At 35.8% G+C, this 57,671-nt stretch carries 35 protein-coding genes, 1 tRNA gene and 1 pseudogene (2 of these 37 running past the window's edge); 11 read left to right on the top strand and 26 right to left on the bottom strand.

Translation table 11 applies throughout. The features are described 5' to 3' along the window. From KO493_RS09980 to KO493_RS09960, 5 genes are all read left to right on the top strand, one after another. On the top strand, positions 1–591 hold the 3' portion of the coding sequence (locus KO493_RS09980; RefSeq protein ID WP_216067810.1) for an alpha-hydroxy acid oxidase. Its footprint begins 558 nt before the window's first position; only the last 591 of its 1,149 coding nucleotides appear in the window; its start codon lies off the left edge, out of view; its stop codon occupies positions 589–591. Positions 592–917: 326 nt separating this feature from the next. Continuing rightward, positions 918–2,090 carry an LOG family protein gene (locus KO493_RS09975; protein WP_216067809.1) on the top strand — a complete coding sequence of 391 codons (1,173 nt, stop codon included), beginning with the start codon at positions 918–920 and terminating at the stop codon, positions 2,088–2,090. Positions 2,091–2,347: 257 nt separating this feature from the next. Next, a complete protein-coding gene (locus KO493_RS09970) occupies positions 2,348–3,121 on the top strand; it encodes an XRE family transcriptional regulator (protein ID WP_216067808.1) in 774 nt (257 codons plus the stop codon). A gap of 153 nt (positions 3,122–3,274) precedes the next feature. Next, the gene (gene ypfJ / locus KO493_RS09965) at positions 3,275–4,177 is read left to right on the top strand and encodes a KPN_02809 family neutral zinc metallopeptidase (protein ID WP_216067807.1); all 903 of its coding nucleotides are present in this window, start codon (positions 3,275–3,277) and stop codon (positions 4,175–4,177) included. A gap of 507 nt (positions 4,178–4,684) precedes the next feature. Beyond that, the gene (locus KO493_RS09960; protein ID WP_216067806.1) at positions 4,685–6,445 is read left to right on the top strand and encodes an APC family permease; all 1,761 of its coding nucleotides are present in this window, start codon (positions 4,685–4,687) and stop codon (positions 6,443–6,445) included. A 775-nt stretch (positions 6,446–7,220) separates the two neighbouring features. Here the strand turns inward: KO493_RS09960 and KO493_RS09955 are convergent. Next, on the bottom strand, positions 7,221–8,417 hold the full coding sequence (locus tag KO493_RS09955) for a DegT/DnrJ/EryC1/StrS family aminotransferase (RefSeq protein WP_216067805.1): 1,197 nt from the start codon (positions 8,415–8,417) through the stop codon (positions 7,221–7,223). A 144-nt stretch (positions 8,418–8,561) separates the two neighbouring features. Then, the gene (locus KO493_RS09950) at positions 8,562–9,194 is read right to left on the bottom strand and encodes an NAD(P)H-dependent oxidoreductase (RefSeq protein ID WP_216067804.1); all 633 of its coding nucleotides are present in this window, start codon (positions 9,192–9,194) and stop codon (positions 8,562–8,564) included. A gap of 185 nt (positions 9,195–9,379) precedes the next feature. On the opposite strand from KO493_RS09950, the gene KO493_RS09945 reads away from it, so the two are divergent. Beyond that, positions 9,380–9,464: transfer RNA gene (locus KO493_RS09945), tRNA-Ser, on the top strand. Positions 9,465–9,900: 436 nt separating this feature from the next. On the opposite strand, the gene KO493_RS09940 is transcribed toward KO493_RS09945, so the two are convergent. The 3 genes and pseudogenes from KO493_RS09940 to KO493_RS09930 all read right to left on the bottom strand — a co-directional run bounded on the left by KO493_RS09940 (position 9,901) and on the right by KO493_RS09930 (position 15,520). Further along, the gene (locus KO493_RS09940; protein ID WP_216067802.1) at positions 9,901–11,505 is read right to left on the bottom strand and encodes a family 16 glycosylhydrolase; all 1,605 of its coding nucleotides are present in this window, start codon (positions 11,503–11,505) and stop codon (positions 9,901–9,903) included. A 228-nt stretch (positions 11,506–11,733) separates the two neighbouring features. Beyond that, on the bottom strand, positions 11,734–14,082 hold the full coding sequence (locus KO493_RS09935) for a family 16 glycosylhydrolase (protein WP_216067801.1): 2,349 nt from the start codon (positions 14,080–14,082) through the stop codon (positions 11,734–11,736). Positions 14,083–14,993: 911 nt separating this feature from the next. Beyond that, positions 14,994–15,520, bottom strand: a pseudogene (locus KO493_RS09930) (TonB-dependent receptor domain-containing protein). Positions 15,521–15,863: 343 nt separating this feature from the next. Here KO493_RS09930 and KO493_RS09925 point away from each other — a divergent pair. The 4 genes from KO493_RS09925 (at position 15,864) to KO493_RS09910 (ending at position 23,669) form a co-directional block, all read left to right on the top strand. Next, on the top strand, positions 15,864–19,067 hold the full coding sequence (locus KO493_RS09925; RefSeq protein ID WP_216067800.1) for a SusC/RagA family TonB-linked outer membrane protein: 3,204 nt from the start codon (positions 15,864–15,866) through the stop codon (positions 19,065–19,067). A 12-nt stretch (positions 19,068–19,079) separates the two neighbouring features. Beyond that, positions 19,080–20,792 (top strand): RagB/SusD family nutrient uptake outer membrane protein, encoded by a 1,713-nt coding sequence (locus KO493_RS09920; protein ID WP_216067799.1) that lies wholly within the window; start codon positions 19,080–19,082, stop codon positions 20,790–20,792. Positions 20,793–21,021: 229 nt separating this feature from the next. Beyond that, on the top strand, positions 21,022–21,480 hold the full coding sequence (locus KO493_RS09915) for a (2Fe-2S)-binding protein (protein WP_216067798.1): 459 nt from the start codon (positions 21,022–21,024) through the stop codon (positions 21,478–21,480). A 2-nt stretch (positions 21,481–21,482) separates the two neighbouring features. After that, on the top strand, positions 21,483–23,669 hold the full coding sequence (locus KO493_RS09910; protein WP_216067797.1) for a xanthine dehydrogenase family protein molybdopterin-binding subunit: 2,187 nt from the start codon (positions 21,483–21,485) through the stop codon (positions 23,667–23,669). Between the two features lie 71 nt (positions 23,670–23,740). Here KO493_RS09910 and KO493_RS09905 read toward each other — a convergent pair whose 3' ends face one another. The 9 genes from KO493_RS09905 to KO493_RS09865 all read right to left on the bottom strand — a co-directional run bounded on the left by KO493_RS09905 (position 23,741) and on the right by KO493_RS09865 (position 36,462). Beyond that, the gene (locus tag KO493_RS09905) at positions 23,741–24,133 is read right to left on the bottom strand and encodes a c-type cytochrome (protein WP_216067796.1); all 393 of its coding nucleotides are present in this window, start codon (positions 24,131–24,133) and stop codon (positions 23,741–23,743) included. A gap of 244 nt (positions 24,134–24,377) precedes the next feature. After that, positions 24,378–24,983, bottom strand: coding sequence for a nucleotidyltransferase family protein (locus tag KO493_RS09900; protein ID WP_216067795.1), 606 nt, complete (start codon positions 24,981–24,983; stop codon positions 24,378–24,380). A gap of 17 nt (positions 24,984–25,000) precedes the next feature. Further along, positions 25,001–26,026, bottom strand: coding sequence for an XdhC family protein (locus KO493_RS09895; protein WP_216067794.1), 1,026 nt, complete (start codon positions 26,024–26,026; stop codon positions 25,001–25,003). 502 nt (positions 26,027–26,528) lie between these two features. After that, positions 26,529–28,439, bottom strand: a complete 1,911-nt coding sequence (locus KO493_RS09890; RefSeq protein ID WP_216067793.1) for a sulfatase-like hydrolase/transferase — start codon at positions 28,437–28,439, stop codon at positions 26,529–26,531. Between the two features lie 348 nt (positions 28,440–28,787). Then, on the bottom strand, positions 28,788–30,266 hold the full coding sequence (locus KO493_RS09885) for a sulfatase family protein (RefSeq protein ID WP_216067792.1): 1,479 nt from the start codon (positions 30,264–30,266) through the stop codon (positions 28,788–28,790). 45 nt (positions 30,267–30,311) lie between these two features. Continuing rightward, positions 30,312–31,751 (bottom strand): carbon starvation CstA family protein, encoded by a 1,440-nt coding sequence (locus KO493_RS09880; RefSeq protein ID WP_216067791.1) that lies wholly within the window; start codon positions 31,749–31,751, stop codon positions 30,312–30,314. An 18-nt stretch (positions 31,752–31,769) separates the two neighbouring features. Next, positions 31,770–32,831: a hypothetical protein gene (locus tag KO493_RS09875; RefSeq protein ID WP_216067790.1), complete on the bottom strand. Its 1,062-nt coding sequence runs from the start codon at positions 32,829–32,831 to the stop codon at positions 31,770–31,772. A gap of 55 nt (positions 32,832–32,886) precedes the next feature. Beyond that, entirely contained in the window at positions 32,887–34,809 is a 1,923-nt protein-coding gene (locus tag KO493_RS09870) for an FAD-dependent oxidoreductase (protein ID WP_216067789.1), read from the bottom strand. Positions 34,810–34,821: 12 nt separating this feature from the next. Beyond that, positions 34,822–36,462 (bottom strand): sulfatase, encoded by a 1,641-nt coding sequence (locus KO493_RS09865; RefSeq protein ID WP_216067788.1) that lies wholly within the window; start codon positions 36,460–36,462, stop codon positions 34,822–34,824. Between the two features lie 137 nt (positions 36,463–36,599). Here KO493_RS09865 and KO493_RS09860 point away from each other — a divergent pair, with 137 nt between their 5' ends. Further along, positions 36,600–38,210, top strand: a complete 1,611-nt coding sequence (locus KO493_RS09860; protein WP_216067787.1) for a tetratricopeptide repeat protein — start codon at positions 36,600–36,602, stop codon at positions 38,208–38,210. A gap of 157 nt (positions 38,211–38,367) precedes the next feature. On the opposite strand, the gene KO493_RS09855 is transcribed toward KO493_RS09860, so the two are convergent. The 12 genes from KO493_RS09855 to KO493_RS09800 form a co-directional block, all read right to left on the bottom strand. Then, positions 38,368–39,285 carry a family 16 glycosylhydrolase gene (locus KO493_RS09855; RefSeq protein WP_216067786.1) on the bottom strand — a complete coding sequence of 306 codons (918 nt, stop codon included), beginning with the start codon at positions 39,283–39,285 and terminating at the stop codon, positions 38,368–38,370. A gap of 2 nt (positions 39,286–39,287) precedes the next feature. Then, the gene (locus KO493_RS09850; RefSeq protein ID WP_216067785.1) at positions 39,288–41,669 is read right to left on the bottom strand and encodes a beta-galactosidase; all 2,382 of its coding nucleotides are present in this window, start codon (positions 41,667–41,669) and stop codon (positions 39,288–39,290) included. Positions 41,670–41,731: 62 nt separating this feature from the next. After that, complete coding sequence (locus KO493_RS09845; protein ID WP_252723208.1) at positions 41,732–42,757, bottom strand: SMP-30/gluconolactonase/LRE family protein; 1,026 nt, start codon at positions 42,755–42,757, stop codon at positions 41,732–41,734. Positions 42,758–42,767: 10 nt separating this feature from the next. After that, positions 42,768–44,618, bottom strand: a complete 1,851-nt coding sequence (locus KO493_RS09840) for a CRTAC1 family protein (RefSeq protein WP_216067784.1) — start codon at positions 44,616–44,618, stop codon at positions 42,768–42,770. Positions 44,619–44,622: 4 nt separating this feature from the next. Beyond that, a complete protein-coding gene (locus KO493_RS09835) occupies positions 44,623–46,260 on the bottom strand; it encodes a T9SS type A sorting domain-containing protein (RefSeq protein WP_216067783.1) in 1,638 nt (545 codons plus the stop codon). Positions 46,261–46,292: 32 nt separating this feature from the next. Next, positions 46,293–47,951 (bottom strand): sulfatase, encoded by a 1,659-nt coding sequence (locus KO493_RS09830; protein ID WP_216067782.1) that lies wholly within the window; start codon positions 47,949–47,951, stop codon positions 46,293–46,295. 233 nt (positions 47,952–48,184) lie between these two features. Continuing rightward, entirely contained in the window at positions 48,185–48,931 is a 747-nt protein-coding gene (locus KO493_RS09825) for an HpcH/HpaI aldolase family protein (protein ID WP_216067781.1), read from the bottom strand. Positions 48,932–49,290: 359 nt separating this feature from the next. After that, complete coding sequence (locus KO493_RS09820) at positions 49,291–50,820, bottom strand: energy transducer TonB (RefSeq protein ID WP_216067780.1); 1,530 nt, start codon at positions 50,818–50,820, stop codon at positions 49,291–49,293. Between the two features lie 322 nt (positions 50,821–51,142). Next, positions 51,143–53,116 (bottom strand): glycoside hydrolase family 127 protein, encoded by a 1,974-nt coding sequence (locus tag KO493_RS09815; protein ID WP_216067779.1) that lies wholly within the window; start codon positions 53,114–53,116, stop codon positions 51,143–51,145. A 45-nt stretch (positions 53,117–53,161) separates the two neighbouring features. Further along, the gene (locus tag KO493_RS09810) at positions 53,162–54,727 is read right to left on the bottom strand and encodes a sugar porter family MFS transporter (protein WP_216067778.1); all 1,566 of its coding nucleotides are present in this window, start codon (positions 54,725–54,727) and stop codon (positions 53,162–53,164) included. Between the two features lie 12 nt (positions 54,728–54,739). Continuing rightward, on the bottom strand, positions 54,740–56,617 hold the full coding sequence (locus tag KO493_RS09805; RefSeq protein WP_216067777.1) for a CRTAC1 family protein: 1,878 nt from the start codon (positions 56,615–56,617) through the stop codon (positions 54,740–54,742). Between the two features lie 56 nt (positions 56,618–56,673). Then, positions 56,674–57,671 carry the 3' portion of a sulfatase-like hydrolase/transferase gene (locus KO493_RS09800; RefSeq protein ID WP_216067776.1) on the bottom strand. Its footprint extends 403 nt past the window's final position, so the window shows 998 of its 1,401 coding nt (coding positions 404–1,401); the start codon falls outside the window, past its right edge — the gene reads right to left on this strand; the stop codon is at positions 56,674–56,676.

Below are 57,671 nucleotides of genomic sequence, written 5' to 3'. Positions count from 1 at the left end.
AAAAACATTTTACAAGTGCTTGGCAGACCACATTGGGCTTTAGAAACCCTAAAACACGGTCAGCCAAACTTTGAAACCCTAAAGCCATACATGCCACCAGGGCTTGATTTAAAGCAACTGGGAAAGTTTATGGATCAGACTTTTAGCGGCCGATTAAACGAAGAAAAAATAAAACCCATCCGCGATATGTGGAAAGGAAAATTAGTATTGAAAGGTGTGGCATCAGAATTTGATGCTCAAGAAGCCATTCGGTTAGGCTTAGATGGGATTATAGTTTCCAACCACGGTGGTCGTCAGTTGGATGCCGGAGAATCTACTATTAAACCTTTGTCTACCATAGCCGAAAAATATGGCGACCAGATAGAAGTGATGATGGATAGTGGTATTCGATCTGGACCAGATGTAGCCAGAGCTATGGCAAGCGGGGCGAAATTCACCTTTATGGGACGCTCGTTTATGTATGGTGTTTCTGCTTTAGGTAAGGCTGGAGGCGATCATACCATTGCTTTATTAAAAGCAGAATTACAACAAGTCATGGAACAATTGTGTTGTGAAGACACGTCTAGTTTCCCGTACCATTTAGCAAAATAAATAGCACAGATTCTTCACACAACTCCTATTGAAACTCGTCGATTCAATAATTCTTGAACATTTAAACTTAGAGCTTACAGGATTTCACCCATCATAAACTCAGGAATAAATGTGCCCAAAATTTAATTTTTATGCAAATCCTCAACCGGTCCAAAAAATTCATAATTAATATGTTCATCTTTAACTTTAGAATCTTTTAATAATTCTAAAACATGTGCCATAAATGGCGTTGGCCCGCAAACGTAAATAAGGCCATTAAAGATTTACTATATTCGTACACCTATTTATAGATTTCAACATAATAAAACATCTCAACCCAAGCACAAATGATAGAAATAGACGAATTACTAGATTTTGAAAACTGGATAAATTCTGGAGTAAAAACCCCTATGGCACTGCAAGAACTCAATTTGCTTGCTTATGATGCCAAGATTTTTAAACACACATTTGAAGATTCTATGTTTTTGGGTTGTGATTTAACCAATGAAGCTGCAGGACATATTATTAAAACGGGAGGTATGGTCATTTCCAACAGAAAAGATGTGCCTTTTAAAATGCACAAAGCAAAATTATATTCAGTTGAAGAATTATTTAAAGGTTTTGATATCAATAGTAAAGGAGGATACAAAGACACATTCGATTATAAAGTCTATAAAGACTATGTAGAAAACGGCATGGAAACCCCGGCTTCCATTCACATCAGTTTAGCGAGAAGACTGCATGACCACAGTATTACCGATGCGCTTTACGAACTTATTGAAGGCCGAAAAGTGGTAGCTATTATGGGAGGGCATGCCATGGAACGTCAAGACCCTTATTATTTGGAGATCGCAAAAATTTCAAGAACGCTTACGCGGAAGGGCTATCTAATGGTTAGTGGTGGGGGTCCAGGTGCTATGGAAGCTACACATTTAGGTGCGTATTTTTCCTATAGACCTGAGACTGAATTAATAGAAGCTGTTAACGCCTTTAAAACACGATTACCAGATGCAATTCCAGGCAAAGAATACGACGATACAGATTGGTTGCACCGCGCTTGGAAGATAAAAACGCAATACCCAATGCCGTCTGGAAAAGAAGAAGCATCAATGAGTATAGGCGTACCAACTTGGCTTTACGGTCATGAACCACCTGCACTCTTCGCTACGCATATTGCCAAATATTTTGCTAATAGTGTTCGAGAAGACGGACTATTAACTATAGCCAAATACGGCGTTATTTTTGCTCCAGGAAGTGCTGGCACCACTCAGGAGATATTTCAAGAGGTCACACAAAACCATTATGCGCCTTACAACACGCATACAATAAAAAAACATGTGTCGCCCATGATTCTTTTTGGAGTTGAAGCTTGGACCGTTGAGAGACCTCTTTGGGAATTTATGAAACATACTTCAGAAGGCAGGCCCTATGGCGAAATACTACACCTAACTGAAGACCCTTCAGAAATCATTAATCATATTGTAAACTACAACCCCGAAGCCTACGCCTTTCCGAAGTAAAGAAACAAGTCATTTTTTAGGTAAATTAAAACGTATTTCAACCTAAAAAAAGAACACTAAATCATTTACTATTTTGTCAGCAGCGCAGTCGAGAGCGTATCCAAAGCAGAAATATAAAGCTCGACTGCGCTCCTTTGAAATACTACTAAAAAAATCAATATCAAAATATAGAGCTAACGACTAACCTCTACATTTTTTTACGGCTTTTAAAAATTTAACTACAAATAAAATCTATAATTACTTATATTTGTAGTATTATGACTTTTATATCTAAAAACATCAAACACTTGAGAGGACTTAAAAAGCTTTCTCAAGAAGCCTTATCGGAAGAACTTAAAGTAAACCGTTCACGTATTGGTTCTTATGAAGAAGGCCGCTCTGCTCCTACTGTAGAGTTTCTTATTCAACTCTCTGATTATTTTAAGATTCCTATCGATATTTTACTTAGAAAGGACCTTACTAAAGCCAAAGATTTTTCATTTATAGAACTAAATAATCAACGGGTGTTATTTCCCATTACGGTCGATAGTGATAATGAAGATCTTATCGAAGTCGTTCCCGTAAAGGCTTCTGCAGGTTATTTGGCTGGTTACGACGATCCCGAATTTATTGAACAACTTCAAAAAATCAAACTCCCTTTTCTGCCTACAGGCAAACACCGCGCCTTTCCTATAAAGGGTGATTCTATGTTACCTTTAAAAGATGGTTCGTATGTTATTGGTCGATTTATAGAAAGTAGAAACGACATAAAAACCGGGCGTACTTATGTTCTTGTGACCGCCAACGACGGTATTGTTTATAAGCGGGTTATGAATAATATCGATTTTAATGGCTCGCTATTATTAATGTCCGATAATAAATTCTACCACGATTATAGTGTTCCCATTAATGAAGTATTAGAGCTTTGGGAATACGTTTGCAGTATCAATACACAAGAATACAGCGAAGAAGAGTTAAAATACAGTAGTATTATGAACATGTTTACCGAGCTTGGTGTTGAACTTAAAGCTTTAGAAAAACTAGTTAATTAACTTGTTTTCAAACAAATAAAACGAACATTTGCTTTACCACTGGAAGAAGAATAAAAAAGTACTACGAGAAAAAAGTCACTTTACTATATATGTAAGTACCGAAATTATAAGTAAATTGAATCATTAAAAATTAATCCAACTAAAATAAAAATTATGAAATGGAAAGGTAGAAGACAAAGTTCAAACGTTGAAGATCGAAGAGGTCAAGGTGGAGGCTCTAGTCGCGGTATTGGCGGATTTAGCCCCATGCTTTTAGGTCCGCTAATTAGAATTTTGTTCTCAAAAGTAGGTTTAATTATTGTTGGTATCTTTTTAATCGGCTCCTTTCTAACAGGTAATAATCCTTTGAATATTATCAGTCAATTTATTGGTGGTGGACAAATACAAACCGAAAACGCTTCTCCCTACCAAGGCACTGAAAAAGAAAATGAATTGGCAGAATTTAGCGCTACAATTTTAGCAAATACGGAAGATGTCTGGAATTCTCTTTTAGAAAATTACCGCAACCCTACTCTTGTACTTTTCACAGGCTCTGTATCCTCAGCTTGTGGTTCCGCTACTAGTGCTACTGGACCTTTTTACTGCCCTGGCGATGAAAAACTTTACCTTGATTTAAGCTTTTTTAGCGATATGGAGCGTGAATTAAATGCGCCTGGTGATTTTGCCCAAGCTTATGTTATCGCACATGAAGTGGGACATCACATTCAAAAAATAATGGGTATAACCGCAAAAATAGATCGCTTACGCGGAACAATAAGCGAAACTGAATACAATAAGTATTCGGTTCGATTAGAACTTCAAGCAGATTTTCTAGCTGGTGTTTGGGCACACCATTCACAAGAAATGACTAAAATGATGGAATCGGGTGATTTAGAAGAGGCCTTAAACGCTGCTAATGCTATTGGTGACGACCGCTTACAAAAAAATGCTTCAGGCCGCGTTGTACCAGATTCTTTCACCCACGGAACTTCAGCTCAACGTATGCGCTGGTTTAAAAAAGGGTTCGAAACCGGAGATATATCTCAAGGCGATACTTTTAATACTAATGCGTTATAAATTAAATTTGTTGCTCGTAAGCTGGCATAATGCTTAAGTTATCTTGATTTTGACATTCTAGGTCCCACAACAAAAATTACGAAAAACACCAGCATAAAAGTCAAACGACTAATTCGCTATAAAACCACTATAATCAACAACTATAGTGGTTTTTTTAGCAACAATTTTATGCACTCAAAAAAATGCTTCCAATCAAAACATCACTAAAATCCATGGGCTATATTCACTATACCTAAAATTACAACCCAAAAACAAAGGATTCATTAAAAGCAAATGCAAGATTATAGCAACAGCTCCTAAATCATATTTTTCTATTCCATAAAAAAGTTGGGAAGTTCTATAAGCTTCTTCTTTTTGCGTGTAAATTTTCTCCCAGTTTTACTATCTTAGTTCTGTGTTTTCACATTTTATTAAGAATTACAAAACATAACCGTATCAAAAAGGAGCTTTTGTAAACTTAAACTGTGCTTTACCCGCTTTAACAACATTAACCAACCCTTACAATAAATGAAAAAACATAGCAAACTCTCCGAATTAGCATCAACAGCGATTTGTGGAAACGATATTAGTTCATCCGTATTATATGTTTCGGCATTAGCGATAGCCTTTGCTGGCCAATATGCTTGGATTACACTACTTATTGTTTCTCTGGTGCTTTTTCTTTTTAGGAAAATATATGGTGAAGTTGTTGGCGCGTTACCTCTAAATGGAGGTGCTTATAACGCTTTACTGAATACAACGAGTAAATCGGTAGCCTCTTTTGCGGCCACCTTAACTTTACTATCGTACATGGCTACAGCGGTAATCTCTGCTAACGAAGCGATACATTATCTACATCATTTAATTCCATCTATTCCTATTATTATTGCGACCATAGTTCTACTCTGCTTTTTTGGCGTATTAACCATTGGTGGGGTGTCCGAATCGGCTAAAGTTGCCATTGGTATATTTCTTTTCCACCTGGGATCATTTTTATTATTAACTGGGTTTATTGTATTTTTCTTGGCTAACAATGGTTTTGATCTCTTTTTTCAAAACTGGGAAATGCCCACGACTGGAGGCAGTATCACTAATGCCATTTTTCTAGGTTTTGCAGCTTCTATGCTGGGAGTTTCTGGTTTTGAAAGTTCGGCAAATTTTGTTGAAGAACAGAAAAAAGGGGTATTTCCAAAAACCCTTAAAAACATGTGGATTGTAGTAAGTGTTATTAACCCCCTTACGGCTATTTTCGCTTTAGCATTATTTGCTTTACCAGTATTACAAAGTGATTCATACCAAAACACGCTTTTAATAGAAATGGCCTCATATGTAGGTGGCGATTGGTTAGCCATTGTAATTGCTGTGGATGCCTTTTTAGTACTAAGTGGTGCTGTACTTACTAGTTTTGTTGGTGTTTCTGGTCTTTTAGAACGAATGGCCTTAGATAGAATTCTACCTCAATTCTTTTTAAAGAAAAATAAAAAAGGGAGCTCTTACCGTATTATTATAGTGTTTTTAATTTTAACGATTTCGGTGTTATTAATTACCAATGGTAATGTAAAATTACTAGCTGGAGTTTACACCATTTCATTCTTATCGGTTATGGCACTTTTTGGTATAGGCAATATTCTATTGAAAGTTAGAAGAAACCGCTTACCCCGTCCTGAAAAAGCAACTTGGAGCGCTATAATGTTTGCTATTATAGCAGTTGTAGTCGCATTAATTGGAAATGTAATCATGCAACCAGCAAATGGAGCACCAAGCAACTTAACGGTATTTTTAGAATATTTCATACCATCTATAGTGTTTATTTTGGTCATGCTAAACAGAACGGTTCTTTTAAAATTTTTACTAAAATTAATCCACTCGGTATTCGACCCTTTTAGAAACATCGTTTTTAAAACCGACAAAAAGATCCTTTCAGTTATTCACGATATCAACTCTCAAGAGTTTGTTTATTTTACTAAAAATGATGATGTCGCTACTTTAAACAAAGTGATGTTATACATTCAGAAAAATGAACATACCAAAAAACTAAAAGTGGTAACCGCGCTTAAAAATGGTAATGCCGTTTCTAATGAATTACGAGCCGACATAAACGTTATTGACCGTGAGTATCCGAAAATTAAAGTAGAATTTATTGAATTAGATGAAGAATTTGGCCCAGAACTTATTAATAAGTTGTCTGAAGAGTGGAAAATACCAATCAACTTCATGTTTATAGGTTCACCTGGAGACCGCTTCCCTTATAAGGTTGAAGACTTAGGTGGTGTTCGTTTAATTATATGATTTAAGAGATACACGATTTATAATATAGTAAAACCCTGTGAAAGTTCTTTTTCACAGGGTTTTCGTTTTTTTAGGAAATGATAGTTTTTAAGATTATAATTTCTGATATGAAATCTTAATGACAAACTATTCTCGCCTTCGCCGAAACACCATTTTTATTCATGATCTGAAAGCGCGAAAACGTTTCTGTTTCATAAGATTATTAATCGAATAGAGCTTACGACATACCATGTCGCCATAAAACCACTAAAGCAGGGGTACATTTGTAGTGTAATTATAACAGATTACATTTTTTCATAAAGTTAGTTTAGTTTGGTTTTTAAAGATTAATAGAGCTGCTGTAGGTGTGGTTACCTACAGCGGTTAATCTTTTTCTAAATTGCATTTGAAAATTCAATGACGCCCAAGTAGATCATTATATATAGTAAAACCCTGTGAGAATTTGTTTTTCAGAGGGTTTTCGGTTTTTTAGAGGGCTTAATAAGTTCTCGATATTATGGAATGCCCAAATCAATTCAGAAGGACGAAACTCTAGTTCTGAAAGTGCAAGTTACAAACACGAACTAGCGGGGTAAAATTCTCAAGGCAATGCAATTAGAAAATGTTCCTTGAAAATGACAAACTATTCTCGCCTTCGCTCGAACAGCGATTTTAGACATCTTCATAACGAGTGATACCTTCTACCATTTCTACTTTTAATTTCCGCCAATAAAATAAAAGCAGAAATGGTATTATTTGTTGCATGAGATTCTGAATCGAGTTCAGAATTTAAGAACTACGATAAACAAGATTTAATCACTTCTACCATTTTTGAAGCACGGGCTTTTACCTCTTCTTCGGTCCATGAGAGTTTGATTAAACAGGAAATATTTCTTGCGATGTAGTGATCTGATTTTTCGAAGGTTTTAGTTTCTAGGTATTTCAGTCCGTTTTTAACTTCGGCTGATATAGGAAACAAGGATTTCATATCTTTTAAATGATCCCACTTTCGTATGTAGTGCCAGTTGTTGTTAAAATAATGAAAACAAGCATCTACTCCGTTTTCTTTAAATGCTGAAGACACTTTATTGGCGATTTCTAAATCTGGTAAAAAGAAACTTAAAAAGGCGCAACTTTCATCTCCGCCTTCGGGAACGGTTCTAAAGGTGACTTCTGGAATTTCAGAAAGGGCTTCTTTGATAATATTGAAATTCTTTTTTTGAACGGCTATAAATTCCGGTAAGCGTTTTACTTGTGCTAAACCTACGGCGGCATGAAGCTCTGAAATTCTGAAATTATACCCTAAAAACGGATGTGTTTCTGCACCTCTATCATTTCCAACGTGATCATGTCCATGATCGCTATAATGATCGGCGTTTGTGTAATAGGATTCGTTATTTGTTACTACAGCTCCGCCTTCTCCACAGGTAATTGTTTTTACGAAATCGAATGAAAAACATCCTAAATCGCCAATACTACCAAGTGGTTTACCGTTATATGTACCTCCAATGGCCTGACAGGCATCTTCAACTAATAATAAGTTGTTGGTTTTGGATATCGCTAGTAATGCAGACATATTAGCCATACCTCCACACATTTGCACTACCATAATAGCCTTAGTTTTTGGTGTTATGGCTGCTTTTACAGCCTCAGGATCTAAGCCTAAAGTATCGTCAATATCAACAAGAACTGGTATAGCGCCAAGCATCATGATGGCTTCAAAACTGGCTACAAATGTAAAACATGGCATGATGACTTCGTCTCCAGCACCTACACCTGCTGAGGCTAGAGCTACCGATACGGCTGCCGTACCGCTAGAAACCAGTTGCACATGATTGGCTTGAAAGGTATCTTGTAAAGCAGTTTCTAGTTCTTTTGATTTCCAATGGCCATTACGCATGCCATCAAACCCATAGCGCATAAGCACCCCATTGTCTAAAACGTCGTTTACTTCCTTGCGTTCCAAATCTCCAAATAATTCAAATCCTGGCATAATCTTAATTGAGTTCTAAATGTTGTTATATATCGTGCGGTGCGTTAGGGATTGAGGCTTTGTTGGAGCTCTTTTTGTGTTGTTGCACCTATGCAACACAAAAAAGCGACTGCCGATAGCCCGACCCTTGTGGTAACGCCCATATTATTTAAATTCTATTACGGCTTCCTCTATTGGTTGTCTTACTTTTTTAAATGTAGAAAACATATCGTCATCGGCGCGGTAACCTATTGGTAATAATAACACCGATTTTAATCCTTGTTTTTCGAGTTCCAAAATACGATCGTATTCTTGTGGTAAAAAGCCTTCCATAGGGCAGGAATCGATGCCTTCCATAGCGCAAACTGTCATTAAATTACCCAAGGCGATGTAGGCTTGGTTGGTAGACCATTGTTGACGTTGTACAACGGATTTACGCGCCATCATGTTCACTAAATCTTCACGATACGGTTTTAATATGGTTTCGGAAGTGTGGCGAATACCTTTAATATTGTTATAATAATTATTGATATCGGCTGTACTGATGTCGTTCTGAACACAAATTACAAGTAAATGTGAGGCATCTGCAACTTGTTTTTGATTGAAGGAGGCTTTTATTAACGATTGACGAACGTTTTGGTCTTCTATAATCATTAATTTAATGGTTTGCAATCCAAAGGATGTCGCCGTTAAATTGAAGGCTTGTTTTACAACATTTAATTTCTCTTCGGAAAGTTTTTTTGTTACATCAAATTTTTTGGTTGCATAGCGCCATTCCAGTTGCTTAATCGTATCCATTATTAGCTTTTGTATTTGCGCAAAAATAAGATATGCAGTTTGTATTTTACTACAATATGCCTAAAAATTAAGACGGAAAACGGGCTTGAAAAAAAAATTGAAAAAAAATCGATTTTTGTTTGACAGAATTGAAAAAGGTTTCTATATTTGCACCCGCATTCAGGGAATACCTGATGAGGCACTCAGGAGAAATGGCAGAGTGGTCGAATGCGGCAGTCTTGAAAACTGTTGAGGGTCACACCTCCGGGGGTTCGAATCCCTCTTTCTCCGCAAGGAATACATTAAATTCCATTAAAAGCCCGTAAACATTATGTTTATGGGCTTTTTTCATTCTCTTACTCTCCAAAAAAAATCATACAATATCAAATTAAAGGGATCAAGGAATATTTTTCAAGTTCTTTTTCATCACGGCTAACTCCGATAGTTTTAATGTGTTTGAATTTCCCATGACTCTTCTCAACTATCACTACATTCGTGGTTCCAGATCGGTTCTTCTTTTCATGTATAAATATGCCAAATACTGATTATCAACTAATTATGTGTTTTGACGAAAAAAAAGTGTTGAAGTCAAGAAAAACAAAAGCCCCCAATTAAGGAGGCTTTTGCGCTTATAAATAATTGTAGCAAATTGAAAAACACTCTGTATAAGCAGTACGGCAATACTTTAGTATGTTTAGTGAAATACCAAAGCCTGCCTGTTTCTCAATTATTTTATAAGTAGCTTTTTAGTTGCTGCTTTTACATTATTACTAATTTTAATAAGGTACAACCCGCTGTTTACAGGTAACTGGGTCTGATTTAAGGAAAAAGTGTTTAAAGCTGTTATCTTCTGATTTAAAATAGTTCTTCCGTTAATATCACTAATTTCTATGACACCTGAAAATACACTGCCAAAATCAATAGTTAGTTCTCCATTAGTATATGGGTTTGGATAAATACTTACGGCATTTTTAAATTCTAAATAGGTATTAGAAAGCGCTTCTTCAGCCAATGAAAAATCGTCACAGTACCCTGTGTTTTGAGACCAATACCAGAATCGATAAATTTCGTCTTGGCTGCCAGTAGTAAAGGTGATTTCCCCTTTAGAATAGCTAGTGGTTGTAAATTCAAAGTTTTCTACTAGCACATTACCGTCATGTTTACTCACGCCTAAAAAAGCGGAAGTTCCTGTTGCTGCAACTTTACCATAGGCCGAAACCGTATATGTCGTATTGGCTTTTAAGGTAACTAATTGTGCAATACTAGAATTGTTTACCGCACCAGCATGTTGTTCTGAATTTTGGTTATTGGCTACTACATTTGAAGCACCTGCACTGGCATCCCAGTTGGTTAAATCGCCCATTTCAAAACCACTATTTTTAATTAGCCCTACACTAGTTGATGGCGGTGTTGCTGTTTCGTCTTTTTCCCAAACACGAACGTAATCCACATACATAGTAGTTGGCATACCGCCCAATTTCGCTTGAGCATCTGGATCTACCTCTGGGTTTACCGCATTGTTTCGGTTGTCGTAAAATTTAACAAAAGGTTTTCTTAAACCTAGAGATAAAGTCACGTTCATTGGCCTGTGCCAATATAAGTTTGGTTTTCTAGCTACTTCTACACCATCTACATACCAGATGATTTCATTTTTATTAACTTCACAACCATAAATGTGGAAATCGGCTGTTGGATCCCATGGGGCACGCCATTTGTTTAATTGCGCATTTGGAAAAGCTTTAGGTCTTCGCCATACATCTTGCCCGTTTTCTTTCACCACGGCATGTAGGTTAAGATCCATGTCTTGAATGTCGTCTTGGTGGCCTTCATACCAATCAAATTGTTGTAGTTCTACAATATCAATTTCACTATACACAGTTTCTCCATCGCTAACTGTACGATCAAAATCGCTGTACAGCCAAAAAGCAGGACAAACCCCTTCACCTATATCGGCACCTTTTATTTTTGCTTCAAAATAACCATAAGTAAAAGTTTCATACGATTTTAAAATACCTGATTTAAAGTAGGTTCCTCCATCTGAAGCATTGTTTGGGTTTTGTCGCATGGTTAATGCAGTAATGCCGTTATCATTTTCAACATTTTGTTGGTTGTTCCATTTCCAAGCAGTAGTGTTTGGAAGGGCTTCTGTTTTTCGCCATTTAGACCAGTCGGGAGTGGGGCTGTTAAATTCATCAGAAACATTCCATTTAATGTTCCATTGGTCGTTCGGATTTTCTGTTTTTGTGGGTTTCTGGGCATATATTGTGGCGCTACATATTAGGGCTGTAGCACATAAGAAATTTCCAAAAGTTTTAAAAGAGTTAAGTTTCATTATGGGTTAAGTAATATTTGTTGAATGGTAAAGTTAAGAACAAAGCCTTGCGTCTAGTAGTATGAAATTATCTACTTATGGTTTGGAATTACCCTTTTTAATTCTTTCTTGAATCTGAAAACTTAAAATTGAACAGAAGTCTGGTTTTGAATTACTTATAAATAGATAGGCCTCCATATATTGAAGGCCTATGCATTAGTGGTAGTAAATGTAAATTAAAGTATTACATTATTTTACAATCAATTTTTTAGTTATTGATGTGTCTTTATTGCTAATTTTGATTAAGTATAAACCTTGGTTAAGGTTTGATTTGTTAATGGTTAAGACATTTTGAGTATCTATATTTTCAGTTAAGATAATTCTGCCATTTAAATCATAAAGTGTAAATTTTCCGGAAAAAGAAGCTCCAAAATCGATAGTTAGATTACCGTTTGTAAATGGATTTGGGTAGATGTTTACTTCGTTTTGAATTTCTATATTTTTATCTGAACTAGCCTTGCTTAAGTCGTTTGACTTATTGGTGATGTTGCTTAGATTCCAATAAAATACAGAGGCTTGACTTTTGTTACTAGCCGTAACTGAAATAGATTTGTTCCCGTTTAGCACCCAGTAATTATTATTGATTTTAGATTTAATGTACACGCCATCAGAGCCGTTGGATTCTATAGTGAATTTTTGTCGATTAAAAATACCAGATGCACCACAGCGCAAACTATTGTCACTTGCTGTTGTTACGTATTTGCTAGTTGAAACCGATTGTAATCCGTAGAAACCATCTTCCTTAACGACCACAAATTTTTCTAATGCATTTACATCATTTTTTGTGGCTTGTATAGCTGTGCCCGACGATTTGTTTACCGTCAAGTATAATCCTGCATTTGATTGTAGAGATATGGTTTGCCCTGCTTGTGGAAGTCCTGATGTTCCACTCCCGTTATCATTATCGTTATTGGAGTTAACCGTGATGTTGCAACTTGCAGAAAAGTTACCATCGGTTGTTTTTACTTGAACGGTAGTAGTGCCGTCTTTTAGCGCTTGAATTTGTCCGTTTTGATTGATGGAAATAATAGCGGTGTTTCCAGCCGACCAAGTCACATTTTTATTGGAAGCATTTTGAGGCAAAATAGTAGCACTCAAAGTTTTTGAGTCCCCAACGTTTAAACTAAGGTTGCTGTTGCTTAAAGTAACTCCTGTAACCTTTATTGTAGTGTTGTTATCATCATCATTTTTGTCACTACCACCTTCAGTAAGCGTAAAATCATCGCAATAAGCAGTTCCAGAAGACCAGAACCAAATTCTGTAAATTTCTTCTTGGTTTCCTGTAGTCATAGTAAATTCTCCTTTAGAATAGGAAGTGCTAGAGAATTCGTGGTTTTTTACAACAGCATTGGTAGCATGCTTATTGATACCCATAAAAGCGGTATTTCCAGAAGTTACTTTTCCAAAAGCGGAAATTGTATAGGTCGTGTTTGCTTTTAAGGTAACCAATTGTGCGATACTTGAATTATTAACTGAACCAGCATGTTGTCCAGATTTTTGGTTGTTGCTAATTACTGTAGAAGCCCCAGCACTAGCGTCCCAGTTGTTTAGGTTTCCGGTTTCAAATCCTTCATTTTGTAATTTTCCCATGCCAGTACTTGGTGGTGTAGTTGAAGTTCCTGATTTTTCCCAAACACGAACGTAATCTACATACATGGTGGTTGGCATTCCGTCTAATTTAGCTCTAGCAGCTGCATTGGTCTCTGGGTTTACTGCGTTATTTCGGTTGTTGTAGAATTCTACAAAAGGTTTTCTAAGTCCGAGTGATAGAGTCACATTCATTGGTCTGTGCCAGTAAGTGTTTGGTTTTCTGCCAACTTCCACGCCATCTACATACCAGATGATTTCTTGTTCGTTTACCTCACAGCCATAAATATGGAAGTCTTTAGTAGGATCCCAGGGTGCGCGCCATTTATTTAGTTGCGCGTCTGGATAGGCTTTTGGTCTACGCCATACATCTTGTCCGTTTTGTTTTACTACGGCGTGTAGATTCAAATCCATATCGCGTATATCGTCTTGGTGACCTTCGTACCAGTCAAATTGTTGTAATTCTACGATGTCGATTTCACTATATACAGTTTGTCCGTTAGAAACGCTACGATCAAAATTACTGTAAAGCCAAAACGAAGGGCAAACGCCTTCGCCAATATCGGCCCCTTTTATTTTTGCTTCAAAATAGCCATAAGTAAAAGTAGCATACGATTTTAATATTCCCGATTTAAAGTAAGTGTCTCCATCGGAAGCATTATTAGCATTTTGTCGCATGGTTAGGGCGGTAATGCCGTTGTTGTTTTCTACATTTCGTTGGTTGTCCCATTTCCAAGCAGTAGTATTAGGAAGTCCGGAAGTTTTTTGCCATTTACTCCAATCAGGCGAAGTACTGTTAAACTCATCGGAGGCATTCCATTTAATCTGCCATTGGTCGTTGGGGTTTTCAGTTTTTGTAGGTTTTTGTGCGTGAAGCATTCCGGTGGTGGTCAGAATAGCAGAAACGCAAACAATTTTACCCACTTTTTTAAAGGTGTTTAAATGTTTCATTTTGTTAAAATTAGTTGAGTAGTAAAAATACTTCGTGTTTTTCGCTATAAATGTCTCGTATTTATCTATTTATAGTCTGTAATTACCTTTATTGAACTAATTAAGTATCTATTTTGACTTTTTTGATTAGAAGTGTATGAGCTTTGTTTTTTGATAAGGCATATAAAAAGTGCGAGCGAGTTTACCCAGAGCGTAGACGAAGAAAGCCTGATTATGCTGTCGTTCAAAACGGATTGTTGTTATTTTGCTGTTAAAAAAAGATATGACAGTGTTGGCTTGGGAATTGATTCTAAACGCTTTGTGAAATACAAATGCATAGGAAGTGGAACAAAATGAAAATACATTTTCCCTATTAAGGAAGCGGAGTTGATTTTCGCTTTTTAGTTGGAATGAAGTGTTCTTTTCCAGTCCCGATAGCTATCTGAACGGAAAGGGTTAACGAAATGGAAAATCAAAAGTGAGGATTATGTCCAAGATCTTGTTAATGAAGCCCTTTTCCTGAAACGTAGCTTTTCGCGGCACGCAAGCGAATGTGCTGATTGGGAGAAAATTGTTTCATTATAAGTAAACATTATTGCGGCATAAAAATCGTTATTAATTAATATGCAATATGGCTTTAATGTATTTGAAATTTTCATTACCGATTAGCTCAAGGGTATTCCTCTATCTTTGTTGCTTCTCAATATTCCCGTATTGTAACAATAATTTGGTAATAAGCCTGAAAAAAACATCCAAATCACCTAATTCGATATACCCATCTAAAACTTTCGTTTACCAAATTCACTTTCAATAAATTTAGACTCATCTTTTCTATAATTGAAGACATACGTTAAATTTAAAAACACCATATCGACTTCGTAAACGTAGTTCGTGGTAGTATAAAAGGAATCTTCTTGCCAGATCGTTATGCGCTACTCGTTAATATCTAACAGCCCCATATCAAAATTTTGCCATTGCAATATAGCTACAAACTGATTATCGAAAAAGGACTTTTTAAAAGATAAATTAGGCGAGTAAAATCTGGAATCCTCTCCTTGTGCGGTTACACGATCTGAGAGGTAATTAAAGTTAAATTGCATGGATGCTGTTTCAGAAAAACTGTAGATAGAATTTATATTTAAGGAATATACAAAACTACTAGTATCGATTTTATTTCCGTTGTAAGCCCCATCAATGGCAAAATTATACAAGTTAGCGCCTATAGAATTCTTCCACGATTCGGTGATTTTAAATCCTGAGCCTACTTCTAAACCTAAAGATTTCCCCTGCCTACGTTTGAATAAATTCTGTTTAATATCGTATCACTATACACGGTATTGACGCGAATGATTAAGTTTTTCACATCACGGTAATAGGCTGTTCCGTAAAGTGATTTTCCGTTTTCAAAGTCTTTTACTACCCCTACTTCTACTAAATCGATAAACTCTGGTTTTAACATTGGGTCACCCTGATCAAGGGTTTTATAATATTAACACTCTATAAACCAACAACATAATAGGTGATTAAATAACACAATCCTACTACTAAAATCAATACAACAAAACCCAATTCGGGTAAATATCATTTAGTTAGAGGTAATATTAAATCAGTAAACAGCTTTAAATATAATTTAATTTGTAAGTGATTATTTTCACATATTCGCAATGTTACTCACAAATAAATATAAATAAACCTTTTTTATAATTCAAACACAATTAATCCTAATTCAAAATAGATGCCAATGAATAAAACTAAAAACAAAAAAAACTAACAACAAACTAACTACATTAACAAACAATTTTATGAAATTAAACAAACTAATTAAGACTGAAATCAATTCTAACATTTGGAGTGAATTGATTGACAAAAAACATAAGTATGGTATACTTTCACTGTTTATATGTCAAGCCATATCACCTACTCCTATATTTGCTGCCACAAAATCAGTTGACAATGGTACTCCGAAAAAAGTTGAAATCACACAACAAACCATTACAGGAACCGTCTCTGATGTAGATGGACCATTGCCAGGAGCATCGGTAATGATAAAAGGAACATCTACGGGAACTGTAACCGATTTTGATGGTGAATTTAACATTTCAACGACAGATAGTAATGCAACCCTAGTAATATCTTATGTAGGGTACATCACCCAAGAAATTAAAGTTGGAAATCAATCGAACATTAACATTCTTTTAGAACCCGATACCGCAGCTTTAGACGAGGTAGTCGTTGTTGGTTATACAACAAGGAAAAAGGGTGAAATTACAGGCTCAGTAAGTACTGTAAACTCTGAGTCCATAGAAAAATCTGGAAGTAAAGATTTGGCTAAATCTTTGTCTGGAAAAGTACCAGGTATGATCATTTCCGATAGAGGTGGTTACCCAGGGTCTACAGGAGATGTTGACATATTAATTCGTGGTAAAGCTACTCTAAATAATAATAACCCGCTAATACTTATTGATGGTGTACCTGCTGAGTCATTCTCTTATTTATCACCACAAGATATCGAATCATTATCAGTATTAAAAGACGGTGCTGCAGCTATTTATGGTGCTCGAGCAGCAAATGGTGTTATATTAATTACCACTAAACGTGGTAAATCAGGAAAGCCAAAAATAAATTTTAACTCTACATATAATGTATCGAAGTTTTCCGTAGAGCCTAAATTTATGAATTCGGAACAATACGCTATTTACAACAACGAAATCGCCGAACGTTATGGCCAAGCATTACCGTATTCGCAAGCGGACATCGATAAATATGCTGCCGGAAACGATCCCTTTTACCCAAGTACAGACTGGTCTGATTTAACATTTGCTAATTCGTCTCCAGAAGCTAGAAACTCATTATCTATTTCGGGAGGAAGTGAAAACGTAAACTATTTTGTGGGTGCAGATGCCATATCACAAGTAGGTATGTTTCATTCTGGTGATCTAAATTTCAAGCAAAATCAAATTCGCTCTAATCTAGATATTAAAATTGTAGAAAATTTCAAAATAGGAGTTGATCTTTCTGGCCGTTTTGGGACCAATAAAGAACCTGGTGTTGATGCAAATTATATTTACAAGCACATTTATACCAATTTACCAACCGAAGTAGGCATCTACCCTAACGGACTTGTAGCTTGGGGGGGAGAAAACGGATCTAACCCGTATATCATGTCAACTTCTGAATCTGGTTTTGTAGAAAATGACAACAACGATTTGAGAGGCCGATTTTCTTATGACATCAACTTAAACAACTGGATAAAAGGACTTGAACTTAAAGGTTTTGCCAGTGTACAAAAAGAAAGCTACGATGAAAAATCATGGTACACCCCATGGGAAGTATACACCTACCAAGAAGGTACTGGTGACTACATCGAAGAGCCAGGATATTCACAACAAGGAAACAAAAGCATACTTCGTGAAACCTATTGGGAAATGAACAATACCCTATTTAACGCCACCATTCATTACCGCAATATGTTTGCCGAGAAGCATACAGTAAGTGGATTTGTAGGTATGGAACAAGCTACTACAAACCAAAGAACTTTTTGGGCAGAGCGTAGAGATTTCCCATCAGATAACCACCCGGAACTTTTTGCAGGAAGTGATGAGGGGCAAATATCTTATGGAACATCTCAAGAATGGGCGCGTTTAAACTTCTTCGGATCACTTTCTTATGATTTTAAAAAGAAGTATTTCGTAGATTTTACCATACGACGTGATGGATCAAGTAATTTTGGTGAAGGCAACCGCTTCGGAACATTTCCTGGTGTTGCTGCGTCTTGGGCGATTGACAAAGAAGGTTTTATGGATAATGCCAATTGGATTAACGCCTTAAGACTAAGAACTTCTTGGGCATTAATGGGTAACGATCGAATTGACGCATTTCAATATTTAACACGATACAGTTACGGCGGACCAACAAATGCTGCACAACCTAACTATTACATTTTTGGAACCAATGGATCGAGACAAAATGGTTATACAAGTACCAATGTACCTAATCCAGATATTACATGGGAAACCGCCGACATGAAAAACATTGGTCTTAACATGTCATTATTCGATGGTAGATTTAATGCCGATTTTAACTACTTCTACCAAAAGCGTGAAAATATATTAATTACGCGAAACGCCTCTATACCAGAAGCTGCTGGACTTACCTTACCAGAAGAAAACTTAGGTAAAGTAGATAATTTTGGCTGGGAAGCTGAAGCCTCATGGAGTGCTAGCGTTAATGAAAACTTCCATTACAATATTGGAGGTAATTTTACGCAAGCTAAAAACGAAGTTGTTTATCTAGATGAAGCCGCAGATGTTCCAGAAGGGCTAAAACAAGAAGGTCATCCAATGGATTCATACATCGTATACCCAACAAATGGGCTATTTAGAGATCAAGACGAAGTTAATGCCGCACCAGCAAAACTTGACGGAACCGTAGAAGGTGAACCATACTATGTAGATACCGATGGTAACGGAGTTATTGATGCTAACGATAGAACTAGAGCTTATACCTCAGCCACACCAGAAATACAATACGGCGTGTTTGGAGGATTTACCTACAAAAACTTAGACTTTAGTTTTTTATTCCAAGGCCAAGCTAAAGCAGAAACCTTAGTGTTTTTTGATCAAGCAGGAGCAAGACCAGAATTTGTTTACAACGACCGCTGGACTCCAGATAATAGAGATGCAAGCTACCCAAGAGCATTTGGACAAAGTGACGAATACAGCGGCAACCAAAGTGGAGATCAAGAGAACTTCGAAGGTGCTGACTTGTATTTAAAAGACGCCTCTTTTTTAAGACTTAAAGAAATTGAATTAGGATACACGCTAACTAAAGAAAAAAGCACCTTCGCTGATATCCGATTTTTTGTTAGAGGATTCAACCTCTTTACCATGTTTTCAGACATCGCAGATGCAAACCTAGACCCAGAGGCTTTAGGCTATAATAACTTTAGAGGAAGCACTTACCCTTCTTTAAAAACATTCACATTAGGTCTAAATCTTAATTTTTAAATCGTATTAATTATGAAATATAAAACTTATATAATAAAATTTATCTGTACGCTATCACTCTTTGCCTCACTTGGCTGTGAAGACACATTAGATGTAACAGCATCAGATGCCTTTTCAGAAGATCTGGTTTATAGCGACCCCGACCAAGTAGAAAATTTAGTTTACACTGCATATAATAGCACCGAAGGTTGGTCGGTAAACCGATTTAATTGGTGGGGTAGACGATTCAATATTGAGGCCGCTTCATTTGAAGCTAAATTTAACTTTAATGATTTAGATCAATTCCGTTTAAGAGCAGAATGGACACCTAGTAATGTTGGTGTTTTAGCAGATAAATGGCAAAACTATTTTGATTACGTACGTTCAATAAACGAATTTTTAGATCGCATAGATAACAGTGGAGCCATGGCAAAAGATCCTGACCAGACCAATGTTTTAAAAGCAGAAATGCGTTTCTTACGTGCTAATGTATACCGAAAACTTATTAACTATTTCGGAGGTGTTCCTATCATGGAGCATGCCTTAGGTTTAGATGATGATTTCAACCTAGTACGTAATAGTTATGAGGAATGTGTCGATTTTATAGTTAACGAGCTCGATGAAGCTATCGTATACCTTCCTACAGACCGTCCAGGTGATGAGTTTGGAAGAGCTACAAAATTATCAGCCTTAGCTGTTAAATCTAGAACGTTACTCTACGCAGCAAGTAAACTACATGATCCTAGTTACGCACCTAGTAACGACCCGCTGTATACCTACAACAAACCTAATAAATGGTTGGATGCCTCTAATGCTGCCAAGGCAGTCATTGACATGGTGGGGTATAGAGATCTTATTTCAGTAGCAAATGCAAAAGATTACCAAGATTTGTTTCTATCGCCTAATCAAGACATTCTATTTGCTAGACCTTATGGTGCTGAATATTATGAATTTGGACTTGATGCCAATTCTCTTTGGGATTTAACACAAAGCCCTAACGGTTATGGTGGCTGGGCACTGTCATCACCTACTCCTGCTTTTACAATGCAATTTAACATGAATGATGGTAGCAGTACTTCAAGCAGCGCTTTTAATCCAGATGAAATAAACGAAAACCGAGAAATGCGTTATTACGCTAATCTTTTATTTAATGGTGCTGACTTTAGAGGAAGAAACGTGCAATATTATTTATCAGACGATGTAAATACTTACCCGCATGGGTTAGATTCACCTGAAGGCACCGGAAATGCACTTCACTCCTCTAAAACCGGATATAATATTAGAAAATTCCAAGATGAAAATGTAGAAGTTGCTGGTGGTATTTCACCACAACGTCCATTTATTCTATTTCGTTTGGCCGAGATTTATCTTAATTATGCTGAAGCTCAGTATCATTTAGGAAATGAAGCATTAGCTTTAGAAGCACTAAATAAAGTCTCTAAACGAGCATTGCAACCAGTAATTAACACCAGCGGCACCGATTTATTAGAAGCTATTCGAAGAGAACGCCGCGTAGAGTTATGTTTTGAAGGCCATAACTTTTTTGATGAAAGACGTTGGATGATCGAATCGCATTTAGGGATGCAAATTGACGGTTTAAAATGGAAAAAAGCCTCAGATGGCACGGAGTATTACAACATTGAACCTGTCGTTACCAGACCTTGGAGTGACAAAATGTACTATCTCCCAATACCTCAAACAGAGGTAGAGAAAGCGCCGTCTATAAAACAAAATTACGGTTACTAAAATATATTAATAAAAGCCGTAAGTTCTTTAGTTTAGTTTAGTTTTAAGGCTCTACAAGTTCCGTAGAGCCTTATTTTTTAGATAATTATTATTTACATTAATAACCTAATCTAAGTTTACTATTTTTAAATAACGAACTATAAGTATCAAAATAAAACAACCTCTAAAAACTTAGAAGTAAACTAGAATCAGTAAATTTCAAACATTAAGTAATCAAATAGGACTTAGTATGATAACGTTAAATATAAATGGAAAAAACCACGAAATAGATGCAGATCCAAGCATGCCGCTTCTTTGGGCTTTACGTGATATAATAGGATACACTGGAACAAAATACGGTTGCGGAAAAGGCTTGTGCGGCTCCTGCATGGTTTTAATGGATGGTACTGCGATAAATTCTTGCCTAATGCCAGTATCTGCAATGCAAGGCAGAACTTTAATTACTATAGAAGGTGAAACAGAAAACCTTCAAAAACTTCAGCAATCTTGGGCCGATTTAAATGTTCCACAATGTGGATTCTGCCAACCAGGTCAATTAATATCAGCAACAGCTTTATTAAACAAAAACCCAAAACCATCTGAAGAAGACATAGACAACGCTATGGCCAGAAACATATGCCGATGTGGCACGTATCAACGCATTAAAAAAGCCATACAAAATACGGCTGAAATAAAAATTAAACAATAATTATGGCTCCTATAAAAAACATAAGTAGACGACATTTTTTAAAGAATATGGGCCTAGCTTCTGGAGGTTTAATTTTGGCAACATCGTTGTCTTCATTTTCTCATTTAACGGAAGACCATTTAAAAAAAGAGACTTTCAATCCGAATTTATTTATTGAATTATTACCTGATGGCCGTTTAATTTTAGTAGCATCTCGTTCTGAAATGGGACAAGGTATTCGTACTTCTCTAACCTCTGTGATTGCAGATGAAATGGAAGCCGATTGGAGTCGAGTAACTGTAAAACAAGCTACAGGTAATGCCATTTACGGAGACCAAAATACAGACGGCTCCAAAAGCGTTAGAAACCTATACCAAAGCATGCGAGAAATGGGTGCCACCGCAAAAGCTATGTTAATATCTGCCGCTTCAAAAACGTGGAAAGTTCCTGAAACTGAATGTACAGCCGAAAATCATTTTGTCATACATACCACTGGTAAAAAAATAGGGTATGGTGACTTGGTTTCAACTGCTATTACATTAGATATTCCAGAGAATGTTAAATTAAAATCTTCTAAAGATTTTAAATACATTGGAAAAGAATTACCAAGTATCGATGTCCATGATATCGTATCAGGTAAAGCTATTTTTGGCTTAGACAAACGCGTTCCAAACTTAAAATTTGCTGCAATTAAACGCTGCCCTGTAACCTTTGGATCTGTAAAATCATTTGACAAAACAGATGTCCTAAAAATACCTGGTGTTATAGATGTTATTGAAGTGCCACGTATTATCAAACCGTTTGGGGCCTTAGGTGGCGTAGCGGTAATCGCAACCAGTACCTGGGCTGCTTTTAAAGGCAAAGAAGCCTTAAAAATTGATTGGGATTATGGAGCTAATGCCGAATACACTACCAACACTTTTATAACGGAGCTTACAGAAACGGTTCAAAAGCCAGGAAAGGTAAATAAAAGTAAAGGTAACATCGATCAAGCTTTTACCAAAGGTGACAAGCTTATTGAGCACACTTACCAACTACCACATTTAGTACACACCCCTATGGAAGTACCTAATGCCATTTCATGGGTAAAAGACGGAACTTGTGAAGTTTGGGCTCCTCTTCAAACACCGCAAGCTGCACGAAAAGAAGTTGCCGATTACCTCGGTATCAACCAGGAAAAAGTCACTGTAAACGTAACGCTATTAGGTGGTGGTTTTGGTCGTAAATCAAAACCAGATTATGTGGTAGAAGCCACAATTCTATCTAAAGAAATTCAAGGCCCAGTTCAGGTGGTTTGGACAAGAGAAGACGACATTCAACATAGTTATTATCACACCACATCCGCTCAATATCTAAAAGCTAGTCTAGATAATAGCGGCAGGGTTACTGGTTGGCTACACCGCTTGGCATTACCTACTATAAAATCAACATTTCAGCCGGGAGCAAACTATCCTTTAGGAGGCGAAATAGGAAGCGCACTAAATGTACCATATGATATACCCAACATGCAATTTGAAACAGGTAAAGCAGATGCCCACCTTAGAATTGGTTGGTTACGTTCGGTTGTTAATATTCCAAACGCTTTTTGTATAAATGTTTTTTCTGATGAATTAGCTTATGAAGCCGGTATAGACCCCTTAGAGTTTAGGCTACAACTTATAGGCTCCGATCGTATTGAAAAGACTAAGGAGAAATTTAAATACGATACTGCCAAATTAAAACATGTTTTAAAAAAAGCCGCTAAAAATGCAGGCTATGGTAATAGTTTACCTGAAGGACATGCCATTGGTTTAGCAGTACACTATAGCTTCTTCTCGTATGTGGCTGCAGCGATAGAAGTATCCATTGTAGACAACAAAGTAAAAATCCACAATGTTAATATGGTTATTGATTGTGGAGTCGCAGTTAACAAAAACTCCGTGAGAGCACAAATGGAAGGCGCAGTAATCTTTGGTTTATCTCTGGCGTATTATGGTAATATTTCAACAACCAATGGGCAAGTAGAACAAAACAATTTTAATGATTATAAAATGATTAGAATGACAGAAGCCCCAAAAACACATGTTGAAATTATTGAAAGTAAATCTGCACCAACTGGTGTTGGAGAGCCTGGTGTTCCCGTAATTGCTCCTGCCCTAGTTAACGCCATTTTTAAAGCAACAGGGCAACGTTATAGAAGCCTTCCACTTTCAAAACACGGAATTGTTTAAAATTAAAATTTTACACATAAAAAAACTTTAAGACTTATGGTCTTAAGGTTTTTTTATTTCAATTAATAAAATTAATTAATTGCCTTTTTCACTAAAGACTCAGGAATTAACCCATGGTCATTCCCCCAGCTATTTGTTATATAGTTCAACACATCAGTCAATGCTTTAGGATCTAAATCATGACTAGGCATTACACCATTATAAGTCACACCGTTAACAACAATTTCACCGCTTAATCCACCTAAAATCTCCTTAGCAGCACGTGGAATGTTCTCTAATAAGTAATCGGACTTAGCCAAAGGAGGAAATGCACCTACTATACCATCTCCTGTTTCCATATGACAAGCAATACATTGTACATTATAAATTTCCTTACCGCGTTTCATACGATCATCTAAGGCACTTTGGCCCATTACAAAACTAGAACATAAACACATGCCCAAAACCATAAAAATTTGTTTCATTTTAATATTATTAATTAATAATTATTTTCAACCGAAAAACATCCAAGTTTATGTTACATTTTAACAGTAACTATCAGTTATTCTCATAACAAGAGTCATACCCCCTTAAATCGGCTATGTAAGCTTCCCCATATTAGAATTGCTTAATTTTCTAAAACTTGTTTATAATCACTGTTTATTAAATTAACAAGCTTTCAAAGCTATAATTAACTGAACATAAAAAGTTGATCATAAACATTAAATTTCATTTATTTTTATAATGCGCTATATAATCAGCTTCTGAGTCTATATCTACAACGGTCCTCTTATCTGAAACAACAGTTTGTACAAACTTTGAATGTGCTTTCAAAAGATGTTTAGCTCCGCTATCTTCCACAAGACTAATTAAAGAATTGGCATATGTAGCATCAAAAACAACAGGTACTCCAAATTTATTTTTATGATATGATGTTGCTACAATTTGCTTAGAATTTGGTTTGTATGCGTCAATCAGTCGTTCCAAATGCGAAACATCTACAAAAGGTTGATCTCCTAAAACCATTAGAAAACCATCATGCTTTTTTTTTGAATTTACTATATGCTGTACACCACAACTTATTGATGTACCCAACCCCAAATGCCAAGATTCGTTTTTAAGAATAGTAACTGGATATGAATCCAACACGGCTTTCACTTTCGAATAATTCGCCCCCAAAACAACAAAGATTTCCACCGGGTTTAATTTCAAAACCGTTTTACAAACATACTCAATTAAGGTAGAATTGCCCCAAGGTAACAACTGTTTAGCAGTCCCCATTCTCTTTGATTCACCCGCCGCTAATATTATAATCGGTAATTTTGAAGAAGCCATAAAGAGGTATATATTATCTATGCATGAATACTTCCCAATTTTTCTGAAAGACACATTGGATTTTGTTGATGTACTACAGCTAATATTTCAGAAATAATAGAAATTGCAATTTCTTGTGGTGTTTCTGCTCCTATATTGAGCCCTGCCGGACCATGAATACGATCAAAAAAAGTGTCAGAAGAAATATCTTCAGTTAAGTACTCTAACATTTGAGATAAAAGTTGATCTCTTCTTTTTGCAGGCCCTAGCAAACCTAAATATACAGGTTTGGAATGAATCAAACTTAAAAGGTTTTTTAAATCGCCAGCAAAATTATGAGACATTAAAACAATAGCTGTTTGGCTATCAATCAGGCTAACATCAAAGGCTCCGTTTTCAACGGTTAAGAAAACAGAAGCTCCGGGGAAATCATTTATAGTTTTACTCGATTTTAGATCTGAAACAACAATAACCTCCCAACCTATTATTTGCCCAAACTGACACAATTGTACAGCGTCATGCTCTGATCCAAAAATAACAAGTCTAAAACAGGGTTTTAAAATTTGCGAAAATACTTCAACACTTTCCACATCATGTAAATTGGCGTTTCTATTTGAAAGTGGATATATTTTATCCCCTAACACTATGGAAGACCCTAATATTTGATTTACACCAACTTCCATCATATAAGAGGTGTCAATTTTAAAAAGCCTTCGTTCCTCTAAAAAAGTTCTGAAAATATTTAAAAATGAATCATCTAACCTCATAGGCTCTATAAGTATGGTGAGTACACCTTCACATCCCAATCTATAACGACCATCATATTTTATAACTTTTGAAATCGATGTTTCAAAAACAGAATCACTTTGACGTTTCACTTCTTGTTCTACACAACCACCGCTTACAGCTCCAATCATTTTACCATTGGACTGGATTAACATCCTAACGCCTGGCCTGCGATAAGACGATCCTTCTAGGTGTACAACCGTAGACAAAACACAATCAAGCTTATGTGACTTTGCTTCAAAATAAGCGTCTATTATTTTTTTAAATTCAAAAGTCATTACTGGCATTTAAAATTATTAATTACAACTAAAAAGCAATTTCATTAAAAATCTGACAAAAAATTCAGAATAAGACAACAAAAATATTTAATTAAATAACCTCTTCGTATGTAGCGAATTTCCAATGAATTTAGGGAAATAACAAACTCCCATATTCCTTATAATTACCTATTTAGTTGCCTTTAATTACGCAGTACTACATTCACAAAAACATTGGTAACAAAAAAAAGTTTAGAAAGCACATGAACCCCTAGCTAACAGAGATTTAAGTTGTAATTTGATTAATTATAAAACTGACTTTGTTACCCAATTTACTTTCAATAATAAAAACAACTTTAGCTCAAAAAATATTAACACCGGTAAAGTCTACAATAGAAATTACCGGTATTAAAGATAATTTTAGACACAAAACAACTTTTACTCACGAATAGAAGTCGAAATTAGTATCTAATAGAGTCCTTATTTATATGAATAGAACTCGTCCGCATTTTCTTAAAGCAGTTTAAAGTTTCATAACCTTTTCAATTGAAACAACACCATCGGCTTTCACCCTTAAGAGATACAAGCCTTGAGATAAATTAGAAACATCTACTCTGGGATTATTAATAAGTTTACCTGATACTTTCTTTATGATCTCTCCGGACATAGACAATACTTCTATTTCCAAATCATTAATTGGTTTATTAAAATTCAAGTTAAAAAAGTCTGATGATGGATTTGGAAAAATACTTAATTCCGATTTTAAAATTTCTTCAACACCAAGTGTTAACGATGAGCTTTCTAAGAGCCTATCATAGCCTGGCAAAGTACCATCGTCCCATAAAAAACTATGAGTGTGACCGCTACCATCACCATCATTGTCATACCAAGCAGGTTTTACATCTTTGAAATCTGCCACAATGGTAACCGCTTTATCTAAAATATCTTGAATTATTTGTTCAGCATTAGGTTCAGAACTTCTTAGGTTTGTGGTTTCACCTGGATCATTTAAAACATCATACAAACGCCAGTCACCATTACCTCCAGTCTTAACTATTTTCCATTTCCCGTAAGCGATACCTCCATTATGAAAGCCATTATACGGTCTCATAATAAGCAATGGTTCATCTGGTCTAGCGTCTTGCCCAGCAATTAACTTATCCATAAAATCAACACCATCAATTATTTTTCCATTTGGCACCGCTGCACCTGCCAAATTTACAAGTGTAGGGTATAAATCTAAAGAACTTATTTGATGGTCATACGTGGTATTCCCAGAAATTTCATTTGGCCAATGCACAAACATAGGTACTTTATGTCCACCATCATTTACACTTCCTTTTAAGGCGTCAAGTGGGTAATTTACAGCGCCTTTACTATAGGTATAACCGCCATTATCACTTAAAAATATAATGACTGTGTTATTAAACACATCCATATCTTTTTTCAATTCAGTAACTAATCTACCTATATTGGCATCCATATTGGTTACCATAGTAGCATAGATAACACGATCTTCAACAAATTCTTCAATTTTAGCAGGGTGCTCTGCCTCTGGCCACTTCGTTACCTGATTTGACTCTCTTATATAGGCGCTATTTCTTATTAAATCTTCAAAATTTGGATTATCTAGCTTAAATTGAGCTATTTCATCAGAGGGCGCTTCCAAAGGCGTATGTGGTGCATTATATGCTAAATACATAAAAAACGGATCAGGCTTACCTACATTAGTATTTATATAATCAATAGCATCATCAGTTAAAATATCCGTTAAGTAATCTTCATCTGGTGCATCGCTAAATTCATTTTCATCAACATAAGCTCTGTTCCTCCATAATGGGTCTTGGTATTCATTGGTTACAACAACACCATTTCCAGTTCTTCTGTAAAAGGAATCTTCATATTTTTCTTCAAAATAACCTTTACCACCTCCTAACATACCAAAGAAATAGTCAAACCCTCTATCTAGAGGTTGATGTTGTCCTTCAACAAATCCTAAGTGCCACTTTCCAAAGGCTGCAGTGTTATAGTCACTATCTTGAAGTATTTCTGGAAAAAACGTTTCGCTTGTAGGAAGCCCCAATGTTGTGGTTACATCGTTAGGTAGATTGTATTGTGCACCTAATCTATGTGGTAACACACCAGACATGATTGCTGCCCTACTTGGACCGCAAAATGGGTGCGCTACATGGGCATTATTTAAAATTACACCCTGGTCTGCTAATGCATCAATGTTTGGTGTTGGAATAACCCCTAGATCTTCAGGAAAGTTAGAATCTCTATTAAAACCAACATCGGCATAGCCTAAGTCGTCGGCTAAAATCACTATGACATTGGGTCTACTTCCTTGTGTTTGTCCAAATGAATAGGAAGCACATATTAAGCAAATTATTAATTTAAAAAGGGTTCTGTTGTTAAGTAAAATTTGAGTCATTATTCAATTTAGTTTTGGTTAGATAAAAATAAATTGAATAAACCAAAGGTGCTATTAGGATATTACCTCTAACTTGTAAAATATTACCTCATTCTTTTGATTTTCTTTACTATAATTCAAGAATGGAATTAAAAAGCTAAAACTCCTTCTTCTTTACAATAATTACTGCTTGATAGTATTTTTTATCTCTTACCTATCATTGAAATGATAAGTCCCTTCAGGTTTTAAAATCTGAAGGGACTATAAAGCAAAAATTTAATTCTCGTCAATATCGCCGTTTTTCAAAATTTTTAAATTGGCTCTCGAACTGACAATTATTTATTATAGTTAAAACATAACAGGTACGTTTTATTCTGAAATTTCAAACGTCGTTAAAAACGCCCCCATATGGTCTTCTTTCCAAACCTTACTCAGGTTTTCAGGATCAAACCATTGTGGCTCTGTATGGGTTTTACTCCAAGCCTCCGCTTTAGAAACCATTTCCTTAAGAACTTTAGGATGTTTAGTTCCTAAATCATGCTTTTCACCAATATCCTTTTTAATATTATAAAGTTTCCATGGCGAGTTATAAGCTTTTGTTGCTTTCCATTCATCTTGTCTTACTCCAACATCTGAAAAGCCACTACGATGACGCATAGAAAATATAGGATCGCCAGCACGTGGGTTTTTACCTGCCACAACATCATCCCAAATATTTTTACTATCTAAATGTTTACCCTCTGGTATTTTAGCATTTGCTAATCCTGTGAAGGTGGCATAAAAATCAAGTGCAGAAACTGGGTATTCAAAGTGTTTCCCCGAAGGTACTTTATTTGGCCAATGGAAAAACATTGGCACTCTAAAACCACCTTCATAAGTATCCCCTTTTCTACCTTTTAATGGTGCATTATTTGCGCCTTTATCAGGTCTACCTCCATTATCGCTTAAAAAGACTATCAGGGTGTTGTCAAATTGATTGGTTTCTTTTAATGTTTTCACCAATTCGCCCACGCCTCTATCTACGGCATATACCATACCTGCATAGGTACGTCTATTTTTATCTTTTATATTATCAAACACCTTCATGTCTTCTTCTTTGGCTTCCAGAGGCGTATGTGGTGCATTATATGCTAAATAAAGGAAAAACGGTTCCTCTTTTTTTGAAGCTTCTTTTACAAAACGTGAAGCTTCTCGAGATAGGGCATCTGTGATATATTCTGTTTCTTGAACTTCAACGCCATTATGTTCTAATGGTAATAGATAATCCCAAATATTCGTATTTCCTGCTTCAACTAGCCTTTCGTATTTAGGTCGGTATTCACTAGGAAAATAATTATGACCACCTCCTAAAAATCCGTAAAAATCATCAAAACCTCTTTTATTAGGATGAAATTGTGGTTTATCGCCTAAATGCCATTTCCCTATAGCACCAGTATAATAACCAGACTCTTGTAACACCGAACTAAAGAAGGTCTCACTTACGGGAATCCCTTCATCGCCGTAAACTAAACTATTGGCAGGAAGATTAAATTGCGAACCGAATTCGTGAGGATATCTACCGGTCATTATTCCTGCTCTACTTGGGCCACAAAACGCATGAGGCACATAAGCAGATGAGAAAATAGTACCATTATTGGCTAATTTATCCAATTCTGGGGTTATGATGTCTTTTGATCCATTAAAACCTACATCGGCATACCCTAGATCATCGCACAAAACAACAACAATATTTGGTCTTGATTGCGCCGTTTTTTTAGATTCTGTTGGTTGATTTTTTGCACCTAAGCAAGCCCAAAAGATTAAGGCTAATGGTAATAAAAAAGCTAATGGAAGATATCTCTTAATCATAATTAAAAATTTAAGTAATCAAAATTACCAAGTAAAGCATCGCGACTATTGTTCGCGTTTACCTAAAACAAATTCATTTTTACCTTTTGAAAACAAAAACCAAAATGATAATCCTAAAGCAACAATAATACCTAATGTATACGACAATTTATAATCCAACTGCAGTCCTTCTGGAGTAACTAAAATATAAGTGGTTACCACGGCTGTCATAAACGCTGCAGGAATTAATATAAACCAAGTACTTTTATTTTGTTGTTTCACATAAACAGCAATAGCCCAAAGCACCACGGTTGCCAACATTTGATTAGACCACCCAAAATACCTCCAAATAATGGCAAAATCAATTTGCGTTAACCCAATGGCTACTAAAAAAATAGGAACGGTCACCATTAATCTTTTAAAGATACTGGATTGATTGAAGTTACAAGCATCAGCAATGGTTAATCGTGCACTTCTAAAAGCCGTATCACCCGAAGTAATAGGTGCAGCAACCACACCAAAAACGGCAAGAACACCACCAATTTTGCCCAATGTAGTGTTACAAATAATATTAACAACCCATGCCGCGTTATGCCCCTCTTGTGCCATAGTTTCACCTAACTTTTCTACGCCACCAAAGAACGCCATAGCCATAGCTGCCCAGATTAATGCGACTATACCTTCAGTAATCATGGCTCCAAAAAAGACTTTTTTTCCTTGGGATTCATTAGAAATACACCGCGCCATTAAGGGAGATTGCGTAGAATGAAAACCTGAAATGGCACCACAGGCAATGGTTATAAAAAGTAATGGGAACACAGGGTAAATTTCAGGGTTACTGTGCATATTCTTTAAATTCTGAAGCGATAATTCTGGAATAGCATAATCTTGAAATAACAAAGCAAAAAACAGACCTACGGCCATCACCAAAAGCGACAAACCAAATAACGGATACACCTTCCCAATTAATTTATCAATAGGAATCATGGTTGCTAATAAATAATAAACAAAAATGATGATAACCAAAACTGAAACGCTTACACCTGTAAGCTCATACAATATGGTGGCTGGCCCTTTTACAAAAACAACACCCACCAAAATAAGCAATACAACAGAAAAAACGCGCATAAAATATTTAACACCTGTCCCCAAATATTTCCCAACAATTTCAGGAATACTGTCTCCATTATGCCTTATAGATAACATGCCAGAGAAATAATCGTGCACTGCTCCGGCAAAAATAGAACCAAATACAATCCACAGAAAGGCCACTGGACCCCATAACCCGCCAGCAATTGCTCCAAATATAGGGCCTAACCCAGCTATATTTAAAAACTGAATGAGAAATATTTTGCCCAAAGCCAGAGGAACAAAATCTACCCCATCTTGCTTTGAAATGGCTGGTGTTGGCCGGTTAGTATCAACACCAAATTTCTTCTCAATATAGTTTCCATAAACAAAATAACCACCAACTAAAACCACTATACTTACTATAAAACTTATCATTGTTTCGTTTTTATTTGGTTATAATTTACCACTATATTTTTGGTGAAAAACTTCTACTTTATGCTTTTGTTCTGCCGTTAAATTTTGATTAAGCAGAAAATAATAGGCACGTCGTGCTGTTAAAAAATCTTCATTTAACATCGGAACAACCGCCGCTGTAATTATTGCAGAATCTGGATTTCTAGTTTGCATTAATTCTAAAAAACCAGAAAACTCCTGATACGTATTGAAATGTTTTAATGCGCTGCTTAAATCATCAAAAAAAGACTTTTCCACGTTAAAACCTATGTTTTGTAACGATTTTAAAGCAGCTATCCTTTCCGCCTCCCCCCCATTTACAACTAATCGCTTTGCAAAAGAAAGATATACGTCTTTAGGTGCTGACTGTATATACTCTAGTGATTTTCGTAATAATGTTTTATCATTAGAAATTCTATTTAGTACGGCCTCTACATACACTTTTGAATATATTTTTCTTTTTTGCAGCTCCTCAATTGCCAATAAATAATGTGTGTTACTTTCAAGATTTAGGAACTCCAAAATATGGTCACCGTTAATAGTTTTAGCTGTTATATTTTTCATAACGGAAACTAAATCGCCTTGCGCCCAATGCCATAACGTGAAACAGGTTAAGGCTGCACCTGGAACCGTATCCTTTTCATCCAGCTCTAAAGCCGTAGCTCCCGAAACAGCATCAACTTCTTCAACAGTCTCATCAATAACGGTTAAGACTTCATCCAGCCTGACTTCCCCATAAGGCGATGCCGTATTGGATAAAATAGTATGTAATTTTTTGTAATCTTCAGCTTCAAAAAAATCATCCTCATATTTTTCAAGAGTTTCTCCAGGGTTCAGTTCATATTTTTGATAGGTTCCAATATTGTTCCAATATAACTTAACTGCTACCACTTTGCAAACCTGCTCAAGACATATTACTGATTCTACATTAGTGTGGTAACCTATTGGAAGCCCTGTTTCATCTTGAACTTCAGTAAGCTGCACTGTAATTGGTGGTTTTTCTCCAGGATGCTTTACTGAAATAGTGTGAATGATTTCATGTTTCTCATCAAAATCAAACACGTTTTGAAAAAAAAACAAGAAAGGAACTATAAAAAAAACATATATAATGGTTTTACTAAGCATAACATCTTACCTCAAATAGCTTCACGTTTTCGGCGCCATATGTCTCTGTCGTTTTTATCCTGATAGCGGTCACTGATTTACTTTCAAAACTAAACTTAATCAGGCGTGTTCTATTATTATCTATAAGTCCTAAATTTTGCCATTGACCATTAATACGGCCTTGCAAACTTAAACTTTTCAGCATTTCTTTTGGCACACCATTATAATACAAATCATCATTCCTACTATCTTTACGCATCATTATGTTGCGTTTTACATTGGTATCGCACTTAAGCTCTACTTTAGATATCGACTGAGGCGACTCCCATTCCAGTTGAAGTTCAGCGGACAATCCATCCGATTGCCAATGATTAATAGCACCATCAATATCCCTAGACATCCCGTTAGTTAAATTTTTAGCATCTCCTGAAGACGTAGTGGATCCAAAAATCAAATTTGCTTTTCTTGCCAAGTCATTGGCATCATTTGCGGGCCTATTAGGAATAAATGCATCGTCACGAAGTAACATTTCTTGCAACTCATTAATATGAGATTTTGTAACCTCTCTAGGCAAAATATTTTCCCTGTTACAAATTGTTGCTGCCGTTCCCACAGCCTGGCCCTGCAATGCACAAGTGGCCATAATTCTAGACGAAGATAACGCAATATGAGTTTGACTCACATTACGCCCAGCAAACATTAAATTAGATATATTTTTTGAATATAAGGCTCTAAAAGGAAACTCATAAACATTCTTAAAATGGTAATGAAAATAACTTGGCGGTTCTGATATATTTTCGATACCTCCGGGGTTATGCTCATCTAAGGACCAACCACCAAAAGCCACAGCATCAAAGAAGTGCTTATGCCCTGTCATGTCTTTTTCTGAAACAAAATAATCGCCAATAAAACGACGAGATTCACGTCTACACGGCAGAGAACCTACCCAATCCAACGCTAAATTTTCTGCTTCAGGGAAATTACCAGAGTTTTTAATATAATCCCAAACCCCGTGTAAATACCCCATTAATTTATGTCGATTTTCTTCAAAATCTGCAATAATATCATCGTCACTTCCAACTTCTATCCACCAAATTCCTTCATGATATCCAGCAAATTTTCTTCTTTTACTAGCGCCTTCATGAGTATATTTTATGGCGTATGATGGTGGAGAATATTTCATAGGTCGCCCCATATCTTTTGAAGACATTAAGAGTGTTGCTCCCATCTGCCAACCATCTGGTTCATCAGGCGCATAGGTTTCATTAAATTCTGCCTTTCCTTCTCTACCCGTTCTGTATTCGGCTCCTGCGGTAGCCGCCAATAAACCATCACCAGAACAATCAATAAAAATAGGCGCATTTATGGTGTACAGCATTTCAGTAGTCCCTTGCCAGCATAAGGCTGACTTTATTTTATCACCATCCATTACTGCTTCAATAGCTTGTGTATTTAGCATCAATGTGATATTGGGTTCTCTCACCACAAAATCATACATCACATGATCAAAAACCGGGAAAGATTCCTGTTCGTTTTCAAATCTATTATGCAATAATATCTCTTCTATAATACCCGTTTCTCGTTCAGCTTGACCACCAATATCGTTAACCCCATTTAAATGCACACGCATTTCGCTAGACGCATTACCGCCAAGGACTGGTCTGTCTTGAATCAAAACCGTTTTAGACCCATTACGTGCGGCTGCAACAGCTGCACAAATACCTGCAGCACCACCACCAACAACCGCAACATCATATCCAACAGTCTTCTTTCGGTTTGGCATGCCTGTTTTTCCCGTACCTAAATGATACCACTTGTCCTGATCTCTATCGTATACCATGTCTTTAGCGCCAGAACACGAACTCGCAATCATGGGTACAACACCTGCAGCAATAGCTGCTTTAGAACCTTTTTTAAAAAACTCTCTTCTTTTCATCTTCCTAATTTTTTATTGATTTACTTGAGGGCGATTGCCTTGCCATCCTTTATTGAATTGAGCCATCAGTTTAGCTACCAATTCTGGATGATTATTTGCTATATTCTTGGTTTCATTTGGGTCTGTACTGTGATCGTACAACTCAATAAACACGGGCTCTTTTTCTAATTCCGCTCTGTCTTTCCATACAATAAAGCGGTACTGCTCGGTTCGCATCGCATAACCCATTAATGTATTTTCAAACATCTCCCTATCCCATGTATCTCCTTGCTGCTTAATAATACGTGCTTCAACCTCTTCCAACAAAGGACCAAAATAGGTTTCCCGCATAGCTGGACGAATAGGATATGCACCCCATTCTCTTAAAGCAGGAGATGGAAACTGACTAAAAACGGCTGTTTTCCAAGGTGCATCAGGTTCGTTTATCAAAGGCACAAAACTAGTGCCTTCAACATGTTTTGGAATATCTAAACCTGCTAATTCTGATAAAGTTGGGTACATATCAATTAATTCCACTAAGGCATCGGTTGTTTTCCCTTGACTGCCTTTGGGCATATCTGGTGTCCAAATCATCATGGGTACTCGAGTTGCAATTTCATAATTTGTTGCTTTTCCCCATATGCCCATATCACCTAAATGCCAACCATGGTCACTCCACACAATAATTATGGTGTTATCTCTAATTCCAGCCTCTTCTAAACCTGATATCATTTTTCCAATTTGGGCATCTACATAACTCACACAGGCTAAATAAGCGTGTTTTAAAGTCTTTGCCAATTCGGCATCAATAGGGCCTTTTTTAGGTATACCACTCCGAACTCGCAACTCAAAAGATGGATGCAGCCCCACTTGAGCACCATTAAGTGGCATGGTATCTTGAGCAGTTAATGTTATTTTGTCCCTATCATACAAATCCCAATATTTCTTTGGAGCCACCCAATTGAGATGTGGTTTATTAAAACCTAAGCCTAAGAAAAAGGGGTTATCTCCTTTTGATAGCATGTCTTTCATGGTTGCAATGGCCAATTCGGTATTATATCCATCACTATAGGTGTTATCAGGCACATCGGCACTTTCATAAGCTTGCCCCATGGCTAAACCATATTTGGCCACATCACCATATTTGGCAATCATATCCTTACGAGTTTCAGCACGTTCTTTAATGTTCTTTTCTAAAGCAAAACCAACAGGAGATTTTATTCCTTTTGAAGTCATACTGTCTATAGCAAGTAACCTGCTCCATGATTTTTCATCATCTAAATCGCCGTGATGAAAAATTTTCCCAGTATAAACTGTTTCATAACCATTATTCTTAAAATGTTGTGGCAGTGTCACCACATCGGGGTTAACATCTCTAAATTTTATATAATTATGAAAAACCCCACTAGTCTCTGGTCGGATACCTGTTAATAAACTCGCCCTACTTGGTCCGCAAATAGCTTGTTGGCAATAAGCATTTTGAAACAATATCCCTTGACTTGCTAACTTATCTAAATTCGGACTGATAGCTATATCAGAACCATAACAACCTAATTCTGGACGTAAGTCATCTATACCTATAAATAGTATGTTTGGCTTTGAAGGGGTTACATTTGATTTATGTTCACAACTACAAAAAGTAATTATAAAAATCAACAAGATAAGTGGTTTCATTTAAAATTTAATTTAGTATACCAAACATACAATCAAAAGGTAATTAACACACAAAAAACACCATTACAAAAACTTAACATCGATTAATTTCACTAAATTTACAACTTAACAAACAACAAAACATAAATCATAACAACTTGTTAATCTTCAGTAAACTAACCCTTAACTACAACTTAAAAACATTTATTATAATACTTAATTTAAGTATTACAACACTATTACATGGACAACAATTTAAAACATATTATGACTTTGGGATCATACAAAAAAACACAGATTTAGACTCCGTTACAGTCATTTTAAACAACGTAAAAAAAGAAGCTAAAGTCACAAACAACAAACATAAGTTAATCCATTATTTAATCACCAAAAGTGCTTATGGACGATTTACGCTTAATTATGACGATACTTTTAAAAATGCTGGTGAGGCTTTATTTTTGTCTGAAGAAATAAGAGACACTCTTTTAATAGCCAAAGCTCACGAAGAACTAGGTGTTTTAAGTTATATGTTTAAGCAAGATGCCGAAGCAGGGTTCAACTTTAAAAAAGCAAATAAATTTTACAATGTTGCTTTTAATCAAGGAACATGTAGCACATTAGACGTATTAAGATCGTATTATAATTTAATAATGTATAACCAACGCATTAGTGATGACAGAAGACTTAAAACACTTATGGACACATGTGATTCCTTAGCGAAGGAAGTAAATAAATTTGATGTTTATCAAATTTATTTAGATGAAAAACGTGCAAGTATTGAAGAGCGCAATAACAATTACCATACTGCTTTAGGGCTTCTTCAAAACTCGGTTTCAAAAATTCAAAATTTAAAGCCCAAAGCATACCATTTTCACAAAAATTTTTTAACTATACTTTATGCAAGAATTGGGAGTATTTACTTAAAGAAAAACAACCCTGAATTAGCTAAACAATATTTTGAAAAATCACTAAATGCACCGGATTACTTTAACGAAGCAACCTTTTACAGGGCTTTTATTAATACACAATACGCCGAAGTTTTATTTAACCAAGAACATTATAACGAAGCTTATAAAAAGCTTAAAGAAGCCAGCTTAATTAATGATCAGTATTTAAACCCTAGAAATGATAATAATGCTGGTTTTTTAACCGTTAAAGACCAATACAAAGAACAAATTGATGCAAAAAACAAACAAATTAATACTCAGAAAATAGCGTTAGCCAAAAGAACACAAGAAGCTTTACAATCAAAGGTTTTATTATTCATAGTGCTTTTTGTAAGCGTCATAATAGGATTGATTATTAGGTCGAGAATAAAGCAACAAAAACATCAAAAAATTGAAAGAAGCTCACAAGATCTAATTGATATTAAAAATAAAGAACTCACTACAAGCACACTTCAGCTTATTGAAAAAGAAGAAATCATCAATAAACTCAGCAATTATATTAAAAACAATGATAAAAGCGCTAGCTCAAAACCTTTAATTAAATCAATTGAAAATCAGTCGGAAAGCTTATGGGATGCTTTTAATAAACGTTTTGTGTCTCAAAATATTGGTTTTTATGAGCGTTTACAAGAAAAAGTGCCCAATTTAAGTGCAGCAGACCTTAAAATATGTGCGTTAATAAAATTAAATTTCACAGGAAAAGAAATGTCTTATTTATTAGGCATTTCCTTAGGAAGTGTACATGTAGCACGTCATAGACTGAGAAAAAAAATGAAGCTAAAAAGAAATATAAACTTAACCAACTTTATAAATTCAATTTAATATTTGCAATTATTTCAAATCTGAAATTGTAAAGTTTACATTTTTTAGAATAGTGTCATCTTTAGTACTGTTAAAATTTGTGCGCTAACTAAACTGTTTATGGCAACTACGATAATTAGGCTGGAAAACACTTTTTTCACAACCATAGATGATACTATTATTTCTTTTTCCAAATCCTAATATAATCCACAAACATCGTGGTTGGCATGCCTCCCAGTTGTTTTTTGGCCTCTTCATCTTCTAAAGGGTTAACGGCTCGATTGGCGTTATCGAAAAACTTTACAAAGGGACGTCTTAAACCGAGGGACGCCGTGACATGCATTGGCCTGTACCAATCTGTATTTGGTTTTCGGGCTATTTCCACACCGTCAACATACCATATAATTTCATTTTCATTCACTTCGCAACCATACACATGATAGTTTTGGCTTGGGTCGTCATTAAGTCTATATTTATTCAATTGTGTTTCTTCATGCTGTTTTGGCCGAAACCATACATCTTTCCCGTCAATCTTTTTAACAAGATGCAGGTTATGATCGGTATCCCTTATGTCATCTTGGTGCCCATCAAACCAATCGAACTGTTGTAGCTCCACCACATCAATTTCACAATACACCGTTTTACCTTCCGCAACGGTTCTATCAAAATCACTGTACAACCAAAACGAGGGACAAACGCCATAGCCGTTTTTTGGTCCGGGTACATCGATTACCGCCCCTTTAATTCTGGCTTCGACATACCCTGTAGTAAATCTGCCTTTAGATTTTAAAATACCCGATTTAAAATATGTTCCATTATCGGATAAGTTGTTTTCATTATGACGCATAGTTAATTCTGCTACGCCATTGTTAATCTTAACATTCGATTCGTTATTCCACTTCCAACCTGTTGTATTTGGCAAATTTGAATTTTGAAACCACTTTTTCCAATCTACTTTATCACTATCAAATTCATCTGATAAATCATCTACTAGTTGCCATTTACTATCAGGTTTTGAAGACACTGTAGGGTTCTGCCCCTGTATCAAAGAAATAGGCAACAAAATAAAGGTAAATATAAAAGCGACTCGATTCATACTTATTTAATTTCAAGTAGAAGCACTTCTTCTGAAGCTAAGTTAAACTCCGATTCAACAGGGTTCGATGTCATTAAATTTTTGATACTAATTGGCGCTCCTGATTTTAGAGACACTTTAATTTTAGCTGTATTGTGCCCAACATTCAATAAGTTCACCAAATACGAACCATCTTTTTGTTTTACCACTCGCGAAATGGTGGTTTTAAAATCTTGTCCGTTATCGGACTCTACTATAACATCTGGCATTAAATTACTGACTTCAGCTAATCCAATTTCTTTTATTTCCGACAAACTTGCATTTTCTAAAACAATTAATTTCCCGTTTTCTGCTGCTAGTTTTTGGCTACGTTTCTTACCATATTCGTTCATAGAAATGCTTTCCTTTGCGTCTAAAATAACGGTGCCGCCTTGGTTTAAAAATTGTTGTAAAGCGTTGAATTCGGCATCTGTAACGAATTTAGTTTTATAAACCATTACAGTATTCCAAGTGTTATTATCTTGTTTTTCGATAATATTTTTGGTTACAAACCCTAATGGTAATCCTTCAAAAAACAGCGATTTATACAATTTACCTGTTTGCGTCATATAATTAGGGGTATTAATGGCTGACGTTTCAGAATAAAACAAACGCAGTGGACGTGGTTGTTTACGTAGTTCTATGATTTCTTCTGAAAACGAATTCAAATCATACATGACTTGAGTTACTTCATTTGAAACATGAGGTTGCATATTGTTTGAACCTGCAAAAGCACCTCCTAAACCAGGATCGAAGAAATCTAAATCGCCTTCTAACCTATCCTCTGGAGAACCGTCTGGATCGCGTGCCCAAAACCACCCCATGTTGGCATCCATGCCCATTAATGTTGCCAACCAATACACATTTCGCACATAGCTGGTTCTGGTATCTAAATCGCGCCACATTCCTGAAGACAGAAAATGAGATTCTGAATTTATATTAATTTTATTTGGACCTACAGATTCTAAAAAGTCGTGTAAAATAGCCATTCCATCCCACTTGTAGGCGTAATTTTTATGCCAATCTGAATTGATATGCGGGCGAATACTTGGGCTTCCCAAGGCTTTAGCATCGTGCCCTATCATAGTCGTTAATTCGGTTAAGGCTTCAAAATCCATTCCGTGTGAACGCGAATCTTCATAAAATGTTCGTGGGAATAATTTAATATGCGTATCGGCATCTGGATTTACAGCATGCAATTCGTCTTGCATAAATTTAAACCACGATGTACTTCTGTGCATATTGTAACGACACCAATCAAACCATACCGGTTGGCCTTGTAATGCCGAATCGATAGGGACTTCTATTTCAATGCTATTGAAATTAGCAAATGAGGTATCCCAATTCGCATTTAGCGCGGTAATGTTATTATTATATTTTTCCTTTAACCAGCTTCTAAAATTATTTAAAGTATATTTTGAAATACCATTCATTTCTTTATAACGGTACGTCCAATGGCCTTTTTCAGAATACCAGTGCGGTTCGTTGGCAAAAACAAAGCCTAATTCGGTCACTTTTTTTCCTTTGGTTAATTCACCTGTTTTACGGATTATTTTCCCCCATAAATCTCTTGCAACTGGATTATCGATATCGAAACCTGTAAATAAAGAACGACCTTTTCTAATTTCTGGTTCTTGCTTTTCTACCCATTCTGGAATCCCCATAGACCAATAGTATAAAAAGCCAATATTGGTATCTGGAATTTCTGTTAATTCTTTCATTAACTCTTCATCGAAGGTACCGTCTTCTTTCAATAAAAAGGAGTTTATAGCACGATCGTGGTCTACCGGGTATAAGTTTTCTCCACCATGGTAAAGGGCTCCAAGGTGATCATTATAAATCTGCGTGTTAGTTAAGGGTTGTCCAACTGTTTTAGAGAAATAATCGTATGGGAACGATGGTTTACCGTTACTTACTATCATATTATCGCTCGTTTTGGCATTTTGCCAATCGACTTTATGTACTGGACGACGCTTAATTTCGCCATTAAGTTCTTTAATTAAATCTGCAATACTTTTTTCTAAAATCTGAATAACCTTTTCCCGTTCAAAATCTGGTAACGCTTTAGCCAGAGAATCCTTATCTTCAGCATAAAAGCGCTCGTAGCCAAATGTTTTTGTGACAGCTTCTTGATTGTTTTCATCCCATTTAGCAAATTTTAAAAATTCGTTTGCAAACCATAGTGTGGTTTCTTCACGAGTCACATCTATAGATTTGGCTTTGGCTTTATCCATAAGTCCTTCTAGGGTTTCAATTTTAGATAAAGCGTCTTGTTCGAGTGTTTTTTCCGACTCACAAGACCACATACTAGCCACTAGAAACATGCCAATAGTAAGATTTAAGAAATTAGATTTTAAAATATCCATGGTTGCAAAATTTTATTAGTATTTATATTTTGAATGTTTTTATTAAATTTAGAATTGGTACATTATTCTTTTAAATCTATAAATGAAATGGTGTACGGTTTGCCGTGTTTAGAATTTTTCATGCCTTTTGCTACCATTAAATCGAAATTTGAGATTATGAGTTTACCATTATAAACAATAACATCTGCTGGTTGATCTAAACCACCATCTGCCCCGTTGTTATCTGGATACTGCGCTAAAAGTTTTACCTTTTGATTGGTATCTATTTTAAAAATTTGGTTTTGCGAAAAACCCGCTACATATAAATTGCCTTTAGCGTCTATATTAATGCCGTCTGGAGCTGAGTTTATTGGAAGTTTTACGTAAACGGATTCGTTTTCAACTTTTCCATCGGCATTTAAAGTCAGTTTATAAATAGTAGCATCCCCTAAATTTCCAACAAACAGGTCACCTTTTTTATTAAAAACCAATCCATCTAGTCCCACTTGACGATTTGTATTTTGAGTTGTCGATGTGTAAATTAAGTTAGTATCCTTAGTATCATTATTCACTTTTATATCACGGTCGGTTGTTTTAAAACGGTACACCGCGCCAACTACTTTATCTGTTTTAAGCTTTGGCAAATTGGTTTGTGTAATATAAACATGTCCTTTATGATAACGAATTCCATTTATTGAATAGAAACCATAAGCCACAATTTCGGTAGACATTAATTTGTTACCATTGAAAGTCATCCTTAAAATCCTTCCTTTATTTGTTTGGTTATCGCAAACATAGAGTACGCCTTCATCATCGTAGGCAATGCCCATAGGTTTAGACATACCAGAAGCTGCTAACACCGGTGTCTCCACTAATTTTGTAACCGTGCCATCTTTAGAAATACGCATTAAAACTCCTGGTTTTGTTTTGTCGGCATAATTAGGACAAGATAAGGTTAAACTACCGTCTGGTGCCACATCAAAAGCATCTGGTGTTGGACAACTGTCTGGTAATTCCGTAAATAGTTTTGCGGTTAACAGCATATTATCTTGTGCCGAACATCCTAAAGTTATACAAACAATAAATAGTATGGATTGAATCTTTCTCATTTTATTCATATTATTTTGTGTGGTATGTTTTATTAATTTCAGATATATTTAACTTTAAAGTTTCCCCATTACTCCAGGTAACCTCAGCTTTATCAATGGTTTTATTTTTGCCCAAACCGATATGTAAATAGGTATTTAACCCTTGAGAATATGATGATGAGGTAGCTCCTACTACACGTTTATACACCTTACCGTTAACCGTTAATTGCAAAACCGCACCAATAGCTGAAGTTTTACCCGAAGGCGAACTTCCCACATGAACCACCACAAAATTATTACTGGAATTAAGCGCGTTGGTAAACAAATGCCATCGGCCACGTTCATTGGCGTAAATAATGTCTAAATCACCATCTTTATCATAATCAAAAGCTTCGGCTCCCATACCCGTACTACCACGTTCTTGTCTAACAATACCATGGTTTTTTGAAAGTTGAAATCCTTTACCTTCATTATTTAAATACAAGAATTGCTCAATAATAGATGCCGATTTTCCATAACGTGCCACAAAAAGATCTGACCAGCCATCGTTATTGAAATCGCCTACTGCCGAACTTGTAGTTTGCTCGTTTATATGAATACCGAATTGTGATGTTACCTCTACAAATTTTCCGTTTTTATTTTCTAATAATTTAGCAGGTAGTGCTCTCAATTCTATGGTTTCAGGTTTTTCAATGACATTATGAATTACACCGGTTGTTGGGGCATTTGTATAGCCACCAATACGCCAATAACCATCACCTAAATAACCAATATATAACCCTTTTTTAGAAGTATCTTCAGGCCAACCTTGGGCCTCTTTGGGTGTTAGCGTTAAATCATGATGCCCATGTTGGTCTTCTGTACGTTTAAACAGCTTTTTTTGGGCTCCAATAAACACATCAAAATGTGGGTATGCCATTTGAAGGTTTTCCATTTTAAAATCACCTTTAACTTTTATACTATCATGCATAAATGGTTTCCTTCTATCGAGGAAGTAAAAGGTTTTATCTGTTTTATTATAATCTGCTTCAGAATCAAACGGATGCTTTGCTCGGGTTAGAAACAAATCGAAATCACCATCATTATCGAAATCTATTTCAGAAATACTACTCACCAAATTGGTTTTAGATATATCGCCTAAAACCGTATTTGTAACATCTGAAAAACCAAAATCCTTATTGCCTTGAACGGCTATAACTTTACTTCCGCCATAAAACAAAAAATCTTTAATATTGTCATTATTAAAATCTGTTATGGTGGTTCTCATATTAAATCTATCGGCATAAGGCAATAAATCTTCAAACGAAAAATCTTGTGCGTCGTCTCTTTTGTATAAAAAATGGGCTCTTTCGTATTTACCTTGAGCAGGAAAGGCTGATAAAATTAAATCTAACTTGCTATTATTATTAGCATCAAAAAATTTAACTGCACGACCACGACTAGCTTCAAAATGTTTAAATTCTGTTTCTTTGGAAATGGTTCTGTCAAGATTTATCGTGTAAGCTCTTAATTTTCTCGGGTTCTTGCCATCACCTCCTCCGGGTTGGACCAAAACTTCTAATAGGCCGTCTTGGTTATAATCGCCCACCGTCATGCCATGAGTATCCCCAAAAATGAATGGTTCACCGCGCTCAAATTTCCCTTCGTTATTCCAATACAATTCTACTCTACGAGAGTGTTCTATTAAGAGTAAATCCATCCAACCATCTTGATCTAAATCGGCTATAACGGCGTTGTCAAATTTTCTACGCGAGCGTTCTTCAAATTGAACCACCTCTGTATTTTCAGAAAAGGATAAATCTTTATTATTCTGTGCTATTCCCGCAAAACAAAACAGGCACAAAACAAAAGACAAGCTATATGTATTAATTGTTTTATTCATGGCTTTATTTAATTACAACTTTTGTTGATGCTGACGTATGAGCAGATTGGATTCTAAATAGGTACACGCCTGGTGCTAACTTTAAATCTTCTACACTTGTAGTAAGCGTTTGTTTTTCGAAAGTTTTCACCAGTGCTCCAGCCATATCAAACACTTGCACAACGCCGTTTAAAGGTGATTTTATATTTATGGTGTTTTTTGTTGGATTAGGATAAATTGAAAAATCAACAGCATTTACTTTTGCCGTACTTAAAGTGTTATCAAATAAGATATCGTCAATATAAAACAAGGCTTGCGAACCGGTTACTTTATCAGATTGTAACATTAACCTTATTCTATCCCCGTTTTCAATACTTGGATTCGAAGCTACACTTCTACTGAACGTTTTAGACACTTCTACCCACTGTCCCTTTTGCACACCAGAAACATCAATATTAATAGCAGCCGACGGGTTTTCCAAAACCATTCTGAGCTCACTAATAGACGTACTAGGGTCTATCCAAATTTTAAAACTTACCCGATTACTACCAGCAGGCAAACTTAATGAGCCATAAGGCGTAAAGGTTGTGTAGTTACCCGAAAACGTCCCTGAATGTTGAAATCTTATACTAAAATCGCCCGATGCCGGTTTTTCATTTTTTATACGCCATTCCGCTGTTGGTGAGTTCCACCAAGCTTGACTTCTGCCTTGAAAATAGAAAGGTCCCTCGAAACCCAAAGCATTAAAACTTGGGCCGTTAATTTCCTTTTGCCATATTCTAACATAGTCTATTTTATACTCCGCAGGAGAAGACAAATCAGCTTGAGATGGTAGTCCGTACCAAGAAAACACTTCAGAATCAAACCACAGTTCCTGAGGTGCATCATGCCTCCATTGATCATTAGCTTCTAGTTCTTGTCTCGTAACGTGTCTTAACAAAACTCCATCTAGATAAGTTTTTATATAATCTTTGTCCCACTCAAAACCATATACATGATAATCTTCTGCTAATCGAATGCCCATATCATTATCTACCTTCCAATTTTCATGATTTGCCGGAATATCTGGATCCCAATTAATCAAATTAGTTCTCTGTTTTCTTTCAATTGAGGCATTTGTACCCTGGGGGTTTCCTATCGGGCGCTTCCCATAGTTTTCAACCATATCTATTTCGGAATGGTAACCTGTGGTCCAAAAAGCCGAAGTTACTGGCGCATCGGCTATTCTTGCCCTAATTTCCATATAACCATACTTAAAAAATGTTTCGCTCATGACACAGGCCTGGGTAATAGGCTTACTATTATCTGCATTAGTTGAAGTACCTCCATAATACGTACCATCCTGTTTCGCATTGGCAAATGTGTAACTAGGCTCCCATTGACTTGTTAAAACTAAATCTCCGCCCTCTACTTTTACATTATGAGGAACAAATTGACCAGGAGCTCTTCCTTTCCACTTGCTTCTATAATCGCCATTCTCTCCAAGAATCCACCACTTAGTTTTATCTAATTCCCCTCCGTTAAACTCATCACTAATGGTCGTATTTAAAACCCAACCATCTGTATTTGACGGGTCTGTAAAAGGGTTTTGCCCCAGTATTTTAGTTGTAGTAAGCACCAAAATAAGTACAGTAACAACCTTCAATATTTCTTTATTATACATCTTCTAATTTTTAATTATCAACAATCGTTTTCTTAAGACGACACTTTGGGTAGGTTTCCCTGCCAACCTTTATTAAATTGTGCTAGCAACGCTTTTACAAGCTCCGGATTATCATCTGCTATATTTTTGGTTTCACTTGGATCTGTTTTATGGTCGTACAGCTCATAAAACAAAGGTTCGCTATCCGGCTTTGTATAGTCTTTCCAAACAATAAATCTATAGCGTGCCGTACGCATAGCATAGCCCATAACTTTGTTTTCAAACAAATCTCTATCCCATTTATCGCCCATTTGTTTTTTTATACGGCCTTCCACCTCTTCTATTAATGGCCCAAAATAGGTTTCTCGCATACCCTCTGACAATGGATTTGCAGCCCACTCTCTCAATGCCGGGTTAGGAAACTGGCTAAAAACAGCTTCTTTCCATGGGTTTTCTGGGTTTTCTAGAAGTGGTACAAAACTATAGCCTTCTAAATGCTCTGGCTTATCCAAGCCTGCAAGCTCTGCAAGTGTTGGGTACATATCAACCAATTCTACTAAGGCATCCGTTTTTTTGCCTCTGTTTTCGTCTGGCATATCTGGAGTCCAAATAACCAACGGTACGCGTGTTGCTATTTCATAATTGGTCGCTTTTCCCCAGATACCCATATCACCTAGATGCCAACCATGGTCACTCCATAAAATGATAATGGTATTCTCTCGAAGACCTGCTTCATCCAAAGCATCAATCATTTTACCAATTTGAGCATCAACATAACTAACACAGGCCAGATAAGCATGTTTAAGAGTAATGGCCATTTCATCATCAATAGGGCCTTTTTTAGGAATACCATATCGGGCTCTTAATTCGAATGATGGGTGTAACCCCATGGAAGCGCCATTCTCAGGTCCCTGCTTTTGTGCTGCTAATTTAATTTTAGAAGGGTCATACATATCCCAGTACTTCTTTGGTGCCAACCATTCTAAATGTGGTTTTTTCATACCCATACCTAGAAAAAACGGCTTTTCTGGGTCCTTTTCTAGCATATCTTTTAGCGTTGCTATTGCTAATTCAGCATTATAACCATCTTCATAAAAATAATCTGGAACATCGGCTTTTTCATAGGCAGGTCCTTTACCTAACCCATTTCTAGGAGCATTAGGACCATATTTTGCAATGACCTCTTCTTGGCTTTTTTTAGCATAAGCTTGATTCTCAGGAAGTGCGTACCCTCCTGGAGTTTTACTTTTTTCTACTGTCATTTTATCATAGGCAGGTTCTCTACTCCATGACAATTCTTTATCAGACCAAGCTGGCTTATGAAATATTTTACCCGTATGCACGGTTTCATAACCATTACTTTTGAAGTGCTGCGCTAGCGTAACAATATCTGGATTGGCCTCTCTAAAATATGTGAAGTTTTCAATAACATTGATTGACTCAGGCCTTGCACCAGTCATTAAACTAGCTCTTGAAGGACTGCATATAGGCTCTTGGCAATAGGCTCTATTAAACAACAAGCCATTTGAAGCCAACTTATCAATATTAGGCGTCAGTGCTATATCAGAACCATACGCACCAATTTCTGGTCGTAAATCATCAACAGCAAGAAACAAAATATTTGGTTGTTTTTTTATTTCTTCTTTTTGTTCCTCTTTCGATTTGCAGCCTACAAAAATGGCCAATAGAATAAGTATCTTAAGTAATTTCATTACTATTATAGGTTTAATTAAAATGTATTTGACCACCAATGCCAAATTGTTAATCAAATTAAATGAATTTAACAAAATTCATATTAATATAATTTACCTAATCACAATCGAATTTTACCCAAACTATATCTTGCCTTTTAAATTACAATGGGTTTTATTCTAAAAAAATACGATTAGGGGAATTTCACCCCATCTAACAAGCGAAGTAGTAAACAATAAATACGATAAGTAATTTAGGCGTTAACCTTATCCACAATGGTTTTACAAGCATCATAATATATGCCTACATCAACGGCATAGGCAATATATTTTACACCTAAATCAATCCATTGTTTTGCTGACTCTGGACTTTCTACAAATGTACCTACGACTTTACCGAGAGAGGCCGCCTTATCTACAATTTCTTTCATTTGAGAAATCACTTTCGGGTGATCAACTTGACCTGGTACGCCACATGATTGCGACATATCATAAGGCCCAATAAAAATAACATCTACCCCATCTACTTTAAGTATTTCATCAATATTTTTGAAAGCTATATTCCCTTCTATATGTATGATTACACCTGTAGCCTTATTGGCATGTCCAAAGTACTGTTCTTTAGGCATAGCTACATAGTCTGCAGCTCTCACATAACGACAAACACCTCGCGCCCCTTCTGGATAAAATTTTGCCGCTTTTACCACCCGCCTAGCATCTTCGGCTGTTTCTATTTGTGGTACTTGCACATAATCTGCCCCTATATCCAAGGCTTTAGAAATCACATTCTCGTTAATTTCAGGCACACGTATTACTGGTACAATATTTTTAGCTTGTGCTGCCCTAACATGACCTTGTATCGTTTCTATACTATTTGGGCCATGTTCTAAATCTAAGATAACAAAGTCGAAGCCGGAAAAAGCAGCTATTTCAACTAAAGCAGGGTCACTCACTTTCATGAATGGTCCCACAACAAATTTTTTCTTTTCAAAGAAACTCATATTCAAGTGTATTATTATATTTATTTTGTTACCCCTAACATAATAACTAGGATAGCTTTATTTCTTAGCTATAATGAACAAAATTTCATATGACAAACTAAATGAATATATCAAGCTCTGTGCTATTTAAAATTACCATGTCACAATCGAATATTACCCCAATATTTTATTATCTAATACGGCCCTATTAAAGAAACCTGAGCACTGTGTTAATATAGCTAAAGACAAGACTTGATGACGCGTAGGACATTAAAAACAAACTTTATTAAGCTGAGCATCTAGATGAGACAGGTCACAAAGACGAATGCCACCTCTTCTCTTTTTTATCTTGGGGAGTAGTTAGTCATTCGTGAGTGAACTTACATTCCTTTTCGAAGGCCTTTAAAAGGATCCTCCTCAGGTTTATTAGGCTCAATTTCCAATACGACGGGCAATGAAAATGGCACACTTACAGGTTTTCCATCCAATAACCCAGGAGAAATCGCTTTAGGCATTTCTTTTAGTATAGTTTCTACTTCACTTGATAAAAAGGGATTTGGAGATTGGATTTTAACACCTACAATGTCTCCTTTGGCATTCACTTTAAATCGACTTAAAATCCTAATGGTACCCGTGAGTTTTGTTTTTTTCCCGAGATCAACATCAAACTTTCTCTGAATTTCACCAGCAACCTGCGCATATAAACATTCCGTAAGGTCTGTATACTTTTTAGATTTTTGGCAACCAGCAAATACTGGTGGTCTTCCTACTGACGGTTTATTACTACACTCAAAAGTTTTTATGCCGTTTATATTTGAAATGAGGTGTATAGAATAGCGATTTAGAACATCTGGCGATTCAATATTTAATGCTTCATCGGGGAATTTTTTAAACGCACGAACTAATTTATCATTGATGTCTTCATTTCGAAAAACGGTAGTTGCTATGTTTATAGGTCTATTTTTCTTATCGAGGTTAAATGTTAAAAAAACAGCTTTTTGGTGTACATGCTTTAAAATATAGTCAAGCTCCTCTTTACCCAAATACTTTTTAAAGTGCATTGCAAATTTATTAGTGCTACTTAAACCAAACTCCGATTGATTTTCCTCAATAACATCCTCGGTATATGATCCACCATTATCATCAACTTCCAAAACAGCTCTATAATTATGGAATAACACGGTTGGGTTACCATTTCGCGTGGGTGGATGGATAGCTTGTGGAAACGATTTCATCATATTCCGAAGCGTAAGGTTTAAACTATCAGATGCCGTTTTAAATGTAGAATAACGCACTTGGCCTTTCTCGTCGAAAACAATATTGGGTTTCAGGTTTATGACTCCTATTAACTTGGCATTTTTAATATCTTTTGCAGTGATATGTTTTACAACATGGTCTTCAACTTTTTTGCCTATGCAAGCTGCCATTTTAAAATAGGAAGGAACGGATTCACAGCCTTCAAAAACAGGAAATCGATCTACAACAGCATTTTGGCTGCAATTTAAAATAACTTTTCCATCTTGCCATGACGTTAACTGAAGCGAATACATATTTAAAGCACTAAGGTCTTCTATGTTTAATTTGTTTATATCATACTTTTTAAATGCTTCAACAAATTGTTGGGATAATTCAGAATAAATAGCGGTGGTTCTAATATATTTCACTTTTCCGTCTTCTATCCGAAAAGTTAAAAACAAACGTTTTCGGTAGTCCTCTTTATAATTAATTTTTACTTTTTCGAGGAGACTTAAATCTATGTGTTTTTTGAAGAAAGTAGTTAAATCACTATTGGGACTTGGTTCTGCATAGTAATCAAATTCATCATATTTATCTTTAAAATTTGTAACTTTTGGTTGTGCAAATCCGAAACAAAAAAACAGAAATAAAGTGATGCTGAGGCTTGTTTTCATGGTTAGTCTATATTCTATTATTTAAAGGCTTTAAATGAAACGCTGTCTATTGAAATCGGACACGTTACAAATGAGCATTATCGCTTTTGTGATTTATAATTTCTATTGATAATCCAAAAACATAAAAAGCTATATTTTTTCACTGTTGATTTCATGTCTAGTTCTCGTTGCAAATGAGTGATAGTAAAGGGAATAGTAACGATCTAGCACTCGTTACAAACGATCGCTAGCAAAGCATTTAATCAAAAAGAAGATTAAAAACCAGATAAAAAAAGGTTGAATTTAATTAAAAACCCAACCTTTTTTTATTAGCCATTCATCTTTACCAAACCACTGGCATAAAGACAGTCATTTCTGCTTGCCCTCTATTGCTCCATGCAAAATAAGGTACGAGTTGAGTTTTGAATGATTTTAAAACTGGCTGTGTTACCGTTTGATACATATCATTATGTTTGTCTTCCCTTAAGAGTAACTCCGTATTTACCACAGTAACCCCGCCTAAGAAATCTTTTTTATGTTCGGCTTCCAAGACTGCATCTCCTTTGATATAGACATCTAATATTGAGGTGTCTTTTGGTAAATCTGGAGATTCAATACAATATACTATAGGCCCTCTTTTTACAGCTATTTGATTTCTTACTTCTTCAATTCTATTATGACCTTCAATACGCTGAACTTCCATTGGCATATCTAAAACAATGCTATCTCCTGCTTTCCAAACTCGATTAATTGTTGCAAATTTCCCAGGAATAACTTCAACACCTACGTTTTCTCCGTTTACTTTTAAGGTGCTACCAACGGCCCACTTAGGAATTCTAACTTGAATATCAAAAGCGGTATTTTTACATGCATCAACAGTAATTTTCACTAATCCTTTCCACGGATATTCTGTGTCTTGAGTAAGTTTTATTGGGGAACCATCCAACATAGTTGAGTCTAGATTATTACCACCGAATAACACTACGGCAACACCATTTTCTGATAAATTGTATGCCCATCCAGAACTTTTACAAATGGTTCTCACCAAGTTTGGTGGACAACAAAAACACTCTAGATAAGGTTGTCTTACAGGACTTTCAGTCACATCGGCATGGGCGTCATAATTTCTAGAATTATTCACCATGCGTAATGGATTGGAGTAGAAATAATCTTTTCCTTCTATTCCTATACCAGATAGTCCACTGTTATATAATACCAATTCTATAATATCAGCATATCTAGATTCGGCATGAATACCCATCATTCTATGACTGAACATGGCATTACACAGGTTGGCACAAGTTTCATTATAAGCGGTCATATTTGGCATCATATAAGCGTCTATAAAGCCTTCTTCAATCATATCTAAATTGGTTGAAGCGCCATAGTGCGCCTGACCAACAGCTCCTGTTACGTACATTTTTTTACCCGTAACGTTTTCCCATAGTTTATCCAAGGCATCAATTAATGCGGTCTCTCCTGTTTCTGCATAAACATCGGCAGCTCCTGCATAATAGTATAAAGCTAAAACAGCATGACCTACAGCCTCTTTTGATTCTCTAAAAGGCGTTCTTTCTTGTACCATATCACCAATAGGGTATCCAATGGTTGTTGAATCATGCTCAATTTCAAAAGTACCTCGTCTATTTATGAATTTTTCGGCTAATTTTAAATAGCGTTCATCTTTTACTGTTCGATACAACTCCACCAAGCCCATTATTTGGGTTTGATTAAAACCAAAACGTTGATAATGCTTGGTATCAGGCATAAAATACGTATATAGTAAATCTGCCATCTTTACAGCAATATCCAAAAAATTACGCTGTCCTGTAATGCGATAATGCACAGAACCTGCAATAAATAAGTGCCCAAAATTATACATTTCATGGTACTTACGGTTTTCAAATCGGTCTACACCTTCAGTAATTTGAACGTGAGTATGAATGTAGCCATCGTCCTCTTGCGCTCTACCAATTAGGCTAATATATTCGTCCAGCTCTTTTAAAATGGTTTCATCCTCAGTCAACCCATAAACATAGGTTTTAGCTTCCATGAATTTGAAAAAATCGCCATCATGCCAATAGAACCCTTTATGCACACCTTCTTTTTCTCCTGCTGCAATTTTAAAGTTATTTAAGCCATGACCTATGTCACCACAAAGTAAATCTCCCATATAAGGAAGCATTTTATCTTTTGCCGTATTCACCTTTTCAGCCCAGAACCCTGAAGTCCATGCACAGTCACCAAAGTTGATGCTTTTAAGTTTCACAAAGGGGCTTTCTGTAGTATTTGTTATTGCTTTATTATGCGTATTCATTTGTTGTATTCGTTTTTTTAATCCCGTTGATCTTATATTATCTTTTTACTTTTTTTCAAGTTTTAGTTGAATTTCTTCAATCGTCAAATTTTTCGTTTCTATTAAATATTTATATAAAATGACCATACCAATAAAAACGGTTGCCGCATAAAAAAGCAAGGTATTGCTTATGCCGAATGTGGCTAATTGTGTTGGAAACAGCATTTGAATCAACCAACTTACAGTACTAGTTATTAAGGTAAAGAAAGGAATAGCGATACCTCTTATGGAAATTGGAAAAATTTCAGAAAACAGAACCCACATGACAGGCCCAATTGAAAAATGGAATGCCGCTATAAAACTGAGAATACCAATTAAAACTAAAACTGCGTTGATATCAGCAGATTTTTGAATTAATAAGCTAGAATGTTCTCTAGTGTCTTCCTCTCCCAAAGACTTTATAAGTGCATTTTTGAGGGCGATATCACTGTCATATTGTATATCAATCATATTGCTTAGCCTATCGGTATTTTGAATTTCGGTCATTTCTGAAATAGCGTCTTCTGTAAGCGTATAAGTTGCGGTATTGAAACCATAAAAGGCTATTCCTAAACTTACAACAATCCAGGCCATACCACCAATAATCATCGGTCTTCGACCTAATCTATCTATCAATAACAAGCCTAAAAAGGTAAATACTAAAGCGGTTAAACCCGTCCAAATGGCTTGTATGAACGCAGCATCGGTCCCGATACCAATTTGCTCAAAAACGGTAGGTGCATAAAACAAAATAGCATTAATACCAGAAGTTTGCTGAGCTATAGCCAAGGTCATAGCTATTATAAAGGTTACCCTAAGCGGCTTACTAAATATTTCTGATAACTGAGAAAGCACCGACTTATCGCCTGAACTACTATCCATGCTAATTTTCATTTCTTCCATATGTTCAGATACCTTGTCTTCTGGCAAAAGTTTTCTTAAGGTTTGTCTGGCTTCATCAGCTTTATCATTGTAAAACAACCAAGCTGGGCTACGAGGCACAAAAAACAATAATATTAACCATAGTACTGCAGGTAATATTTCAGAACCGAGCATCCAACGCCAGGTATGTTCATTTATTCCTAAATCTCTAACCCATGCGGCATCAGAGCTTCCTAATTGTAGAATTAAATAATTTATAAAATAAGCCCCAGATAAACCTATAACAATGTTTATTTGAATCATTGTTACCAGTTTACCCCTAAGTTTAGGCGGCGCAATTTCACCAATATACATGGCCGCTAATGAAATGGATGTAAAAGCTAATCCGCCTAAAAAGCGAAAAGACAAGAGGCTCCAATAGTTTGGAGACAGAGATGAACCAACGGCAGAAACCACATAAAGCAAAGCCACTATTTGTAGTGTTTTTCGTCGTCCATATTTATTACAAGCATATCCAGCAAAAAATAATGCCAATAAAACCCCTAGGGCTGGTGCTCCAACAACCATTCCCAATTGGATTTCATTCAAAGCAAATTCTTGAGAAATAAATTTAACAGTACCCGAAATAAGTGCGGCATCCAATCCAAAAACAAAGCCTCCAATAGCGACGATGGTTGAATAGATATAGGCATTCTTTTTATATGATCTCATAATTAATTTAGTTTAGTTGTTAGTCCCAATGAAAACTTTAGTGTTCAATGATTTTATAGTCGTTTCTTCTGTTTCTCCATTAGTCCAGGTTATTTTTACTTTTACTGGCTTATCACAAGAACCCACTCCGAAATGAACAAAAGTGTTGTAGTTTGATGAATAAGCAGCTCCTGTATCTCCAATGGTATAGGATTGCGTATTATTACACGATTTTATGGTAACTAAAGCACCAAGCGGACTTGCATTTCCTTTTTTTGAGTTTCCAACAACTACAGTAGTGAAATTATTTTTATCCGTACTTTTCAAATTGTTTCTAAACAGATGCCATTTTCCTCTTTCGTTTCCAATGACGACATCTACTTTACCATCCAAGTCATAATCCACAGTACCAACAGCCATTCCAATTGCACCCAACTCTGTTGTTATGACACCATGCTCTTTTAAAAGTTCAAAGCTGGCATCTCCTTGATTTAAGTATATGACAGATTTATTTTTATGGATCAAATCCCCGCGACGAACCATCAAGATATCTTGAAAACCATTATTATCAAAATCGGCCACTGTGGCACTTTCGGTAAAATCTTCAAAAAACATATTCGCTTTTTTTGTAACATCAACAAACCTTCCTCCTTTATTCTCCAATAAAATATCATGTGGAGCCTTAGGGTGCTCATATTTCGGATAATCTTTCACGCCATGAACCACACCTGTTGCTGGTGCCCAAAGCGATCCTGAAATTCTCCAGTTATTATTACCAACATAACCAATATATGTTCCTGTTTTTTCACTGTAATCATCTGGAAAACCCAATGCATTACTATTGACCAATCTTATGTTTTTCCCTGAATGTGTTTCACCTGGAAACTCATAATCGTAAGCCGATTCACCAATAAAAAATGTGTCATTATTAGGCCATTGCGATTGAAAATTCTCAATATCCAAAACATCACCAATCTCTAAATCATCGAATTTAAACGCACCTCTTTTCGTGAAAAAGCCCCAGGTTTCAGAATCACCATCATAGAATGTTTCTCCTATTTCAAATTCTTGACTACGTGTAAAAAAAAGATCTAGATCACCATCATTATCGTAGTCTATTTGTACAACACTAGTGGTCTTATCAATTTTATACGGAAAAATTTTATCGGTTACATCTTCATAGGTCATATGTTCTTTTCCTTGGTATGCTTTTACATGACCACCTCCATACATGATAAGATCAAAAACCTGATCGCCGTTAAAATCTGTAACCAGTATTTTTTGTCCGTCTGCCTTAATAGCGGGTAATGTTGCATGTAATATTAGTTCACCTTGTCCATTATTTTTATAAATATAATTCTCACTTTCGCCATTTCTGTCTTTATCAGGAAACGCAAAATTCAATAAGTCTAAATCACCATCATTATCGGCATCTAAAAACTTAACCGTACGACCTCTCATTAAGGCTAAAGGCTTTTTAAAGTCAGGAAAATCGGTAAACTCCCGTTGTTTATTTACCTTAAATATTTTTGAATTTCTTGCATTGCTACCTGAACCGCCCCCGCGTGACACGATTAATTCTAAAATGCCATCTTTATCAAAATCACCAACAGAAACACCGTGTATATCGCCAATAATGATATCAAACGGTTTTTCAAATTTTCCTTTATTATTCCAACAAACCTGAACGCCATAACCATGATCATTTATTAACAAATCTGGGTATCCATCTTGATCTAAATCGGCAATAACAGGGGCATCCCATTTTCTTAGATTTTTCTCCTGCTTAGGAAAATCTTTTTCAACATCAATAAAAGAATTGGATTGTCCAAAACCAGAATTAGACATGAGGCAACATACTGTTGTTGTAATTGATAGCACTATATTTTTAAAGTGTTTTCTTAAATTCATACTATTTATTTCTATAGACTTTTATTTTAAATAAGTCGTGATTAGTTTTAATCTTATTAAAATTTTGTATTTCCTCCATATTTGAAATTCTCATTATAGTTACTTGAATTTTTAAATAATTTTTCAAGTTCTCTAAGTTTTTTAGGGAATTTACTTGAGAGGTTTATAGATTCAGTTTCATCTTTGCTTAAATCATAAAGTTCTGTTTCAGATTTCAAACCATATCGTACTGCTTTCCATTTTCCTTGGCGTACTGCTTGTCTAAAACCTTTATCATTTCCATTTTTATCCATCTTGTTTAAATGAAGTTCCCAATAAAGATAATCGTGTGTGTTTTGAATAGTGTTATTACAAAGTGTTGGCAAAAAAGAAATTCCATCACTTGTAGAAGGTGTATTAATTTTTGCTACTTCTGCTAAAGTTGGCATAATATCTTGAAAAGCTCCAACATGGTTATTAGTCGTCCCTTGCTTAATTTTACCTTTCCAAATCACAAATAAAGGCACCTTTATCCCGCCTTCATAAAGGTCTCGTTTAGCTCCTCGATATTCTCCATTACTTTTGAAAAATTGTTCGTCATGACCATTTTCCTTTTGACCACCATTATCACTAGTAAAAACAATTAAAGTATTATCTAATCTACCTGTTACTTCAAGATACCTCATTAACCTTCCAACCTGTTCATCCAACAATGTAATTCGCGCTGCATGAAGACGTTCTATTTCTGGCCAATCAGTTTTATTATACATGGTTTTATTACGAATATCAACTTCATGACCATGAGGAATACGGTACGACATAAACAGAAAAAAGGGTTTATCATCATCGCGCTTCTCAAAATAGTCAATTGCTTGTGTTGTACGAAACTCGTCCATACAGCTATATTTTTTATAATCATATTTTATAGCTTCATCTAAACCATTAATCCAATCGTAATCTGAATCAATGTGTAAATTACCATTTAAACGTTTCCACTGTCCTTGAACAGCATAGTCGAAACCACGATTTGCTGCCCATGTTTCTAGATGATATGGGTCATCTAAATGCCATTTCC

The organism is Pseudotamlana agarivorans (assembly GCF_018860245.1).
Taxonomy (GTDB): domain Bacteria; phylum Bacteroidota; class Bacteroidia; order Flavobacteriales; family Flavobacteriaceae; genus Pseudotamlana; species Pseudotamlana agarivorans_A.
Note: the sequence above shows the minus strand (reverse complement) of the source record. Positions and strands in the feature narration are given on the sequence as shown.

What these genes read in the sequence shown, in the direction of transcription:
- KO493_RS09975 (WP_216067809.1), top strand. Translation starts at nt 918, where the DNA reads ATGATAGAAATAGACGAATTACTAGATTTTGAAAACTGGATAAATTCT.
- KO493_RS09970 (WP_216067808.1), top strand. Translation starts at nt 2,348, where the DNA reads ATGACTTTTATATCTAAAAACATCAAACACTTGAGAGGACTTAAAAAG.
- ypfJ (WP_216067807.1), top strand. Translation starts at nt 3,275, where the DNA reads ATGAAATGGAAAGGTAGAAGACAAAGTTCAAACGTTGAAGATCGAAGA.
- KO493_RS09960 (WP_216067806.1), top strand. Translation starts at nt 4,685, where the DNA reads ATGAAAAAACATAGCAAACTCTCCGAATTAGCATCAACAGCGATTTGT.
- KO493_RS09955 (WP_216067805.1), bottom strand. Translation starts at nt 8,417, where the DNA reads ATGCCAGGATTTGAATTATTTGGAGATTTGGAACGCAAGGAAGTAAAC.
- KO493_RS09950 (WP_216067804.1), bottom strand. Translation starts at nt 9,194, where the DNA reads ATGGATACGATTAAGCAACTGGAATGGCGCTATGCAACCAAAAAATTT.
- KO493_RS09940 (WP_216067802.1), bottom strand. Translation starts at nt 11,505, where the DNA reads ATGAAACTTAACTCTTTTAAAACTTTTGGAAATTTCTTATGTGCTACA.
- KO493_RS09935 (WP_216067801.1), bottom strand. Translation starts at nt 14,082, where the DNA reads ATGAAACATTTAAACACCTTTAAAAAAGTGGGTAAAATTGTTTGCGTT.
- KO493_RS09925 (WP_216067800.1), top strand. Translation starts at nt 15,864, where the DNA reads ATGAAATTAAACAAACTAATTAAGACTGAAATCAATTCTAACATTTGG.
- KO493_RS09920 (WP_216067799.1), top strand. Translation starts at nt 19,080, where the DNA reads ATGAAATATAAAACTTATATAATAAAATTTATCTGTACGCTATCACTC.
- KO493_RS09915 (WP_216067798.1), top strand. Translation starts at nt 21,022, where the DNA reads ATGATAACGTTAAATATAAATGGAAAAAACCACGAAATAGATGCAGAT.
- KO493_RS09910 (WP_216067797.1), top strand. Translation starts at nt 21,483, where the DNA reads ATGGCTCCTATAAAAAACATAAGTAGACGACATTTTTTAAAGAATATG.
- KO493_RS09905 (WP_216067796.1), bottom strand. Translation starts at nt 24,133, where the DNA reads ATGAAACAAATTTTTATGGTTTTGGGCATGTGTTTATGTTCTAGTTTT.
- KO493_RS09900 (WP_216067795.1), bottom strand. Translation starts at nt 24,983, where the DNA reads ATGGCTTCTTCAAAATTACCGATTATAATATTAGCGGCGGGTGAATCA.
- KO493_RS09895 (WP_216067794.1), bottom strand. Translation starts at nt 26,026, where the DNA reads ATGACTTTTGAATTTAAAAAAATAATAGACGCTTATTTTGAAGCAAAG.
- KO493_RS09890 (WP_216067793.1), bottom strand. Translation starts at nt 28,439, where the DNA reads ATGACTCAAATTTTACTTAACAACAGAACCCTTTTTAAATTAATAATT.
- KO493_RS09885 (WP_216067792.1), bottom strand. Translation starts at nt 30,266, where the DNA reads ATGATTAAGAGATATCTTCCATTAGCTTTTTTATTACCATTAGCCTTA.
- KO493_RS09880 (WP_216067791.1), bottom strand. Translation starts at nt 31,751, where the DNA reads ATGATAAGTTTTATAGTAAGTATAGTGGTTTTAGTTGGTGGTTATTTT.
- KO493_RS09870 (WP_216067789.1), bottom strand. Translation starts at nt 34,809, where the DNA reads ATGAAAAGAAGAGAGTTTTTTAAAAAAGGTTCTAAAGCAGCTATTGCT.
- KO493_RS09865 (WP_216067788.1), bottom strand. Translation starts at nt 36,462, where the DNA reads ATGAAACCACTTATCTTGTTGATTTTTATAATTACTTTTTGTAGTTGT.
- KO493_RS09855 (WP_216067786.1), bottom strand. Translation starts at nt 39,285, where the DNA reads ATGAATCGAGTCGCTTTTATATTTACCTTTATTTTGTTGCCTATTTCT.
- KO493_RS09850 (WP_216067785.1), bottom strand. Translation starts at nt 41,669, where the DNA reads ATGGATATTTTAAAATCTAATTTCTTAAATCTTACTATTGGCATGTTT.
- KO493_RS09845 (WP_252723208.1), bottom strand. Translation starts at nt 42,757, where the DNA reads ATGAGAAAGATTCAATCCATACTATTTATTGTTTGTATAACTTTAGGA.
- KO493_RS09840 (WP_216067784.1), bottom strand. Translation starts at nt 44,618, where the DNA reads ATGAATAAAACAATTAATACATATAGCTTGTCTTTTGTTTTGTGCCTG.
- KO493_RS09835 (WP_216067783.1), bottom strand. Translation starts at nt 46,260, where the DNA reads ATGTATAATAAAGAAATATTGAAGGTTGTTACTGTACTTATTTTGGTG.
- KO493_RS09830 (WP_216067782.1), bottom strand. Translation starts at nt 47,951, where the DNA reads ATGAAATTACTTAAGATACTTATTCTATTGGCCATTTTTGTAGGCTGC.
- KO493_RS09825 (WP_216067781.1), bottom strand. Translation starts at nt 48,931, where the DNA reads ATGAGTTTCTTTGAAAAGAAAAAATTTGTTGTGGGACCATTCATGAAA.
- KO493_RS09820 (WP_216067780.1), bottom strand. Translation starts at nt 50,820, where the DNA reads ATGAAAACAAGCCTCAGCATCACTTTATTTCTGTTTTTTTGTTTCGGA.
- KO493_RS09815 (WP_216067779.1), bottom strand. Translation starts at nt 53,116, where the DNA reads ATGAATACGCATAATAAAGCAATAACAAATACTACAGAAAGCCCCTTT.
- KO493_RS09810 (WP_216067778.1), bottom strand. Translation starts at nt 54,727, where the DNA reads ATGAGATCATATAAAAAGAATGCCTATATCTATTCAACCATCGTCGCT.
- KO493_RS09805 (WP_216067777.1), bottom strand. Translation starts at nt 56,617, where the DNA reads ATGAATTTAAGAAAACACTTTAAAAATATAGTGCTATCAATTACAACA.